Source organism: Sphingomonas sp. IC-11 (assembly GCF_021043365.1).
Classification (GTDB): domain Bacteria; phylum Pseudomonadota; class Alphaproteobacteria; order Sphingomonadales; family Sphingomonadaceae; genus Sphingomonas.
In genome coordinates this window covers 56279-113799 of the sequence record NZ_JAJNDU010000006.1, presented here as the reverse complement: position 1 = coordinate 113799, position 57521 = coordinate 56279, and the positions used below count along the sequence as shown (strand labels likewise).

Genomic DNA, 57521 nt, shown 5'->3' with positions numbered 1-57521 from the left:
TCACCAAATATGCCGGCGGCCACAGCGATCTCGTTGCTGGCGGTGTGCTTGGGTCGAAGGCGCATATGGACACGATCCGGCTGATGCGGAACACCATCGGCACGATCTGCGACCCGAACACCGCCTGGATGCTCCTGCGCAGTCTGGAAACGCTGGAACTGCGCATGAGCCGTGCTGGCGAGAATGCGGCCAAGGTCTGCGCCTTCCTGCGTGATCACCCCGCGGTCGAGAGGGTCGGCTACCTCGGCTTCCTCGAAGGCGGCAGCGATCAGCGGCAGGCCGACATTTACCGCCGCCATTGCAACGGTGCCGGCTCCACTTTCTCCCTGTATCTGAAGGGTGGTGAAGCGGAGGCGTTCGCGTTCCTGGATGCCTTGAAGATTGCCAAGCTGGCGGTGAGCCTGGGCGGCACGGAGACGCTGGCGAGCCACCCGGCCGCCATGACTCACCTGTCGGTGCCGGATGCGCGCAAGGCCGCGCTGGGGATCACCGACAATCTGGTGCGCATCTCGATCGGTGTGGAGGATGCGGACGATCTGATTGCCGACTTCGCCCAGGCCCTGGACGCGATCAGCGGCTGAGGCCGCGCATCGGCAACTCGCGTGATTGTCGTCGCGCCGGGCAAACCGGCGCGACGGCAGTATTATCAGGCTGCGGCGAGCGGCGTTACACGATGCCGTAGCAGGTCCTTTTGATAACCATGCAGTCGACGTTCCAATTTTGCTGCCGCCGCGTCGCTTGCTGCGCCGCGCAATGTGAGAGCGTAGCCGTAGCCAACGTGCGCTTCGAGCTCGTGAACTTCGACGCTCCCGAGCACCCACGCCAGCATTGCCGCGACATAGACGGAATCAAGCGCGCGCAAGAGTGGGTCGATCTCCAGATCCGGGAGCAGCGCACCCTCGCCGCTGGCTTCGTTCAGAAGCGCCCACCAGAAGCCGTAGCGTTGCGGTGTTTGCAGTTCGCCGCGCAATTCCTTGCTGTCGAAGCGCAAGGCCTCGGTCCACAAGGTACGATAGAAATCGGGATCGTCCGCGAGGTAGGCGAGCGAGATGGACACCGCCTGAAAGATCCGGTCGATCGCGCCGACACGATGGAGTTGCGAAAATCGTTCGTGGAATTCGCGAACATCCTCAAGAAGCGCGATGACAATGGCGCGCTTCGATCCGAACAGGTTGTAGGGCGTCGTCAGTGACACGCCGGCCCGTGCCGCGATGGCGCGCATCGACAGGCCCGTATCGCCCGTTTCCTTGATCAGATCGCGTGCCGCGGCGATGATCCGACGACGACGTTCTGCCTTGGCGTCCTCTCGCCGGCTCATCCCTTTATCCTTCGCATCTGCAGGGCAGTAGGCCGCGGGGCGGCCGGCTGCAACGCCGCGGCGCCCCTGATTACCATAACGCGTTCAAAAAGTGTCTAGTCACGCGAGCATGCCCGCCCTAGCATCCGCCACAAAGATGATCGGAGGAGAGAGAGATGGCCGGGGACAAAATCCGTTTCGGCGCCTTCATTGCGCCGTTTCACCCGCTGAACGAAAATCCCACGCTTGCGCTGGAGCGGGATCTCGACCTCGTCGTGCATATGGACAAGCTTGGCTTCGACGAGGCCTGGTTGGGTGAGCACCATTCCGCCGGCTACGAACTGATCGCCAGCCCGGAATTGTTCATCGCTACGGTTGCCGAGCGTACCCGCCACATCCGCCTGGGGACGGGCGTGTCGTCGCTGCCCTATCACCATCCGTTAATGCTGGCAGATCGTATCAACCAGCTGGATCATATCACGCGGGGTCGCGTGATGTTCGGCGTTGGCCCAGGCGCGCTGCCTTCCGACGCCTTCATGATGGGCATTCCGGTGTCGCGGCAGCGCGATCGCATGGACGAGGCGCTGGACGTGCTGGTGCCCTTGCTGCGCGGCGAGCAGGTGACGAAGAAGACTGACTGGTTCGAGCTGAACGAGGCGCGGCTGCAGATGCTGCCGTACAGCCGCCCGTCGGTGGAGATCAGCGTTGCCAGCCAGGTGTCGCCATCAGGCGCGACGGCGGCTGGCCGGCACGGGCTTGGGCTGTTGTCGATTGGTGCGACCCAGACCGGCGGGTTCAACGCACTGACCTCGAACTGGGCGATTGCGGAGCAGCAGGCCGCCGAAAGCGGGACAAAGGTGGATCGCAGTCAGTGGCGGCTCGTCGGCCCCATGCATGTGGCGGCATCCCGTGAAGAGGCGCGCGCGCAGGTTCGCGCCGGCCTGGACAAGTGGCTGTATTATTTCCGCGAAGTGGCGGCTTTGCCGCTGGCGCCCACCGATGGCTCGGATCCGGTCGATGCGATCGTCAACTCCGGCATGGCAGTTGTGGGTACGCCGGAGGATGCGGTGAAGCAGATCGAGCGCCTGCGCGAGCAGTCAGGCGGCTTTGGCGCCTTCCTCCTTCTCGATAACAATTGGGCCGAATGGGAGAACAAGAAGAAATCCTATGAAATGATCGCCCGCTATGTCGTGCCGGAGGTGAATGGCATGAACGCCAATCGCCAGGCTTCGATCGAATGGGCGGCCACCAACCGGCCACGGTTCATCGGCGAGGCGCAGGCTGCCGTCGGGGCGCGGCTGGCGGAGCATATCCAGAAGAAGGGAACGGAAAACATCCGTCCCGAAATTCTCGCCGCGATGGGCCTCGACAAGAAGGCGGAGGCCGCGGAGTGAGCGCCGCCGCAAACGGCCGAAAGGCGATCTTCATCACTGGCGCGGCCTCCGGCATGGGGTTGGAAACGGCGCGGCTGTTCGCCCGGCAAGGCTGGTTCATTGGCGGCGTCGACATCAACGAGGCTGGGCTGGCACGGTTGGAGCAGGAGCTGGGCAGCGACAACTGCTTGGTCCAGCGTCTGGATGTAACCGACCGTACGGCCTATGCGGCGGCACTGGATCGGTTCGCCGCGGCCAGCGGGGGTCGGCTCGACATTCTCTACAACAACGCCGGCATCGGCCGCGGCGGGCCCTTTGCGGATCAGCCTTGGGAGGACGTGCTCGCCGTCGTGAACGTGAACTTCGTCGGAGTGTTGACCGGCATTCACCTAGCGATCCCGTTGCTGAAGGCTACGCCGGAGTCGATGTGCTTCACCACATCCTCCTCGTCGGCCACTTATGGCATGCCGATGATCGCGGTCTATTCGGCCACCAAACATGCGGTGAAGGGGCTGACCGAGGCGCTGGCGATCGAGTTGAAGCCATACGGTATCCGCGTGGCGGACGTGCTGCCGGCGCTGATCGACACGCCGATCCTTCCCGAAGGCGCAGCAGCAGCAGCACCGAAGGCAGGCGTTTTCCGTGCGATCCCGCCGCGCGAAGTGGCCGAGACGGTCTGGGAAGCATATCATAGCGATCGCTTGCACTGGTATGTTCCGCGCGAGCTGGTCGCGCTGGACCATATGGCCACGTTGCACCCGGAACAGACCCGCGACGAGATGGCGGAAGGCCGATTGTTTGCCACGATCGACGCACAAGTGGCCGCAGCCACACCGGTCCCGATCGGCGCTACGGCAGGTTGAACACGGGTGCGGGCGCGGAACGGCGCCGCTCGCTCATCCTCCGGTGCGTGTTGAGGGCAGAATAGTCATGGCAAGATGGGTGCTTAGCTTGCCGCGAAGCAGTGTCGGCGACTACCTTCGCTGGCAACAGCGTTGCAGCGTTTAAGTGGTGCTCCCTCGAACCCCGCCCGTTACTCGGCCTCTCTTCAGTACCGCTTTTCGTTGGTGATGCGCTCTGCCCTTAGGGGAAGTTGTGCCGTAATCCTGCGTGACTCGAGCAACGAAGTGACCTAATAGATTGTGAGCGATATAAGTCCGTCGGGTCGTGTAGAGGTGATGTGGGCATATGTTCCAGCACGACTCCCTGACGCGAATGCTTGTTCCAGTCACTTCGATTGCTGTTCCGGAGCCTGGCGCATCGCGAATTAGCGTCGGTACATCCGCTGCCTTATCTGCTAAGTCGGGATCTCAGGCGCTCGGCGGAGCGGTCTTGTGGTCATGCCGGAACGATTGCTCCCCAGACCTGAATGGGGGAGAAAACCATGGCTGACGATACACTGGCCGAGCTGGCGCGCGCGATACTGGCGGTTCGGCGCGATCGCCGCCGGGAATTGCCAGCGGAGCTGTTCGGCGGCGAACTCGCCTATGAACTGCTTCTCGTCCTGTTCGTGGCAGATGCGCGCGGCGAGCGGTTGACCGGCTTCACCGCACTCGAGCAGATCGGCGGGGTGAGCGCCACGGGCCGCCGATGGATCGAGTATCTCACTCGAGAGAAGCTGATCCTCGGCGACGGCGAAGGGGACCTGAGCGATACGCTTACCCTGACCGCCAAGGCGCTGAACGCCCTTGAGGGCTGGCTTTCGCGGGCGCGCGAGACGTTGGACGGCTTTCCCGGGGATAATGACCCAGCTTGGGCGCGCATATCCCGGTGACGTTCGGAACGATATCGGGAGTGATTGGCCTTGATCCGGAGGTGCTTGGCCTCGACCGGTTGTTCGTTGGAGCACCGTCGATGCTGGCCGATCATCGCCGCGGCCGGCCCGGATAGCGCGGCGCGGCGTACCAAATCGTCGGTTCGGAGCTCGCTTCGCCGATCTCAGGCTGCCTCCAGCAAATCGGCGCGGGCATCAAGGCCGATGGTTGCCATCAACTCGGGACGGTCAGGCCCAGGCTGCGGCGCATAGGCATCGGCGTTGAGGCGTCGCCCACGCGCCCAATAGCCAAGCACCTTGCTGAGATTCTGCGGACGCTTCAGCCAAGCCTCAGGATGTTCGAGCATGTGGAAGCCGCGCATCATTGCCCGCATTAGCTGAACATCGGACCGGGCTGCGATCGTGATGCCGTCTTCCACGAAGCTTTTTGCCAATCGTGCCTTGAGCCGCGGCCGATGGTCCGGCGTGAGGGTGGCGCGGGCGCGGCGAATGGCGGCGCGATCCTGCTTCAGCATGAGATCGTAATAAGGCCTAACCTCCGCCAGGATGCCGCTGTCATAGATGCCCAGCCGGGCAGCAGGATCGCGCGTGCTGTCCAACGCGCGGCGCAGGACTCCGGCACTGACGGCGGCGAGCGAACAGCCCCGTCCATAAAGTGGATTGGTGCGCACCAACGCGTCGCCAATGGCGAAGAAACCCAGCACTGCCGGTCTGCCATCCACCATGAGGCTACGCCATCGGCTGTGCAGATCGCCCATGCCGATGACCTTGCCCACCGGCTCCGATGTGGCGGGATCCACCCATGGGGCCATGCCGGGCATGGCCATGCAGATGCGCTGGAAAGTGTCGCCGTCCATGACCGCCTTGCGCAGCTCATGCTCGATTTCCGGCACGCAAAGGGTGATCGAGAAGCGGCGATTGTCCGCAGGGAATACGCCGAACTTGAGATAGCCAAGATCGCCCGAGGCGGGCACGTCGCCCCGCGGCGGCTCCTCCTGCCCATCGCGCAGGCGATAATGGCGGGTGAAATAAAGGACGCCCGCCGTCTCCGCCGTTTCGGCGATCGGGGCACCGGCCTTGATGAGCTGTTCGATAAGGTTCGCCGCCTTGCCGCCAGCGTCGACTACCATTTCGGCGGTGATTTCCTCGCGCCCGTTCGCCGTATCCGCGGCGACACCCGTCACCACCATCGTGCCCTCAATGTTCTTGTGGAACAGCGGGCTGCGCACCTTCACGCCGCTGCGGATCGATACGCCGGGAAGACGCTCGACATAGCGGCGGATCACCAGCTCCAATGTGGTGCGGCGGCTGGTGAGAATGGTGAGATCGCTGTCACCCGGCGCCGGCACATAGGTCGCCTTCAGCTTGGGCGGCAGCATATCCTGAAAGGTAATGTCGCGGCAGCCGGCGGCGTAGAGATCCTCCAGCAGCCGGGGATGTTCGTCGCGGATGATGTTGCGCAATCGCGCCAGAAAGGCGTGGCTCTGACGCAGCTGGCTGACGCCGCGGCGCTGCCATTGATCGAACGCGACATCGGGCCCACCCTCCGGCGGCGCTTCGTCGCGCTCCAGCAGGGTAACGCGACGCGATCCGCCGCCGAGGCGAAGCGCCGTGCACAGGCCCGCGATGCCGGCCCCGACGACGATCACCTGCTCGCCCGACGCGCCTGAAATGGTGCTGCCCGACATTCATCCCTCCGACATTTTGGCGACATATATTTCCAAAAACGATCAGCCGCAATAAATTCGAACGCGTTATGAATATGCGGCTTGCGCCCGCCAACGGCAGGGGCCACGATGCGGCAACGATCCGGCGATCACGTCGGACAATCGGAGAGGGAGGGGCTGCGATGCGGGCCGTGGTGAGACGCAACAAGCAATTGATCTGCGACGAGGTGCCCGATCCGGTACCGGGCCAGGGCGAAGTGCTGGTGAAGACGTTGGCTTGCGGCATCTGCGGATCGGATCTTCACGCCGTCCATTCATTCGAAAACATGCTGGAGCTTGGCGCGCGCACGGGTGAAAAGCCGCGCACGGATCCGTCCAAGGACATGATCTTCGGTCATGAATTTTCGGCCGAAATCCTGGATCACGGCCCTGGTTCGGCCAAGACGCTGAAAACGGGTACGCGCGTCGTCTCCATGCCGATCGCGATGAAGCCCGAAGGCTATGAAGCGATCGGATATTCGAACACGTACCCGGGCGGTTACAGCGAGCAGATGGTGCTGAGCGAGGCAATGCTCCTCGAAGTGCCCAACGGCCTGTCCGATGTGCAGGCAGCCATGACCGAGCCGTTTGCAGTGGGCGAACATGCCGTCGCCATGTCTGCGGCTGGCGCGGATACGGTGAACCTGGTCATCGGCTGTGGCCCAGTGGGCCTGGCGGTGATCGCGGCGCTGAAATCGCGCGGGCTGGGGCCGGTGGTGGCGGCGGATTTCTCGCCTGCCCGGCGCGCGGTCGCGGAGAAGATGGGCGCCGACATCATCGTGGATCCAGCGAGAGAATCGCCGCACACGAAGTGGAGTGAGCTGGGCGTGCCGCGCACGTCCTCGGAACGGATGGCCGCCATGATGACCGGCCAGACCGGCAAGCGCGCGATCGTGTTCGAATGCGTCGGCGTGCCAGGCGTTCTCCAGAACATCATCGAATCGGTGCCGGTCAGCACCCAGGTGATCGTGGTGGGCGTGTGCATGGAAACGGACAAGATCGAGCCGTTCCTGTGCATCAACAAGCAAATCGATTTCCGGTTCGTGCTTGGCTACACGGCGGGCGAGTTTGCCGCGACGCTGACCAACATCGCCGACGGCAAGATCGACGTTCTCCCGGCAATTACCGACGAGGTGGGCCTCGACGGCGTCGCCGCTGCCTTCGCCGCGCTCGCTGACCCCGAACAACAGTGCAAGGTCGTCGTCCGACCGGGAGTGACCGCATGAGCTCGGCCGTGAACGATGTGATCGAAGCGCCGCGGGCGCTCGCGGAGGCAATGCCACCGGTACAGTTCGTGGAAACGAACGGCATTCGCATGGCCTATTACGAGGTCGGGCCGAAAGGCCAGGGCGTGCCCGTGATCTTCTGCCACGGCTTTCCCGAGCTCGCCTTTTCGTGGCGCCACCAGTTGGACGCATTCGAAAAGGCAGGTCGTTGGGCAATCGCGCCGGACCAGCGCGGCTATGGCCTGACCAGCCGGCCCGAGAAGATCGAGGATTATGACCTGGAGCATCTGACCGCCGACATTGCCGGCATGATGGATGCGCTGGGCGTCGAAAAGGCGATCCCCTGCGGCCATGACTGGGGCGGCATGGTGGTGTGGCAGTTCGCACTGCGTTACCCCGAGCGATGCGCCGGCGTGATCGGGGTGAACACGCCGTTCCTGCCCCGCGGCGAGATCGATCCGATCGCCGGCATGCGCGCGGCCTATGGCGACGACATGTACATCGTCTGGTTCCAGAAGCCGGGCGAGGCGGATGCGGCGCTGGCAGCGGACCCGGAGCGGTCGATGCGCTTCTTCATGCGCAAGCCGCAGATGACGCTGAAGGAATATGAGCAATTGCCGGCCGAGCAGCGCACGCTGGCGCTGGGCGAGGGGCTGAAGCTCTATGATCCAGCGAACGATCCGCAACAGTTCCTGAGCGATGACGAGATCGCTGCATTCGCCGGGACCTTCGCGGAAACGGGCTTCACTGGCGGCATCAACTGGTATCGCAACTTCACCCGCAACTGGCAGAATTCCGTCGATCTGGTCGAGAAGGTCGAGGTGCCGTCGCTGATGGTGATGGCGGAGAATGACGTGGTGCTGAGCCCCGCGATGACCGAGGGCATGGAGCGCTACGTCCCCGATCTGGAGCGGGTGCTGGTGGAGAAGTCCGGGCACTGGACCCAGCAAGAATTTCCCGAGGAGGTGAACCGAGCGCTGCTTGGTTGGTTGGACAAGAGGTTTCCGGGCTGACGCCGGCCCGAGTGTCTCGGGCCTAGCATTTGGCGGGTTGCTTGATTCTGGGCTGAGCTGGGGGGAGGAGCGGAACTCCGCCCGTTCGGATGAGCCGGTCGGAGGTACAGGCCGCGGCACTCCACGCGGTTGACTTCGGCAGGCTCGGCTCGTTTCGGCGAGTGTGAGGGTATGGCTCGTGTCGGCAGATGGATGGCTGTCGATGCGGGCTGTGCCTTTGCCGGGGGCACAAGCGTGGATGATGGGGGTTGGTCTGCAAACGTTCAGTTGCGGACATACCCATTTGCGGGAACCCTACGCGTCTTGGCAGGGACTTGTTGATGCGGGGAAACCGAATGGCGCGCGGTGTGATGCTGGCAGTTGCGGTTGCTGCCGCCGTCGCCGGTTCCTTCATCGCTCTTGGAACGCGCCCGGACGGCATCGCTGACTACTATCGTGACACGCTAACCAGACCGGCGTTTACCGTTTGGGTCTTCGGCCTAGTAGTAGCCACGCTGTCCCCACCCATCATAGGGATAACCTTCTGGTTCAGCTCGACAAGAAGTCGCCGCGGCTGGCTTCTTCACTTTCTTCTTTTGCCCGCTAGCTACGCAATTGTACGCGGGGCCATTGCTATCATGCTGATGGTCGCCGGTGAGCCGGACAATGATGGTCTGACAGGATGGGCTACCGAACCCGCCGTCATGCTGATGCTGCTTTGCCCGCTGGTGTACTTCGCCGCTCTTGCTTTCACAAAATCGCATAGGCGCGCGCCCGCGCACGGCAGCTAACCAAAAGCCGCCATTTCGCTCGTGCTATACCCGGCTTGCGCGCAGCGCTCTGCCTAGTCCGCAAATCCCACGAAGCGCGCCGCTTCGCTGACCGACTTGCGGCGGGAGACGACGGCATTGGCGGGGAAGCTGTCGTCGGGCCAACCCATGGCGACGCAGGTCTGGATCACCTGATCGTCGGGAATGCCGGCGTGTTCGCGGACCACCGGCGATTGCATGATGCCCTGGCTGTTGATGACGCAGCCCAGGCCGCGCGACCAAGCGGCGTTGACGAGGGCGGTGGTGACGGCGCCGCAATCGAACGGTGCAATGTCGCTGCCGAGCAGGACGCGATCATAGGTGACGACGATCGAGACGGGGGCGTCGAATTGGCGAAAGCCGCGCAGCACCCAGTCGTGGCGCTTCGCCTTGTCCTCGCGCGCGATGTCCATGGCGCCGAAGAGTTGCTTGGCGATCTCGATCTGCCGCTCGCGGTGGACCCCGGCATATTCCTCGCCCAGGCGGAATTCGCGCGAATGGGGCACGCCGGCGAGGTTGCGCTCCGTGTTGCCGTGGCGGATGCGGTCGAGCGGTTCGCCGGTGACGACGGTGAAGTTCCACGGTTGCGTGTTGAGCGAGGAGGGGGAGCGCATCGCCAGCGCTAGCACTTCCTCGATCAGCGTGCGGGGGACGGGATCGGGCTTGAAACCGCGGATGCTGCGGCGGCCGTTCACGACGTCGTCATAGGTCTGCATTGATGCCTCTCCCGTATTTTCCTCCGCACATAACCAAGTCCGTCATCCCCGCGAAGGCGAGGATCCATAGACGCTGAGGCTGGCGAAAAAGCCGGTGCGGTAGCGCTCATGGATCCCCGCGTGCGTGGGGATGACGGATCGAGTGGTCAGGCCTTCAGCATCCGCTCCGTCACCATGCGCTCCAGGATGGTCAGCGGCATCGCGCCGTCGAGCAGTACCGCATGGAACTTGCGCGGGTCGAAGGCGGCGCCCTGCTTCTGCTTCACCGCATCGCGCAGGCGCACCCACACAGTGTGGCCGATCTTGTAGCTGCACGCCTGGCCCGGCCAGCAGGTGTAGCGATCGATCTCATTCTGGCTGCGACCCCGCGCGATTCCGGTGGTTGCGATGAAGTAATCGGTCGCCTTCTCCCGGCTCCAGCGCTTGTGGTGCATGCCGGAGTCGACGACGAGGCGCGTCGCGCGGAACAGCAGCGACTGGAGATAGCCGACCTGGCCGAGGGGATCGCCCTCGTACATGCCCATCTCATCCGCCAACTGCTCGGTGTAGAGCGCCCAACCCTCGGTATAGCCGCTGAAGCCGCCGCGGCGGCGGATGAGCGGGATGTCCTGCGATTCGAGCGCGGTCATCACCTGCAGGTGATGGCCCGGCACCGCCTCATGGTACGACAGGGTTGCAAGGCCGAACTTCGGACGGTCGAAGCTATCGCGCAGGTTGATGTAATAGATGCCCGGGCGCGACCCATCGAGCGAGGCGTTCTGGTAATAGCCGCCGGGAGCCCCCGCCTCGATCGACTTGGGCACGCGGCGGACCTCCACCGGCGCCTTCGGGATAAACGAGAATTGCTCTGGCAGGCGCTTCTGCATGGCGATGACCTGCGAATTGAGCTGCGCGATCAGCTGCTCCTTGCCGGCATCGGTATTGGGATAGACCTGATCCGGGCGCTTGTTGAGCGCGACCAGCCGCTCGCCGACGCTGCCCTGCGTCATGCCCTGCGCCTTGAGGATGCCGTCGATCCGGTTGCTGATTTCTGCCACCTGCGCGAGGCCAAGGCGGTGAACCTCCTCGCCCGGCATGGCGACGGTGGTCGCAGCCTCGACGGCGGCGGCATAATAGGCCTCGCCGTCGGGCAGGCGCCACGCGCCGGCGTCGTGCGACGCGCGGCCGCGCAGCTCGGTCACCAGCGCACGCTGGCGATCGAGCGCGGGGAAGACCTGATCGTTCATGATCTTCGTGACCTCGGCGACGCGTGCGTCGGGGAGGTTAGCGGCCTTCAGCTTGCCGGCCAGCGCCGTGACCGGCACCGTGGACGCTGCCGGCTGATCGCGCAGGCCGCCCATCAGCTTCAGCGTGGTGTCCAGGATGTAATCGGGCGCGAACACGCCGCGTGCGGCGTCTGCCCGCTGGCGCTCGGTATCCTGATCAATGGCGGTGGCGAAGGCGGCGACACGGGCGACATAGGCGTCGGCGTCGGCGGCATCCTTGATGCGGTGCTGCGCGTCGAGGAAGTCGGGCACCTCGCGATAAGCGCCGGTGAGCTGGGTCAGGATGTAGGGCGCGAAGCGGCCCATGCTGGCGCCGTACGTGAACTTCTCACCACCTGCGATGCTGCGCTGGAGCTGGTACGACACGACCTCATAGTCGAGCCGCGCCGCCGGGGAGAGCGAGGCGGGGTTGATCTTGCGCAGTTCCGCCAGCTCGCGCTTGGAGCGGGCAAGATCCTGTTGCGCGCCAGCGGCGGACCCGTCGTTCAGCTTCGACTTGAGGCCGGCACGCTCGCCGGTGTCCAAGCCCAGCGCAGTGGCGCCTTCTGGGTTTTCGCCGATGCGATCGTAGAAGAAGCGGTCCAGCAACGTGCGCAGCTTGGCGTCGTTCGCGTTGGTGCCGGCGGCGGCAGCCTTTTGCGCTGCAGCCGGAACGGCGGTCGCCAGAGCGGCAGCGCCGGTGCTGCCAAGAAAGGTGCGACGATCCATGTTTCTTACTCCTGGGGGGACTGCCTGTTCGTCCCGAAGCGGATCGGGACGAAACGGGAAGGGTGAGCGGTTAGAGCCGGAGAGCGGCGGTCATTCGGTGGTGGCGCCGGCCTCCCAGAAATAGCGGCCGCGCTTGGCCGAGCCAGTCGCGACCTCGTTCAAGGTGGCGGCATCGTAGAGACGCCCGCCCAGCATGACTTGGCGCACCTTGTCGCTGTTGCGGATGTCGGCGGTGGGATCGGCATCGAGCACGAGCAGGTCGGCGAGCTTGCCCGCCTCCAGCGAGCCGATGTCCTTGGACATGCCCAGCGATCGGGCGGAGACGATCGTGCCCGCGCGCAATGCCTCCAGCGGGGTCATGCCGCCGCGCACGAAGGACCAGAGCTCCCAATGCGCACTCATGCCAGCCTGCTGGCCATGAGCGCCGATCGACACCAGCACGCCGCGCTTGGCGAGCTTGTGGGCCTCGCGCGCATTTTCATCGTCAACATAGTCGCTTTCCGGCGCCATCAGCCGCCGCGCCGATTCCGCCCTCAGCTGCGCCGGCGGCGTATGCGCCTGAAGCAGCGGGTGAGCGAACAGGTCGGTGTGCTGACGCCAATAGGGATCGGCGGCGAGCCCGCCGAAGGTGACGACCAGAGTGGGCGTGTAGTTCGTCTTCGAGCCGGAGAAAAACTGCACGATATCCTCGTAGAACACCTCCAGCGGGATGTTGTGCTCGATGGTAGAATTGCCGTCTGCGATGTGCGTGACGTCCAGGCCGTAGATCGAGCCACCTTCGGCCACGACCTGCATGTTTTCGCGCCGGCCGGCCTCCGTCACCTGCTGGCGCTGTTCGCGCCGCGGCTGATTGTAGTTCTTCACACTATGCCCGCCCTGCGCCTTCAGGCGCCGGACGTGGGCGAGCGCATCGTCGAAGCTGTCGATCTGAGCGTAAACGTCGGTCGCCTTGGCGCCATAGACCGCTTCACCGGTAGAGAAGATACGCGGGGCGAGGATCAGCCCGGCGCGCTGCATTTCCGAAGCGACGAAGATCTCGCTGGCGCGGTTTGAGGGATCGTGCAGCGTCGTGGTGCCGAGCGCGAGGTTCTGCATCATCGACCAGTTGCGCTGTGGCACCAGTTCATCCGTGCCCGCCGGGCCGTGGGCGTGCGCATCGATCAAGCCCGGGATGATGGTCTTGCCGGTAGCATCGACGGTGGTCGCACCCGCCGGAATGGCGGTGGACGCGCGCGGGCCGACCGCGATGATGCGGTCGCCGCGGATTACCACCACGCCATCATCGATGATGCCGCCATCCTCGCTAGCCATGGTGACAAGCCGTGCGCCGGTGATCGCGACGGTGCCGGTCGGCTTGGCCGCAGTTTGCTCCATCGCCAGCGAAATGCCGGTTGTCGGGGGCACGAACGAAGGCGTGCCATCGGCGCGCGGTGCCGCGGCGAACAGGCTAGACGTTTCCACGGTGTACAGCGTCGGGCCGAGGCTCCAGTGCAGACGTGTGCCATCGTTCGACCAGTTCATATAGTCCGCGCCGCCGGCGCTGACCCGTGTCACCGGCAGGGCGCGCGCTTCCGGCGACAAGGCAATGGTCTGCCCGCCTGGCATCAGCGGCACGACATAAGCGGCGTAGTTCTGTCGGAAGGCGACATATTCGCCCGTTGGCGAGACGATATAATCGGTGGCCAGTTCACCGTTGGCGTGAACGCGCTTGTCCTGCCCGGACAGATCGGTGCTGACGAGCTGACGCACGGCCTTGCCGTCCTTGCGCTCATCCTCCAGCATGAAGATGCGATCGTTGCCCGCGCCGAATTGCGGCGAAGCGGCGCCCCGCGCCACGCGTGTGACGGCGCCGCCGGTGGTTGGGACGCGGTAGACGCCCGCATCCGCCGCCCATTTTGGGCTGGTCAGGCCGCCATGGCTGGTGCGTTCGAAGACGATCGTCTTGCCATCGGGCGAGAAGCGGGGACGCGCGTAATGGCCCGGCTGACCGGTCACGTCGCGCGCGGTGCCGCCGGTGGCAGCGATCACCCGCAAGCGGCCCAGGCCCTCATCAGTCCAGCTGACGAACACGAGGCTCTTGCCGTCGCGCGACCAGCTGGGGAAGAGTTCGAACCCGTCATCGCCGCGGGTCAGCCGGCGCGGTGCGCCTCCCGCGACGGACTTGACCCACAGTTTGCCAAGCGTCTCGAACACGACCTGTCGTCCATCCGGCGACACGCTGGCGAAGCGCGGCATGGACGTCGTGAAGCGATCAGGCGCGACCGCAATCTGCGGGTGCGGCCCGTCAATGACGCCGCGGCTGTCGTCGATGGAGAAGGGGATCTCGCGCGCGTTGGTGCCGTCCGCATTGATGCGGCGGATCTTGCCGCGCGCCCAGAATACCAGACCGCTGTTATCCGGCAGCCAGGCCATGTTCGGATAGACGCCCGTGACCGCCCAGGTTTCCTGCACGTCCTGATCGAGATCGTCATAGATCTTGCGCTCCTCGCCGGAGGCGAGATCCTTCACGTACAACTTCGATCGGGTGGCTTCGCGGCGGACAAAGGCGATCTTCTTGCCATCGGGCGACGGCGTCGGGCGCACCGAGCCGCCAGCGCCCGTCACCGCCTTGGTCACTTCGCCGGTTTGCAGATCGTAGCGCTCGATGTCGAACAGGTCGGTGTTTGAATCCTGCGCATATTCGAAAATCGGGCCCGGCGTCACGTTGCGCGTGTAGAAGACGGATTTCCCGTCGGCGGCGTAGATCGGCTCGCCCAGTTCCTTTTGATGCGCCTCGTTCGGACGCTTGACGAGCGGCACGCCGGCGCCCCCGGAAACATGGTACATCCACACTTCACCGGTGCCGAGCGAGCGGCCGGTGGTGAAATGCTTCTTGGCGACGATGAAGCGGCCGTCCTTGCTCCAGCTCGGCTGGTTGAGGAGGCGGAAATCCTCCTTCGTCACCTGGCGCTTGTCGCTGCCGTCGACGTTCATCACCCAGATGTTGTCGCCACCGCCGCGATCGGAGGTGAAGGCGATGCGCCGGCCATCCGGCGAGAAGCGCGGCTGCACTTCATAAGCGAGCCCTTCCGCGATCCGCGTCGGCGTGCCGCCGGTGATCGGCATGGTGTAAATATCGCCCAGCAGGGTGAAGGCGAGCGTGCGGCCATCGGGGCTGACGTCCACGTCCATCCAGCTGCCTTCGTTCACGCGGATCGGAACCTGGCGAATGATCGCCCCGGGAGGAGCGTTCACATCCCACTTCGGCTTGGCAGCGGAGGTACGGTCCGCGCTCTGCGCCGAGGCGCCATGCGCAACAAGCGCGGCCAGAGAAACGAGCGACGCCGCGTAAAACTTCATGAATTCCCCCGGAAACGACAAGATGATTGCCGTACTATCCGGCTGCACGGCGAACTGGCAATGCCGTACGGTCAATGTTCGCCGGTGCACCGAAAGCGGGCGTCGGACGATTTGGGAGAGGGCCGATGAGCGAGCGAACGGTGCTGATCGCAGGGGCAAGTGGTGTGATCGGCCAATCGGCGGTTCAACGCTTTGCCGCCGCCGGGTGGCGGGTGATTGCGGTTTCGCGGCGAGCGCCCGATGTGTCGGCCGACACGCCTTTTCAGCATCTGCCGCTGGATCTGCTCGATAGCGCTAGGTGCCGTGCAGCCGCTGGTGAGTTCGGCGGCGTGACGCACGTGGTTTACGCCGCGCTCTACGAGAAGCCGGGTCTGTACGCCGGCTGGTTCGAACAGGACCAGATGGACACCAATCTCACCATGATGCGCAACCTGATGGAGCCGCTGATCGCCGCAGCGACCGGGCTTCGGCACGTCAGTGTATTCCAGGGGACCAAGGCATATGGCGCGCACGTCCACCAGATCGCGCTGCCGGCGCGTGAACGGTCGGCACGTGATCCTCATGCCAATTTCTATTGGTTGCAGGAGGATTTTCTGCGCGAGCGACGCGCGGAGGCGGACTGGTCGCTGACGATCTGGCGACCGCAGGTGGTGTTTGGCGGCGCGACGGGCGTGGCGATGAACATCGTGCCGGTGATCGGAGCCTATGCCGCGATCCAGCGCGAGCTTGGCCAGCCGCTGATCTATCCGGGCCGGCCCGGCGGCGTAGCGGAAGCGGTGGACGCGGACCTGATCGCGGACGCGCTGCTATGGGCGGGCGAGGCAGAGGCGGCGCGGGACGAGACGTTCAATATCACCAATGGCGACGTCTTCACCTGGGCCGATACCTGGCCGGCGATCGCCAGCGCGCTGAACATGGAGCCGGCATTCGGCGAGCCATTCTCTCTGGTCGATTACCTGCGGCAGCATGAGGGCGTGTGGGACGATCTTGTCCGGCGGCAGGGATTGCGCGCCACGCCGCTGCCCGAATTACTAGGCGAATCGCATCATTATGCCGATCTCTTGTTCGGCGTGAACGCGCCGGCGGATGCGGCCCGTGCAGCTGTGCTGGTGAGCACGATCAAGCTGCGGCAGGCCGGCTTTGGCGAGTGCATCGATACGGAGGAGATGTTCGCCAAGTGGCTGTGGCGCCTTGCCGAGCGCAAGGTCATTCCGGCCGCCTGACCGGTACCGGACGCAGCGGAAAGCTGCGTCACCCCAACGAGGCCGGGGTGACGCCAATCGTTCAGATGTCGAGGCAGATCTTGCCGAAATGCTTGCCCGATTCCTGATGGCGGAAAGCATCCGCGATCTGTTCGAGCGGGAAGTGGCGGTCAATCACAGGACGGATCCCGTTCGCCTCGATGGCGCGGATCATGTCCTGTTGATGCCGGCGCGCGCCGACGGTGAGGCCGATGATGCGCTGGTTGCCCTGCATGACAAAGACGGTCGGCACATTGCCGCCGACCCCGGCGAGGACGCCGATAAGCGAGATGTGACCCCCGATCCGTGTTGCGGCGATCGATTGCGGCATGGTGCCGGATCCGCCGATCTCGACGACATGATCAACGCCGCGGCCGCCGGTCAGCTTGCGTGCGGTTTCACCCCATTTTTCGTCCTGACGATAATTGATGAGGTGATCAGCGCCCATAGCGCGCAGACGCTCCAGCTTCTCGTCGGAAGAAGAGGTGGCGATCACCGTGGCGCCAGCCGCCTTGGCGAACTGCAACGCAAAGATCGAGACGCCGCCAGTGCCCTGAACCAGCACGGTCTCCCCGCTCTTCAACTGTCCGTTCACGACCAGCGCGCGCCAAGCGGTGAGGCCGGCGCAGGTCAGCGTGGCCGACTCCGCGTCCGAAAAGCCCTGGGGCGCGCGAGTGAATGACGTCGACGGAGCAGTGACGAATTCACGTGCGAAGCCGTCGGCGCCGTCGCCGGGCACATCGCCCATGACTTCTCGGGCGGGCTCGCCATCCATCCAGTGCGGGAAGAAGGTGGATACCACCTTGTCGCCAACCGCGAACTCGGTGACGCCTTCACCGACCTCGACCACCTCGCCCGCGCCATCGGACATGGGGATGCGACCGTCCGGCGTCGGGATCATGCCGGTGACAACGGCGTAATCATGAAAATTCAGCGAGCTGGCGCCTACACGAACAACGATCTCGCCGCGGCGCGGCGCCTGGCGCTCGGTGTCGGTTACCTGGAGGCGGTCAAGCCCACCGGGCTTCTGCAACTGGATTGTGCGCATCTATCTCTCCCTGGCACTGATGGCCTTTGGGAGAGGGCGTAGATGGCCCGCGTACGAGGCGCAACGACAATTAAGTCGGACCGATTAAAGTGCCACTTTCCGCAGCTGCCACCCTGCTGGCGGTAGTCGCCGGCAGGGTGGGGCAGAAGCGATCAACCGGCCAGATCAGCGTCGATCGTTGTTGCCACGCCGGGGGCCGCCCCGGGCAGGGCCATCGCCCTGCTGACGCGCGCCATGCTGACGGGGCGCATGCTGACGAGTGCCGGCGGGCGCGCGTGCCGGGGCAGGGGCGCGGTCGGACGGCTCGATCAGCACATCATCGTCAGCGGTTGCCGTCTTGGCCACTGCGGCCATGAACTTGTTGGCAAGCGCCCGCGGGATCTGGAACGCCGTTTCGTTCGGGCCAATGCGGATCGCGCCAACATCGTTCTTGGTCAGATTGCCGCGGCGGCAGATCAGCGGCAGCACCCAGCGGGGATCGGCGTTCTGGCGGCGGCCAAGGTTCATACGGAACCACAGCACGTCCTCAAAGCCGGGGCGGTGCTTTTCGCGTTGGGCGGCGCGATGCGCCTCCGGCGTCGCCGCGATGATCTCCTCCGGCTCCGGCATGGCGGCACGATACGCGCGGACCAGCGCGGCCGCGATATCCTCGGGGCTCTTCTCAGCGATCAGCTTCTCGGCAAGGGCGCGATCCTCGTCCTCCACCTCTACGGGTGCGAGCAACTGGGAGAGCAGGCGGTCCCGATCCTTGGCGCGCACGTCCTCGGGCGTGGGCGCGTCGACCCATTCCACCGGGATGCGGGCGTTGCGCAGCATCGATTCGGCCCAGCGGCGGCGCTGATACGGGACAATCAGCACGGCCGTGCCCTTCTTGCCGGCGCGTCCCGTCCGGCCGGAACGGTGCTGAAGCGTTTCGCCGTCGCGCGGCAGTTCAACGTGAATGACGAGGCTGAGGCTCGGCAAGTCAATGCCGCGAGCGGCCACGTCGGTGGCGACGCAGACACGGGCGCGGCGATCGCGCAGCGCCTGGAGCGCCGCGTTGCGCTCATTCTGGCTGTGCTCGCCAGAGAGCGCGACCGCCGCAAAGCCGCGCTCGACGAGGCTGGCATGGAGGTGGCGCACGTTATCGCGCGTTGCGCAGAATAGGATTGCGGTCTCCGCCTCGTGCAGTCGAAGCAGGTTGATGACGGCATGTTCGATGTCGGACGGGCTGACCGCCACAGCCTGATAGCTGATGTCGCCGTGGCCGCGATCTTCCTCGACCGTCGAAATGCGCAGCGCGTCCTTCTGGTAGCGGCGGGCAAGCTGAACGATCGGCTTCGGCATGGTGGCCGAGAACAGGAGGGTACGGCGACCATCGGGCGTCGCGTCGAGGATCTCTTCCAGATCCTCACGAAAGCCCATGTCGAGCATCTCGTCCGCCTCGTCGAGCACCGCGACCTTCAACGCCGACAGTTCCAGCGCGCCGCGCTCCAGGTGGTCGCGAAGCCGCCCCGGCGTGCCCACGACGATATGGGCGCCATGGTTGAGATTACGCCGTTCCTTGGACGCATCCATGCCGCCTACACAGGTGACGATCCGCGCGCCCGTGGGGCCGTAGAGCCAGATCAGCTCGCGGCTGACCTGAAGCGCCAGCTCGCGCGTGGGCGCGATAACCAGCGCGTGCGGTTCCCGGGACGGAATGATGCGATCGTCCTCGCCAAGCAGCTCCGCGGCCATCGCCATGCCGAACGCGACCGTCTTACCCGAGCCGGTCCGGGCCGAAACAATGAGATCGCGACCAGCCGCGTCCGGTTCGATGACGGCAGCCTGGACGGGAGTGGGCGCCTTGTAGCCACGCTCGGCGAGCGCACCGGCGAGCGGCGCGGGTAAAATGTCAAATGTCATGATTGGCCCCTAGATGGCCCATCTGGCGTACACTGCAACCCTGATTGTGGTTGAAGAGGGCGAACCGTTGCCCGGTTGCATCAGATAATTCGCCGCGGCCGCGGGCGCATTGCGTGCCGGCATGGGCCAGCGCACAAGTGCCGCGCCCTGCCATGATCAATCCTGCCATCACTACCGCATCCTCCCGCAATGCCGGGCAGCGATCCTGGCTATTCCTGCTGGCCTATGCCCTGGCCAACGCCGGGGGTGTCATCGCCTATATGCCGCTGCTGACGCTGCTGCTGCCGCTCAAGGTGGAACAGCTGGCTGGCGCGGAACGGATCGGCCTGTTCAGCGCCACCGTGATTGCCGGCTCGCTGGCGGCCAGCATGTGCAACGTGCTGTTTGGCTGGCTGAGCGACCGCTCGCTGCGGCGCGGGGGAGGGCGACGCCGGTGGGTCGTTATCGGGCTGGCAGCGACATGCTGTTCCTTTCTTGGCGTTGCCCTGGCTGATTCAGCGGCAACGATCATCGCTGCAATCGTGCTGTTCCAGGCATCAGTGAATGCGCTGCTCGCGCCATTGACGGCGATCATGGCGGACGAAGTGCCGGATGCTCAGAAAGGGGTGGCGGGCGGGTTGCTGTCGGCCGCGATCCCGATCGCGTCGGCCGTTTCAGCCGGCATCGTGGGGCTTGCCTGGGCGGGCGAAGGCATGCGGCTGACGATTGTCGCGGCCGTTCTGATTGCGACTTGCCTGCCGCTGCTGCTCATCCCGGCGCAGGCCGCGCCCCTTGCGCCGCCGCCTCCGCGCGAGGCCGACATTCGACGCCGCGACCTCGTCACTGCATGGGGCGCGCGATTGCTGGTGCAAGTCGCGGGCAACGCTTTGTCGCTGTATCTTCTCTATTATTTCCAAAGCATCGTGCCGACCATGGCGGGGCGTGAACTCGCGCCGCGGGTCGGCAACCTTCTGACCCTGGCCTATGTGCTCGCCCTCCCGATCGCACTGGTGGCCGGGCGCGCTTCCGATCGCTTCGGCCGGCGCAAACCGGTGCTGCTGGCCGGGGCAGTGATCGCTGGGGCGGGGCTGCTTGGCATGGCCTTCGCGAGCGACTGGCGCTGGGCGGCGGTGGCCTTTGCCGTTTACGCCGTCGGTTCGGCGGTGTTCCTCGCGCTTCATTCAGCCTTCGCGATGCAGCTTCTCCCGACTCCGGCAAACCGGGGACGGGACCTGGGGCTGCTCAACCTGGCCAATACATTGCCCGCACTGCTTGGCCCGTTCCTTACCTGGGCACTCGCCACGCCGGAGGATTTCGCCGCCGTCCTGCTGGTGCTCGCCTTCCTGACCCTCTCGGGGGGAGCGGCGATGATCGGGGTGCGCAGCCGTAGCTGAGCCGCCGGGCACAGCCCCGCGGGTGGCCGGCAAAGCGGGGTGATGACGTCGATCAGCCGTCCAGGATAGAATCAATAGCGGCAGCGAGCTCCACGTCGCGTTCGGACAGACCGCCCGCGTCGTGCGTCGTCAGCGTGATTTCGACACGATTCCAGACGTTGGTCCACTCCGGATGATGATCCGCCCGCTCGGCGATCAGCGCGACCTGCGTCATAAAGCCGAACGCTTCCGCGAAATCGGTGAACACGATGGTGCGGGTGATCGCATCGCGCCCTTCGTCATAATCCCAATCGGGCAGGCTATCGAGCGCATCGGCCCGTTCGGCTTCGCTCAGTTGATCGACCACAGTTTCTATCCTTCCGACAAGCTTGTCGCGTGGGAGGCGCAACGCCTATGGCGGTAGCGATGAGCGGACAAGACCTTCCCGGCGAACCGCCCTCCCTGGCGGCGATCGAGCGACATGCGCGGCACGTGATCGAGCGCCTGCCAGAGGCGTTTCGCGCGCATCTGGGCGATGTTGTGCTGCTGGTGGAGGAGGAGGCGGATGTCGAGACGCTCGCCAGCGTTGGGCTGGAGCATCCGTTGGAGCTGACCGGTGTCTATCACGGCCGTCCGATCGGGGAGAAATCAGCTTTCGATTCAGGGGCGATGCCCGACCGCATCCATCTGTATCGGCAAGCAATCCTGGCGGAATGGTGCGAAACCGGCGTCCGGCTCGATGATCTGGTGGCGCATGTCACCATCCACGAGATCGGCCATCATTTCGGGCTGAGTGATGAGGACATGCACGCGCTAGAGGACGCGGTGGCCGATTGAGCCCGGCACTGGCGCTGACAAATGTAGCCTGCCGACGTGGCGGACGGCTGTTGTTCACGGGTCTGTCGCTGAACGCCAGCGCGGGCGGCGCGCTGGTGGTAACGGGCGCGAACGGCTGCGGCAAATCGAGCCTGTTGCGCATGATCGCAGGCCTGCTGTCGCCATTTGCGGGAGACGTGCAGGTTACCGGGCGGATCGCGCTGCTGGGCGAGGCAAGCGCACTGGACGGCGATCGCTTGCTAGGCGCTGCGCTGAATATCTGGGCGAAGCTCGACGGGTCGGCCGACGAGCACGCGAGGGTTGCCGCCGCATTGGCGGATGTGGCGCTGCAGGATCTCGCTGACGTGCCGGTGCGGTTGCTGTCAACGGGGCAGCGCAGACGAGCTGCGCTCGCGCGGGTAATCGCCAGCGGTGCCGACCTGTGGCTGCTGGATGAACCCGCGACCGGGCTGGACAGCGCCTCGGTGGCGTTGCTCGAAGCAGCGGTGGCGCGGCATCGAAGCGGAGGCGGCATCGCGATGATCGCCACCCACCAACCGCTGGACCTGCCCGGCGCGGCCACGATCGATCTCGCCCTTTTTCGCGCGGAGGTGGCATGATCGCCCTGATCCTGCGCGACGTTCGTCGCGGCTATACAGGCGGGGGAGCCACGCTGACGCTTGGCTTCTTTCTGCTTGTCGCCATCCTGTTTCCCTTTGCAATCGGACCTGATGCCAAGCTGTTGGCCAGGGTCGGCGGCGGTGTGATCTGGGCGGCGACGTTGCTGGCGGCGCTCCTGCCCGTGGAGCGGCTGATCGGGCCGGATCTGGAAACGGGAGTGTTCGATCAACTGGCGGTGCGCGGACATCCGCTGCCGATCGTGGCAGCGGCCAAGATGGCCGGTCATTGGCTCGCCTTCGCTCCGCCGGTGATGGGCGCGGCGCTGCTATCGGCCGCGCTGCTGGGGCTGGATGGCCCGACGATCCTGGCGATAATGGCCGGGCTGGCTATTGGCACGCCGGGGCTGGCCGCGCTGGCGGTGGCGACAGGCGCGCTTACCGCCGGGCTGCGGGGAGCCGGGGCAATCGCCGGGCTGGTGCTGCTGCCGCTCGCCATTCCGCTGCTGATCTTCGGCGCGGGCGCCATCGAGAGCGGTATGGGCGGGTTGAAGCTGCTCGGGGCCGTCAGCCTTCTGCTGGTCGCGGGGGCGCCGTTCGTCAGTGCGGCGGCAATTCGTATCGGAATGGAATAACCGCTGCGCTGCTCCACGGACGATTAGAGTACGAAGTCGCCCCCAACACTAATGTCTGCGGTTCGGAAGCGCGCATAGGGCTTGGCTGAGGCGTTCGCCCCAAGTCGGCGGCCCGTCGATCTGCCACGGCCCCCAAGGCCATAGCCACGGCAGAACGTGCGTGATGGTCGGCAGCGCGGCGGATCAGCGCAAGGGCTTGCCGCTGTCCTTCCAGCGATCGAGAATTTGCGATTCCGGCAGGTTGTCCTGAGACGGGGGTGGCGGCAGGGGCGCGCTATTCTCCGCAGGGTGCGGCTGGACCTCGTTTGCTGCGGGGAGCGGCGGCGCGACAGCCACGGCGCGGTTCAATGCGATCACCGGATCGACGGTGCGCGACGGCGGCCCCGGCACGGGCTCGTGACCAGCATAGGCCTGATGAAAGGCAGCAGAGGTACCCCAAACGCCCTTCCAACGATGGAAGAAATGCGCGCCGATGGCGTCGGTCATCACCAGCGAGCGGTTCCACGTCGGGGTGACGGCGTAAGTATGGTAATGGGTGGCCAGGCCGACTGGGGCAAAGACATAGCCTGCCAGTGCGGCCGCTGCTGTCCGGGTGGCACGAGCCCAAGCTGCGCGGGCAGGAACGCGCGCCATCGCGCCGTCACAGGCGAAGCTGAACTGGCATCCGCTCGCCCGCTCCGCACCCTGGTAGACGACGCCGCACACTGTTGCCGGGAAGGCTGGGTGGCGGACGCGGTTGAGCACCACTTGAGCCACGGCGCGTTGCCCGTCCTCAGCCTCGGAAGCGGCCTCGTAATAGATTGCTGCGGCAAGACATTCGAGCGCGCGGCTGCGATCCTGGGCGGACGCGCCGCGCATGGCGAACGGCCGAGCCGGCACAACGCCGGTCGCAAGCGTGTCAGACAGCCCGCGCAGCGCGGCGGGGAGCGGAGGCAGCGGCGCGGTGCCGGTCGTGCCATCACCCGGCGAGGCAAGGGCCTCCGGATCGCGGCTACTTGGTTGGAGCGTGGTTTCTGACGACAGGAAGGGGCGATTGGATGCGGCGGCTGTAGGCCAGTCAAACAAGTTCAGGGTAGCAAACACCACGCCTGCAATAACAGCGACGATCGGCGCAGCGATGCGGGCGGCCTGATACCAGGCACGCCGACGCGCCGGGCCGCTCAATCGGCGCCGCGCAGCGCGTTCGCTGGGATGCAGCGCGATCGTCATGGCCACCCTCCCCCTTCGCGCGCGGCAAAAGCGCCGCGCGCGAGCGCATCTAGGCAATCGGTCGCGCGATTTCTCGGGTGAATTCAGCAGTGTCCGATAGTTGGACGGAACAGGGTTAACACGTAATGCCTTATTTCGGCTCGGTCGGCGGCGGCGAGGCCGAGTTACTCAGCATGTTGCGGCTGGGATCGTTACTGTCGGTTCCTGGAACCGGCATGGTTGCGTTGCCCGGGCCGCTGGCGTTGTCCATGATGTTGCCCTCCGGAGGTGGCGAGGGATCCGAAACCTGGGCGAGTGCGGCGGTGGACAGCGCGATCAGCGCAGCACTGATAGTGGTAGCGAGGCGCATGGTGAGTGACCCTCTATCTCGGTTGAGAAACGATCGTGGGTGGCGAAGCCGAAGGAGCCGGCGCCGCACCCGAGCCGAGCCGCTGAACGCCGGCGGGACCGTCGATCAGGGTCGATGTGGTCGGCGGTGCGCGGCGTGCAGCGGCATCGCGCGCAGCCTGTTCAGCGCGCAATCGATCGACCTCGGCCGGACTTGCTGACTGAGATTGGCTCCGCATCGCACCGCCGGAACTGAGCGACCGAGCGATCGCGTTCGGCTCCATCCCACGGGAGAGGCGATCGGCAACCTGGGCGGCGGCATTACCGCTGACGAAAGCGGCGACGGCGACCAGGACGGCGAGGCGCATGGCTCATCTCCCTCTGATTCTCGGCGATGATAGCACAAAAATGAAAACCCGGCAGCTGGGCTGCCGGGCTTCCGCCCCGTAGTAACTGTCTTAGCGGTGTGGCGGGACCGTAGGTGTGGTGGTCGACGGCGAGGTTGGGCTCGCCGTGCTGTCAGCACTTGGATCATTCAGATCGCTGCTCGGCTGTGTCGACGAAGGAGCCGTACTTGGCGAGCGCGTCGATGACGAGGTGCCGGTCGTCGGATCCTGCGTCGAAAGCGTGGAGTCAGTCGCGGTACCTGCCGGGGCTGTGGTCGTCGACTGCGACGGCGAGCTAGTGGTAGACTGGGCCAGCGCTGCGCCCGGAAGCGCCAGCGCCGCGGCGGCAATAAGACCAAAGGTCTTCATTTTACTCTCCTATGAGAAGTCTGAAACTTGTAGGAGTAAAATGCGCGGCGACGGGAAAGGTTCGCCCAGTCGTCTCCAATCAGGCTCGTTTCATCTCAAGATCAGAATCAAAATAGAGAGCATATTTCGAGGGCCCTGTTCATCCGCATTGTGCGCGATGAAGCAGGAATTGATCGGCGAGCACCAGTGCCATCATTGCCTCAACCACGGGAACACCGCGGATGCCGACACAAGGATCGTGACGTCCACGCGTTGCAATTTCGGTGGCCTCGCCCGTTCGCGATATGGTTTGCACCGGCGTCAGGATCGAACTCGTGGGCTTGAACGCGGCTCGAACTCGGATGGGCTGCCCGGTCGCGATACCGCCTGCGATGCCGCCGGCGTGGTTGGCAAGAAATGCGGGACCATTTGCGCCGGGACGCATGGGATCGGCGTTTTCCTCCCCGCGCAGCGCCGCGGCGGCAAAGCCGTCGCCGATCTCCACGCCCTTTACCGCATTGATCGACATGATTGCTGCCGCGAGCTCGCTGTCGAGCTTGGCATAAAGCGGCGCCCCCCAGCCTGCCGGCACGCCAGTCGCTTCGCAGGCGACGACGGCACCAAGCGACGATCCGGCCTTGCGGGCGGCATCCACCTGTTCCTCCCAGCGGGCAGCGGCGGCTGCGTCTGGGCAGAAGAAGGGGTTGGCGTCGATCTGGTCATCGTCGAACGCGGCGGGATCGATCGCGTCGCCGCCGATTGCCTCCACCCACGCGCGGATCCTGACGCCGGGGATCACCGCCCGTGCCACTGCGCCCGCGGCAACCCGGGCCGCCGTTTCACGCGCGGAGGAGCGCCCGCCGCCGCGGTAATCGCGAAAGCCGTACTTTGCGTCATAGGCGTAATCGGCGTGACCCGGGCGATAGGCTTGGGCGACTTCCGAATAATCCTTCGACCGCTGGTCGACATTCTCGATCATCAGGCTGATCGGAGTGCCGGTGGTGCGGCCCTCGAAAACGCCGGACAGGATGCGCACCTGATCGGGCTCACGCCGCTGCGTGGTGAAGCGCGACGTGCCTGGACGCCTCTTGTCCAGCCACGGCTGGATGTCCGCTTCGGTCAGCGAAATCCCTGGTGGGCAACCATCCACAACCGCGCCCAGTGCAGGGCCGTGTGATTCACCCCAGGTGGTGAAGCGGAAGACGCGGCCGAACGTGTTGAAACTCATGCTGCCCCCAAGCGCGAAAAAGCAGGCGCGTGCCGGGCGGCTTCACGAACGCCGCATGGCACCAAGCCACCCTGTAGCGGCAGGGCCATGAAATATTCACCGGAATAGGGCGAGTCGAAGTTTCGAGCGACGGCGGGATCATAGCCGAACCGCCCGTAGAATTCGGGATCGCCGAGCACGAAGCTGAGCACCACGCCGACGGATTCCAGCCGCTCATGCGCGGCGTGGACCAGCGCGTCGGCAACGCCCTGGCGGCGATAAGCAGGTGCAACGGCAAGCGGCGCCAGCGCGACCGCGGGAACAGCCTGACCACCGACCGTCACTTCCATGCGGCTGAAGACGATGGCGCCAACGATAGCACCGCTATCCTCGTCATCCGCAACGAGCGTCAGGACCATATCGCCGGCGATGCAGAGCTCGCGAACGAGATCGGCCTCTGCAGGCTCGGCAAAGCTGGTCCGTAGCAGCCCGTCGATGGCAGCGACGTCGGCCGCACCCGCGGGGCGGATCGCGATGGCCATCCGGTCAGGCCAGCGCGATGTCCGGCGCGTCCTCCGCTTTCATGCCGATGACGTTGTAGCCGGCGTCGACGTGGTGAACCTCGCCGGTCACGCCGCTGGCGAGATCGCTGAGCATGTAGAGGCCCGCGCCGCCGACATCCTCGATCGTGACATTGCGCTTCAGCGGCGAGTTCAGCTCGTTCCACTTCAGGATCAGGCGGAAATCGCCGATCCCGCTGGCCGCCAGCGTCTTGATCGGGCCGGCCGAGATGGCGTTGACCCGGATATTGTCGCGACCGAGATCGACCGCCAGATACTGGACGCTGGTTTCCAGTGCTGCCTTGGCAAGGCCCATCACATTGTAGTGCGGGATCACCTTTTCGGCGCCATAGTAGCTCAGGGTCAGCAGGCTGCCGCCCTCCCGCATCATCTTCGCTGCCCGCTGCGCTACCGCCACGAACGAATAGACGCTGATGTTCATCGTCATCAGGAAGTTGTCGAGGCTGGTGTCGACAAAGCGCCCGCGCAGCTCGTTCTTGTCCGAAAAGCCGATGGCGTGGACGACAAAGTCAATGGTTGGCCAGGTTTCGGCCAGCTTGGCGAACGTGGCGTCCAGTGCGGCCATGTCGCTGACGTCGCAATCGAACAGGTGTGGTGTGCCGAGTTGTTCGGCGAGCGGGCGCACGCGCTTTTCCATCGCCTCGCCTTGATAGCTGAACGCCAGCTCCGCGCCCGCCTCCGACAGCTTCTTGGCAATGCCCCAGGCCAGTGACTTGTCGTTGGCGAGCCCCATGATGAGCCCGCGTTTGCCTGCCATCAATGCGTTCACAACACTGCCTTTGCTTCCGACCCGGGGGGCGCCCCCTCTAGACCGTTCTCCGGGGGTTCCGCCAGTGCTGCGTTAAGATGAGCGCCAAACACCATGCCGAGGCCGATGAGATAGAAAAACAACAGCATCACCACGACGCCCGCGAGGCTGCCGTAGGTAAGGTCGTAGCCGCCGAGGTTCGACAGGGCCCAGGGGAGGCCCGCCGTCATGCTGACCCACCAAATCGCGGTGAACAGCGCGCCGGGCCATTTGCGGCTGTCCGAGTAGCGGTATTTCGACGGCGTGACGAAGTAGAACAGCATGTACAGGGCGCCAAACATGACGAGGCCCGGGATGGCGCGGCTGATGCCGATCCAGCCAGCAATGTCGCGGGCCCAGGGAAGCAGCTGGTAGATGAACTGTTCCGCGGCAACGAGGATGCCCTGCACGAGGAATGACAGCAGCGCGACGATCACCGAGGCAACGATACCAAGACTGAGACCGAGACGCGCACGCCAGAGCGATTGCGAGCTTCGGGTGCCATAAGCGCGGCGAAAGATCTCGCGGATGGTTTCCACGAAACTGCCGACTGTCCACAGGCCGACGAAGGCGCCAAACCAGAGCAGCGATCCGGTGCGCGCCGCCAGCACGTCCGCGATCGGTTTTCGGAGAATCTCGGCCACGTCCGACGGCAGGACATGGAGGAAGGACTCTACCGCCTGGCGTGTCTCATGGTTCTGTCCAAACACCGCAAGCACGGCGGCCGCGACAATGAAGAACGGGAACACCGTCATCAGCGCCAGATAGGCAAGGTTGCCGGCATGAATGAAGCCGTCGTTGTATACGCCCGTGCCGGCCCGTTTCAGAACCTCATAGGCGAAACTGCCCGGCTTCACCTTGGCAAGCTGGCGATCAAGCCGCACCCGTGCCGGCCCGTGATGCCTGCGATCCTCGGGCGTCAGCGTGACGGTCTCGTCGCTCAAGATCTCTGCCCCTTTGTGATAGGGATCAGACGCCCATGTCGGCGCGCGGGTTCCCCCCGCCGGACCAGCCCTCCACGAAGCTGGCAAGCGCAGCGTCATTGGCGGGCACATCGATCATCAGTGTGACGAGTTGGTCGCCGCGCGTGCCGTCCTTCTTGTGGAAGCCCTTGCCCTTGAGCCGCAGCGTGCGGCCGGAGGTAGAGCCCTTCGGCACCGTCAGCATCACCGGCTTTTCGACGGTGGGCACCTTTACTGGGCCGCCGTTGACCGCCTCCGCCAGCGTGATCGGCAGATTCAGGCGAACGTCGTCGCCGTCGCGCGTGAAGAAACGGTGCGGCTGCACGTCAATGGTGACGATGGCGTCACCCGGTCCGCCGGGGCCCTGTTCGCCCTTGCCGGGCAGGCGCATCTGCGTCCCGGTTTCAACGCCGGCGGGCAGCTTCAGGTCAATCGTCTTGCCATCCGCCAAGGTGATCCGCTGCGGCGCGCAGGCGGCGGCGTCAACAAACGGCACGCGCAGGCGATAAGCAGCGTTGGCGCCCTTGGGTGGTGGCTGACGCCGGCCGAAACCGCCAGAGAAACCACCCCCGGACCCCCCGGCTCGGCCGCCGAACAGCCCTTCAAAGATATCCGACATATCAACGCCCTCGGCGCCGCCGAAATCCTGGCTCCGAAAGCCGCCGCCGCCGGGGCGCGCACCACCGAATCCTGCGCCGAAGGGGGATGCCGGGTTGCCGTCGGCATCGATCTCGCCGCGGTCGAACCGGGCGCGCCTGTCCTTGTCGCTCAGCAAGTCGTAGGCGGCGGTCACCTGACTGAACTTCTCGGCCGCCTTTGGATTGTCCTGATTGCGATCGGGATGCAGCTCCTTGGCGAGCTTGCGATACGCCTTCTTGATATCAGCCTCGGTGGCGCTCCGCGCCACGCCGAGCGTCGAATATGGATCCGCCATTGTTGCCCCAGTTGGTGTATTACCCGACTATGTGGGGGAGGCGCCGAAGGAGTGCAATGCGGCTGAGGAACCTTCGCCTAAACGGTGGAAAGGAGCCGCGATGGCGCTTTAACCATCTTGGCGCCTTTTCGGTCGAAGCCGCAGTGGGCAGGGCGTCGCAATGCGTAAGGAAGCGAGTGTGCATCTGATCGATGCGGTACGGCGGGCGTTGCGGGTGGCAGACGGGCTCGGGTTGTCAGAGACGAGCCTTCATCTGAACGCGGCTTTGGTCACGCTGGACGGGCGCGGTGTCCCGCCGCAGCCGATGCCGAGCCGGGCGGTTCACTGAACCTTGTTGCGCGAGGCCGCTGCCGCCGCTGGCACATCAACGGTTGCGGCGGCGCCAGGCGCGTCGCGCAGGTAGAGGCGCAGCTTGCCATCGGCGGGACGCGGCACCTGCAGCGTGCTGCCCGTGAAGCCATCGGGCACAACGGCGTCGGCGGCCCCCGTGATCCGACTGATCAGGAATAGCCCGGTGCCGGCGAGCGTGCAGGTGTTGTTGTCCGCAGCACAGGAAATCGAGCTGAGGCGCGGCAGGCGTACCAGGGTCGCCAGCGGCTGCCAGTCACCCACCACGTCGCCCTGTACCAGCCGGAAGCGCAGGGGCCCGCGCGCTGATTCGCCCAGCGCGGAAGCGGGATCCAGCGTAGCGATCGCCACGCGATCGTCCTGAAGGCGGATGGGGAGCTGCGTCGAGGCGCCGGTCTCGATTGCTTCCACCTCGATCCGGTCGCCTGCCGCGAAGCGGGTGGAGCCGGCAGCGCGCAGCGAAAAGGTGAGCCGAGCATCCTGAGGCACCAGCCCGGCGTCGGCAAGCGTCAGCGGGACTGCCGCTGCAGGTCCAACGCGTTCCAGCGATGTGGATATGGGTGTTGAGCGGGGACGCGCCGGAAGGATTCGGACAGGAACGCGCACGGTTCGGCCGTCGGCCAGCGTAGCGCGGCCAGTTAGTTCGCCGGGCTTTAACTGCTCCGCCGCGCTTTCCGCGGCCATCTCAAGCCGGTCGGCAGTCCCTTCGCGGCCCAGCTTTGCCGCCTCGAAGATCACCGCGCCGATTTCCAGCACCTTCACCTGATCGAGGCGAGTGCCCGCGAGCATGCCCGTGCGGTCACCGGCGTGGAGCGTGAAGCCGGTGATGCGGGAGGCCTCGGCATAGGCCCGTAGGTCCAATCGCCTTGGCCGATCCATGCCGTGGCTGCGGATCAGCAGTGCCACCGGGCCGGGCTCGATGCCGGCAAGCGGAACCTTGAGCGAGAGCGTGCCATTCGCTTCCGCGTTCCAGGCCACGGCGCGTTGCTCGCCATCACGCTCCAGCCAGACCTGCGCCACACAGGCTGCCGCACCGCCGGACAGGGTAAGCGGCGTGTCGCGTCCGACCACCAGGGTGGCACCATCCGCACGCCATGCGTCCTGCGCCGGGCTGGCAAGGCGAAAGCGTGGGCCGTCGAAGGGCTGGAACCCCCAAAAGCCCTGCAGCCGCGCCTCAGCTCCCTCAGCGAGCGTCACCGGCGGTGTCCCGACATCGCCAACGACAAAGCCGCCGGCTGCCGGATTAGCCGTGACTGGCAGATCGAGCGTTGTTCCGGCGGCGGTCGGCACCCGGAGGGTCATCGCCCGCGCGTAACCGGTGGAAAAGACCAGCGGCGCACCGCCGACCGGGAGGGTGAGGGTGGGCGCCGTCAAACAGCGCGGTCCGATATCCTTCACGGACAGGACCGGCAGGATCGGCGGCGCGACCGTCGGCAGCGCGGCGACAAGCACGGACTGCGGCTTGCGGAACGAAGGCACGGTATTGAGCAGCAATTCCATCCGGCCCTCGCGCGGAACGCCGAGTGCCGGGATGAACCGCAGCTGCGCCGATTGAAACGCGCCGAGCATGCGGGCGAGGTCACGGACCACGCCGATGTAGCCGCTGTAATAGCCAAAGCCGCCCTGCGGGGTGGCACTGAGTTGCAGCGCGATATTGGCCGGGGCGCCGGCGAGCGTCTGCGCGATTGAACTGGTCTGGCTGTCCGCCAGAACGGCGGCATTGCCGCTCTGCGCGAGGCAGGCGGCGCGCGGATCCGGCTGACGTAGGAGGCAAGCGGAATCGAGCTTGATGGCGAGGCTATCGGCCAGTTGGGGAGAAATGCGGGCGACCTCGGCCGGTTCGCGGCGGCGCACCTGATCGAGAAATGTTTCCAGCCGGGTGCGATCGAGCATCGCCTGGTTCAGTTCCTGTGACGCGCGAACAAAGGCGCCGGGCTGCTCGCGCACCGCCTTGGCCACGCCGTCGATCGCACCGCCGGTCTCGGGCACCAGGAAGATCAGCGCTTGCTGCGCCCCTTCCGGCACGCGCACGTCAATGGTCGCTTCTTTTGGCTTCCACGTGCGTGCTTCGGCCAGCCAGTCCTTGGGCGGCGGATTGGTCGCGCCCCGCAGGAAGGCGAGCACCATCCGATATTGTGCGCTTTGCTCCGCCGGCAGGTCAGCGACGACGCGGATGCGATCGCCCGCCGACAGGTTGGGCACCTGCGACAGCGGCAGCGTGATGTCGCCGTGGGTGACCAGTACGCGCAGCGAGGGGCCGGCAAGATCAAAGGCGGTGGTTTCCGCGCGCAGCACCGAAGCGGCGGGAGCAAGCAGGAGCAGGCAGGCGAGTGCGGCATGGCGAAGAGCCGTCCGCAAGGGGGAGGGGGTAAGCGGCACAACCCCGTGTAGCCCGCTTTGCCAATGCTGCAATCGCTGGTGGCGCTGTCGAAAAGCAGTCAGCAGCGGTTCAGCGGGCGGAGGGTAAAAGCGATGCATGAAACGCATCGCATCCCTGCTTGCTGCGGCCGTCGTCCTGGCCGCGCCCGCCGGTGCCGCGGCCCGCGACACTGCCGAAACCAAGTTCGAAAAGGCGCTTGCCGGCCGAGTGGCGGGCGCCCCCGTCCGCTGCATCAGCCTGGGCGGTATTACCTCCAGCCAGATCATCGACGGCAAGGCGATCATCTACCGCGTCGGCAGCAAGATGTACGTCAATCAGCCACGGTCCGGTGCGGACCAGCTGGATGACCGCGACGTCCTGCTGACCCGCAATGTCGGCACGCAGCTGTGCGGTGCCGACACTGTGCAATTGATCGATTCCAGCTCACGCGCGATCCGCAGCTTCGTCGTGCTAGGTGACTTTGTCCCTTATACGCGGACGAAGGCGAGCTGAGCCGTGGTGGCGAGCGCGCTCAACTGAGCGGCTCGCCAGAGATGGTGATGCGGTGCATCAGTCGGCGGTGGCCGTGATAGTCGTTCATGGCGTGGTGCCAGGTTGAACGATTGTCCCAGATGGCGATCGATCCCGGTGCCCATTGCACCCGGCACTGGAACTCCTCGCGCATGCCTAGCTGATAGAGGTAGCTGAGCAGCGGCAGGCTTTCATCGCGCGTCCACCCGTCGAAGTGCAGTGTGAAGGCCGGGTTCACGTAGAGGATCTCCCGCCCGGTGCGCGGATGCTTGATGACGACGGGATGCACCGCACGGGTGCGCAGATCGTGCCCCTTCAGATCGGCGGCCTGATCCGTCTTCGAGTAAATGCCGTCCTTGCTGTAGATATGATCCGCCGAATGCACCGCGCGCATGGTGCGCAGCGTGGCCTTCATTCCCTCCGACAGGGAGTCGAAAGCCGCTGACATGCTCGCGAACAACGTGTCGCCACCGGTCGGCGGCGTTTCGCGAGCCAGCAGGATCGATCCCATCGCGGGAACTTGATCGTAGCTGTGATCAGTATGCCAGCCGCCACCGATATTGGTCTGCTGGTTTTCCGCCTTGCGCACCTCCGCGATTTCCGGGTGGCCGCCGTTGGCGGGGAAGTAATTGTTGATGTCGATCGCGCCCCAGCGCCGAGCAAAGGCGATATGCTGTTCGGGCGTAAGCTGCTGATTGCGAACGAAGACGAGGCCGTGGTCGGCGAGCGCGGTGCGCATGGCGGCGAACGTCTCGTCGTCCAGGTGGTTCAGATCGACCCCTTCGAACTCTACCCCGACATTGGCCCCGATCGGGCGCGTGGTGACGCGATCCTTCAGCTGCGTTGCCATGATCCACTCCTGCTTATGTCTGTTGCCGGTTTTATCGGATCGGCTTTGCGGATAATGTCACCAAGGTGACAGTTGATCATGGCACCGTCGCGGCGCTGGCCCGCAATGGCTGGTTCGCGCGACAGCCGGCCGCCTTGCAGAACCGGTTGGCAGAGGCAGGGCGGATGGTGACCTTGCGGCGCGGCCAGTGGGTGTACAGCCAGGGCGACGAAGGAACCGGGCTATGCGCTGTTATCGAAGGGGCTGTGCGGCTCGAAGTGGCGCTGGGTGCCGAGCGGGACGTGTTGATCGGGCTGGCGCCGGCGCCGGCCATCCTTGGGCAAACACGACGGAGCGGTGGCGGGCCACGCTTGCTGACGGTGCGGGCAAACACCGCCTCACGGGTGCTGATGATCACCGACGATGCACTGGACCGTGCGGCGGCACGCGACCCGGGATTGTGGCGCGCGATCAACGAACTTGTTTACGCTCAGCTCGAGCAGATGACCCGGCTGGCCGCGCATCTGCTTATCCAGACGCCCGGCGGGCGGGTGGCGATGCGGCTGCTTCAGTTTGCGGAAGGGCATGACGTTCCGGTGAGCCAGGCCGATCTGGCGGAAATGACCGGCCTGTCCCGCAAAACCGTGAACGGCCACCTGGCTGCACTGGAGCGTAGGGGCGTGATCGCGCGCGGATATCGCGCGATCACGCTGCTGGACCGACAGGCGCTGGAACGGATTGCGGCTCGCTGAGGGTCAGCCGGCCTCGCCGCCGCTGCCGATCGGCATGCCCGGCGGGATGCGCGGCTCGGCTGCCTCATCCTTCAGAGCTGCCGCCAGCGCTTCGCGATCCTGCAACAGCCGCGCGGTGGCGAGCGCCCAGGCGCGATCATCGGCATCGGCGAAGCGGCGTCCGACCTGCGCCGTCGCCCAATCGACCAGCGCCTGGTCCAGCCGGTTGGCCGCCGCACTGCCGGTGGCCGGTGCACGCGCGGCACGGGCGAGGCTGAGCACGATCCGGGTACCGACAGCGCGGCGAACCGCGGCGAGGCGCGGATTGGCGGCAGGTGCGTTCGTCAGGGCCAGCAGCCGTTCAGCCAGCATGCCTGGCCCTGGCACCGCGGGATCGCGGCGTTGCTGGTCCGCGAGCCGCGCCAGCCGCTCGGGCGACAGCAAGGCGTCGAGCGTGATCTGTGCGGATACCTGTGCCGCCACCAGGGGATCAAAGGCGGTGCTGCCGGCGGTGCGCATCACCTCGATATCGAACTGCCGATCGCGATCGCCGGACCAGCCGGCGGAGAGGAAGGGGATCAACCGCTCAGGAACGTCCAGCGCAGCCGGCTCAAGGGTGGCCAGCAACACGCGCAGCGCTTCTGCCTGCGCCGAACCAGCGACGTGGCGTGACGCGCCGTGGCCGTCACCCGCCATTGCATATTGGGACTCGATCCCGCCCAGCAGCTTGGCGGCAGCTTCCACCTGATAGCGATGCAGCAGCCAGATCGGCACGAACTTGCGGCGCAGATTGGAAGCCGGTTCGTCGGCCGCCAGCACTTCGGGCCCGAATCGCGCGACCGCGGCGGCGCGCACCGTCATCATCCGCGTAAGTTCGGCGGCGGGGTCAGCGCCATCGTCCCACAGGCTGCCCCAGGGCTGTGATGCGGAAACGACACGGGCGTTTTCGTCGGCGACGAAGCGCAGGCCGCGGCGCTGAGCCGCCGCCGCCTTGTCACGGGCGAGGGCATCGGGATCGCTGCCCGGACGATCGCCATACAGCCAGTCGATCGCGTAAAGGTCCCAGCCGCCAAGGCCGACGCCATAAGCGTCCGACAGGTCGGGCGCGCCGTTGACGAGCCCGATGCGCGGTGCGGGATAATCCATCACCGATGCGCGATCCTGTGTGCTGCCCGCGAAATTGTGAAGTAGCCCAAGTGCGTGACCTACTTCATGGGCGGCGAGCTGCCGGATGCGCGCCAGCGCCACCTCGCGCGGATCGTTGGGGCCGCCCTTGCCCGTGGCGGCGGCCCCAACCAGCCCTTCGTAGATCAGCATGTCCTGCCGCACGCGCAATGATCCGAGCAGCACCGATCCCTTCAGGATCTCGCCCGTGCGCGGGTCTGTGACCGCATAGCCATAGGACCAGCCACGCGTCGCCCGATTGACCCAGTTGACCACATTGTAGCGCAAATCGAGCGGGTCAGCGCCGTCGGGAAGGATTTCCACCCGGTAAGCATCGATGTAACCAGCTGCTTCGAATGCCGCTTTCCACCAGGACGCGCCTTCCAGAAGGGCGGTCCGGATCGGCTCCGGCGCGGCATTGTCGATGTAGAAGACGATCGGCTTCTTCACGCGGGAACGGGGCGCATCCGGGTCCACGCGTTCCAGGCGGAACCGATTGGCAAGGTTGCGCACGATCTGCCGGCCGAGCGGCGCCCCGAAATCGAGGATCTGGCTGGAGAAGCTGCCGCCGCGGGGATCGAATTCACGCATGGTATAGCCCCCCTGCGGCAAGGCGGCGAAGCTGTGGCGGACCACCAGCGTGAACTGACGCGGGTCCGGGGCAATATTGCGTACCTCCGGCCCCGGGGAATCGCTGGCAAAGGTCTGGCGTGCCTCGAACACGAGGTTCAGCGGGAAGGCGCGGACCGCATTGACGTCTGCCGCGCTGAGATCGCCGACCAGCTTCCAACCCTTTCGCCGCCATCCTTCAGCTGATCGGCGATCCCCTTGGTATCGCGGGCGAGGAACGGCGCGATATCGACGAGAAAGCGCCCATCGGCCCCAGGGATGACATCGCCCATCCACAGGATTGAGGTGGCAAAGGCGTCGCTGGCCGCCGCCTGCTCGGCGGCGGAGCCGCCAGTGGCGCGGAAGCGTGGGTTTTCGAGCTCGAAAGCGACCTTCTTGCCCAGGCGGCGGATGACCAGGATCTGTGCCGGGCCGGGTTGGGCACGATCCAGGCCGATCGGCGCGGAGCCGAGGCCGGTGCGCAGCGCCGTCATGTAGAGCAGGCGGGCGGAGACGCCGTCTGCCCCTGCTTCAGGAAGCGACAGCAGCCATGCGGGTGGTGCCGGCCAGCGGATCCCTGGCCGGTTCGGCCAGCGCTGGCAGCGGCGCGAGGCCAAGCATCAGGCCCATCAGCATCGTCTTGCGGATCATCGGCGTCCCCCTTTTCGCTCACCCTAGAAGTCGGCCGTCTGCTTGGCGAGCGGTTGCTTCCTTGGGGTGAGCGGGAGATATGCCGCGCATGACCGACGCGACCGACGATCACGCCCGCCATAATGAACGGATGCGCCGCATGAAGGTGGCGCGGGACCGGATGCAGGCCCGCCGCACGCTCGAACGCGGGCTGCTGATCGTCCACACCGGCAACGGCAAGGGGAAGTCCTCCGCCGCCTTCGGCATGGCGATCCGCTCGATCGGCTGGGGGATGCGCGTCGCGATCCTGCAGTTCGTGAAGGGCACCTGGGAAACGGGCGAGCGCAACTTCTTCACCGATCACCCGTCCGACCTGGTCACCTTCGAAAGCATGGGGGAGGGGTTCACCTGGGACACGCAGGATCGCGCGCGCGACATTGCTGCCGCGCGGCGCGGCTGGGATCGCGCAAAGGAGCTGATCCTCGATCCCGAGATCGACTTCGTGATCCTCGACGAACTCAACATCGTGCTCGCCGATGAGACCTTGCCCTCGGCGGAGGTGCTGGCGTTCCTGAAGGAGCGGCCGCTGACCAAGCATATCTGCGTCACCGGGCGCGGCGCTCGGGCAGAGCTGGTCGAGATCGCCGATCTCGTCACCGAGTTTGGCGAGGTGAGACATCCGTTCAATGCTGGGTTCAACGCGCAAAAGGGCGTCGAATATTGACGGATCGGCCGTACCCGCTCTAGGGGCGCGGCCGCGAACGGTTCCCGGAGACGGGATGAAAAGGGAAGTCGGGAAAGGCTGCTGGCCTGATCCCGCGCTGCCCCCGCAACTGTGATCGGCGAGTGTCGCCCATCCGCGCCACTGGGGTCTTCTGACCTCGGGAAGGCCGGGCGGCACGCTGACCCGAGAGCCAGGAGACCTGCCGGTCGCACGTCGATCCATCGCGCGGACGGGGTGTGCCGGGCGGACGAGGCCGAAACCCTCGAGCGAGCGACAAGAGGGATCGGCTGACGGACGGCGCCTGCATGGTGCCGGCCGCAGCCCTGTTGTTGGGGCAAGAACAATGAAGACAATCTATTGGCTGGCGGCATCCGCCACCCTGATCGCTGCGCCCGCGCTCGCACAGGAGGGGGCGCAGGACGCATCGCCGCGCGGCGACATCGTGGTGACGGCGAGCGGCGTTCCGCAGGATGTCGACACCACCGGGCAGGCGGTGACGATCATCGACCGCGACACGATCGAGCAGCGGCAGACGGTGGTGCTGAGCGACCTGTTGCAGACGACGCCGGGCGTCACGGTGACGCGCAACGGCGGTGTCGGCACCGTCAATTACGTGCGGATCCGCGGCGCGGAGGCGGATCAGACGCTGACGCTGATCGACGGTGTGCGCGTCAACGACCCTTCCTCGCCCGGCGGCGCGTTCGATTTCGCCAACCTGCTCAGTGCCTCGGTCGAGCGGGTGGAGGTGGTGCGCGGGCCCAATTCGGTCCCCTGGGGCAGTCAGGCGATCGGCGGCGTCGTCAACGTCATCACCCAGGCGCCGACGCAGCAGCTGCGCGCGCGCGGCAATGTCGAATATGGCGCGATGGACACGCTGTTCGCCAGCGGCGGCATTTCGGGGGGCAGCGGAATCGTCTCCGCCGCGCTCACCGGCGGATACCTGCGCACCGACGGCATTTCCGCTTATGACCGTGGCACCGAGCGGGACGGCTATCGCCAATATGGCGCCAGCGGGCGGGTGGAGGTGGCGTTCGCGCCCAACATCCGCCTCGATCTGCGCGGCTATTGGGCGGACAGCCGCACCGACCTCGATGGCTTTCCCGCGCCGACCTTCGCCTTTGCCGATACGCGTGAATATTCGACCGCGCAGGAATTGTACGGCTATGCCGGTCTGAACGCCGATTTCCTCGACGGCCGGTTCCGCAACCTGCTCGCCTTCCAGATCGCCGATATCGACCGCGACAATTATGATCCCGACCTCAGCGCCGCGCCGCAATTCCTGTCGCGCGGGCGTAGCGAACGCTACACCTACAAGGGCGATCTGCAGGCAACCGACGAAATCCGCGTCGTGCTGGGGGCAGAGCATGAGACGACCCGCCTCGCCGATGGCACCGATCGCTTCAGCCGCGGCACGACCAGCTTCTGGGGCGAAGTGATCCTGACCCCCGTCGCCGGCCTCGCCATCACTGGCGGCGTGCGCCACGACGACGACGATGCCTTTGGCGGGCGCACTACCTTTGCCGCCAACGCCGCTTATACGCTGCCGACCGGCACCACGCTGCGCGCCAGCTATGCCGAGGGGTTCAAGGCGCCGACCCTGTACCAGCTGTACGCGCCCTTCTACGGCACGCCGACGCTGGACGCGGAAACCGCGAAGAGCTGGGATGCGGGAATAGAGCAGAGGCTTGTCGATGACCGGTTGGTCGCCAGCGCGACCTATTTCAGCCGCCATACCCGCAACCAGATCGATTTCGACGCGCTGACCTTCACCTACAGCAACATCGCGCGCACGCGGGCCAAGGGCGCCGAGTTCGCGCTGCTGATGCGCCCGGTCGATCGCTTCACGATCAACGCATCCTACAGCCATATCGACAGCGAGAACCGCAGCGCCGGGCTGGTCGGCAATGAGCTGGCCCGCCGCCCGGCGGACAGCGTCAGCGTGTCGGCAGACTATCGCTTCCCCTTCGGCTTGGCGCTCGGCGCGACCGTGCTGACGTTGGGCGACAGTTTCGACGACGCCGCCAATCGCGTGCGGCTCGACGGCTATACATTGACGAATCTGCGCGCCGAACTGCCGCTGAATGATCGCCTGTCGATCTATGGCCGCGTCGAAAATGTGTTCGACGCCGATTATCGCGTGGTCGCCAATTACGGCACGATCGGGCGCGCGGCCTATGGCGGCCTGCGCGTGAAACTGGACTGAGCCGTCATCGCTCCGGCTCCCGCCCGTCGCGCTCATTTTGGTCGCGACGGGGCGGGGCCGGGGACGGTAGGCTGGTGATCGATGCGGTTGATCCTGCTCCTTGCACTGTTGCTGGCCGGCTGCTCCGGCGCGGCGCCCGCGCGCGGTGGGGCGGGCGGCGGCATCGTCTCGCTCAACCCTTGCGCGGACCAGATGCTGCTCGCGCTGGTCCCGCCGCAGCGGATCGCCGCGATCAGCCATTATTCGCAGGATCCCCGCGCCACCTCGCTCCCGCTCGACGTGGCGCGCCGCTTCCGCGCCACCGCGGGCACTGCGGAGGAGGTGATCGCGCTCGCCCCCGATCTGGCGATCGCCAGCAGCTTCACGCCGCCCGCGACCCGCGCGGCGTTCGCGCGGGCGGGGCTCCGCACCCTGTACCTTGGTTCCCCGACCACCATCGCGGCCAGCCGGGCGCAGATCGCTGAGGTTGCGGCAGCCGTCGGCGCACCGGCGCGTGGCCGTGCGCTAGATGCACAGATCGCCGGCGCGCTGGCGGCGACCCGCGGGGAAGGGGCGCAGCCGTCCGCCTTGCTGTTCATCGGCGGCGACCTGGCCAATGGTAACGGCACGCTGCTGCATGAGATGATGCGCCATGTCGGGCTGCGCGATGCCGCCGCCGATTACGGCCTGTCGATGACCGGGCGATTGCCGGTGGAGACGATCATCGCCGATCCCCCCGCGCTGATCATGTCGCCGGACGCTGGCGGGCGCACGGCGGCCACGCGCCGCCGCCTGCTTGCCGCCACCGGCGCGACGACGCGCGACCTTCCCTTTCCCCGCAGCCTCGTCAATTGCGGCGGCCCGACGATCCCGCTGGCGCTGGAGCGGCTTGCCGCGATCCGCCGGGGCCACGGCGCATGAGCCGCGTGTCGCTCAACCCCGCGCTGCTGCTGCTGGTCCTGCTGCTGTTCGCCGCTTCGCTGATGGCGGGCAAGGCGTGGGTGCCGCTGGATGCGTGGTGTTCGGGCGACCCGCGCTGGATGATCATCGTCGAACTGCGCCTGCCGCGCGCCCTGCTCGCCCTGGTGCTCGGCGCGGTGCTGGGCCTGTCGGGCGCGGTGCTTCAGGGGTGGCTGCGCAACCCGCTCGCCGACCCGGGCGTGCTGGGTGTCTCCTCCGCCGCGGCGCTGGGCGCGGTTGCCGCGCTGGTGCTGGGAGTGGGGAGCCAATGGGGCGTGTTCGCCGCCGCCATGGCCGCCGCGATGGGCGCGATGGCGCTGCTCGCCGCGCTCACCTGGCGCGCGGAGAGCCCGGCCGCCTTCGTGCTGGCGGGATCGGTGCTCGCCAGCCTCGCCGCCGCGCTCACCGCCTTTCTCATCTCGGTCGCGCCTAACCCCTATGTGGTGGCCGAGGTGCTCGACTGGCTGATGGGCGCGCTGACCGATCGCAGCTTCGCCGATCTTGCCCATGCCGCGCCCTTCATGCTGGCCGGCGCGATGCTGCTGCTCATCACTGGGCGCAGCCTTGATGCGCTGACGCTCGGCAGCGACGCGGCACGGTCGCTGGGGGTGGACCTCAGGCGCCTGCAGGCGCTGGTGATCGCGGGGACGGGGCTGGCGGTCGGCGCAGGCGTCGCGGTGACCGGGGTGATCGGTTTCGTCGGGCTGGTCGTGCCGCATCTGCTGCGCCCGCTCGTCGGTGCGCGGCCCTCGGCGTTGCTGGTGCCGAGCGCGCTTGGCGGCGCGGCGCTGGTGCTCGGCGCGGATACCTTGTGCCGGCTCGTCCCCGGCGCGGGCGAGGTGCGGCTGGGCGTCGCCATGGCGCTGATCGGTGCGCCGTTTTTCCTCGCCTTGCTGCTGGGCGAGCGAGGGCGGTCATGGGGCTGATCGCCAGCAACCTTGCCGTCACGCTCGGGCGGCGGCGCATCCTCCACGGTATCGACGCTGCCTTCGCGCCCGGGCGGGTGACGGTGGTGCTGGGCGCCAACGGCGCGGGCAAGAGCACGCTGCTGCGCGCCGCCGCCGCGCTGGTGCCGGTGGAGGCTGGCGCGGTGAGCATCGAGGGGGTCGACGTCGCCGCGCTGCCGCCGCGCGATCGGGCGCGAACGATCGGCTATCTGCCCCAGGATGCGGTGGTGCATTGGAACATGCGCGTGCGTGATCTGGTGGCGCTTGGCCGCCTGCCGCACGGCGACGACGACACCGCCGCCGTTGCGCGCGCGCTCACCGCCACACGCACCACGGGCCTTGAGGGCCGACATGTGCGCGACCTGTCGGGCGGTGAACGTGCCCGCGTCTTGCTGGCCCGCGTGCTCGCCGGGGAGCCGCGCTGGCTGCTCGCCGACGAGCCGCTCGCCAGCCTCGATCCACTCCATCAGCTGGAAACACTGGCACTGCTGCGCGCGGCGGCGGCGGGCGGCATGGGCGTGGTGGTGGTGCTGCACGATCTGACGCAGGCGGCCGCAATCGCTGACGCGGTGTTGCTGTTGAAGGACGGCCGCGTCCTGGCACATGGGCCAACCGATCTGGTGATGACCCCGGCGCACCTCGCGGACGCTTATGGCGTGGGCGTGGAGGTGCTCACGCGGGCTGATGGCCGCCGCGTGATCGTGCCTGCCGGGATGCTCTGACCACTTGGCTTGAACATATAAAGATATCTTTATATGCTGCGCTTCATGCCCAGCCACGCCCAATCTGCGCCCGAGGGCGCCCGCGAAGCCCTGCTCGCTGCCGCACGCGAGCGGATCCTCGTCACTGACGGGGCATTCGGCACCGAAATCCAGAACTGGAAGCTGTCGGAAGCGGATTATGCCGGCACGCTCGACCTCAGCCATGACCAGAAGGGCAACAACGACATCCTCGCGCTGACCAAGCCGGAGGTGCCCGAATCGATCCACCGCGCCTATTTCGAGGCGGGCGCGGATATTGCCGAAACCAACACCTTCTCGGCCAACCGCATCAGCCAGGCCGATTATGGCGCCGAGAATTTGGTGCGCGAGATCAACGTGGAAAGCGCCGCCATGGCGCGTCGCATCGCCGACGAATATGCCGCGCGCGACGGCCGTCGCCGCTTCGTCGCCGGCGCGATCGGGCCGACCAACAAGACGCTGTCACTGTCGCCCGACGTCAACGACCCCGGCTTTCGCGAGATCGACTTCGATTATCTGAAGGAGGTGTACCGCGAGCAGGCCGACGCGCTGATCGCGGGCGGCGCGGACTTCATCCTGATCGAGACGGTGTTCGACACGCTGAACGCCAAGGCCGGCGTGATGGCCGCGCAGGAGGCGGGCGCCGCGATCGGCCGCGACGTGCCGATCATGCTGTCGATGACGCTGACCGACCTGTCGGGCCGCAACCTGTCGGGCCATACGGTGGAGGCGTTCTGGCACGCCGTGCGCCACGCGAAGCCAGTGACGATCGGGCTCAATTGCTCGTTCGGCGCGCAGCAGCTTCGCCCGCATGTGAAGACGCTGAGCGAGATCTGCGACACGCTGATCATGGTCTATCCCAACGCCGGCCTGCCCAACGAACTGGGCGCCTATGACGAGGCGCCGGAGACGACCGCCGGGCTGGTCAGGGAATGGGCCGAGGCGGGGCAGGTCAACGTGCTGGGCGGCTGCTGCGGGTCGACGCCTGCGCATATCAAGGCGATCGCCGACGCGGTGCGCGGCCTTGCCCCGCGCACGATCCCGGTGCCGCCGGTGCGCACGCGGCTCGCCGGGCTCGAACCGTTCACCATGGCCGCCTAGCCGCGGCTTCGCTGTCGCCGGCCGCCCCCGCGCGGCCGTGTCGCGGGCATGCCCGGCACGCACGGAATATACTGGATATCATGGCCTCCCAACCGACCTCCTCCACCCAGTTCGTCAACATCGGTGAGCGGACCAACGTCACGGGCTCCGCGGCGTTCAAGAAGCTGATCATGGCCGGCGACTATGACGCGGCGGTCACCGTCGCGCTCAATCAGGTCGAAAACGGCGCGCAGATCATCGACGTCAACATGGACGAGGGCCTGCTCGACGCGGTCGAGGCGATGACCACCTTCCTGAAGCGGATCGCGGCCGAGCCCGACATCGCGCGCGTGCCGGTGATGATCGACAGCTCCAAGTGGGAGGTGATCGAGGCCGGGCTGAAATGCGTATCGGGCAAGCCGATCGTCAATTCGATCAGCATGAAGGAAGGCGAGGAGAAATTCCTCGCCGAGGCCAGGAAGTGCATGGCCTATGGCGCCGCCGTCGTGGTCATGGCGTTCGACGAGGTCGGGCAGGCGGATACCGAGGATCGCAAGGTCGACATCTGCCAGCGCGCCTACACGCTGCTGACCGGCATCGGCTTCCCGCCGGAGGACATCATCTTCGATCCCAATGTGTTCGCGGTGGCGACGGGGATCGATGAGCACAACAATTACGGCGTCGATTTCATCAATGCGGTGAAGCGGATCAAGGCAAGCTGCCCGCACGTCCATTTCTCGGGCGGGTTGTCGAACCTCTCGTTCAGCTTCCGCGGCAACGAGCCGGTGCGCCGCGCGATGCATTCGGTGTTCCTCTACCATGCGATCCCCGCCGGGCTCGACATGGCGATCGTCAACGCGGGGCAGCTCGACGTCTATGACCAGATCGACCCCGAACTGCGCGAGGCGTGCGAGGATGTGATCCTCAACCGGCCGGCGCGCAGCGCGGACGAGACGCCGACCGATCGTCTGATCCGCATCGCCGAACGCTACAAGGGGCAGAAGGGCGCCGGCGCCGACGACACCGCCGCGCTCGAATGGCGGACGTGGCCGGTCGAGAAGCGGCTGGAACATGCGCTGGTCAAGGGGCTGGACGCCTTTGTCGTCGAGGATACCGAGGAGGCGCGGCAGCAGGCGGCCAAGCCGATCGAGGTGATCGAAGGCCCGCTGATGGACGGCATGAACGTCGTCGGCGACCTGTTCGGATCGGGCAAGATGTTCCTGCCGCAGGTGGTGAAGTCCGCCCGCGTGATGAAAAAGGCGGTGGCGCACCTGCTGCCCTTTATCGAGGCATCGAAGGAGCCGGGCGCCAAGGGCAAGGGCAAGATCGTGCTCGCGACGGTGAAGGGCGACGTCCACGATATCGGCAAGAACATCGTCGGCGTCGTGCTCCAGTGCAACGGCTTCGAGATCGTGGACCTCGGCGTGATGGTGCCCTGGACCCGAATCCTCGAGGCAGCGGTCGAACATGATGCCGACATGATCGGCCTCTCCGGCCTCATCACGCCCTCGCTCGACGAGATGGTGACGGTCGCGGAAGAGATGCAGCGCGCCGGCATGACGATGCCGCTGCTGATCGGCGGCGCGACGACGAGCCGCGTCCACACCGCGCTGAAGATCGACCCCGCCTACAAGGGGGCGGTGGTCCATGTGCTCGACGCGAGCCGCGCGGTCGGCGTGTGCACGTCCTTGGTGTCCGACACGCAATCGACCGAGTTCGTGGCCAAGACCAAGGCGGAATATGAGGAGGTGCGCGTCAAGCGCGCCAATGCCAGCGGGTCGAACCTCGTGCCGCTGGAAAAGGCGCGCGCCAATGCGTTCGTCGCCGACATGGCGCTGAAGCCGCACGCGCCGCTTCAGCCCGGCGTGCACCGGTTCGACGATTGGGATCTCGCGGACCTGCGCGAGGTGATCGACTGGACGCCCTTCTTCCGCTCCTGGGAGCTGGCGGGCAATTTTCCCGCCATCCTCGATGACGAGATCGTCGGCGAAAGCGCCCGCTCTCTCTACGCCGACGCGCAGGCGATGCTCGACACGATCATCGCGGAGAAGTGGCTCACCGCGCGCGGCGTCGTCGGGCTGTGGCCCTGCCACCGCCATGGCGATGACGTCTTCGTCCAGCACCGCCATTCGGACGATCACCGTACTCCCGATGGCGGCAGCGTGCCCGAGCATATCCGCGTCCCCGACCTCGATCGCCGGAACGAGGACAGCCGCCGGCTATGCTTTCTTCGGCAGCAGGTCGCGAAGCGCGAAGGGCGGGCCAACATGTGCCTTGCCGATTTCATCGATCCACACGGCGACTGGATGGGCGGCTTCGCCGTTGCCATCCACGGCATCGACCCGCATCTCGCGCGGTTCAAGGCCGATACCGACGACTATAACGACATCCTGCTGAAGGCGCTGGCCGATCGTTTTGCCGAGGCCTTTGCCGAGCGGCTGCACCAGCATGTGCGCACGACCTTGTGGGGCTATGCGCCCGACGAGCAGCTCACCAATGAGGCGCTGATCCGCGAGCAATATCGCGGCATCCGTCCGGCGCCGGGCTATCCCGCCTGCCCGGATCACACGCTGAAGCCCGAATTGTTCGCAATGCTGGCCGACGAGGCGGGCGATGTCGCGGGTATCACGCTGACCGAGAGCATGGCGATGCTGCCGACCGCGGCGGTCTCCGGCTTCTACTTCGGCCATCCCGATGCGGCCTATTTCGGTGTCGCGCAGATCGGGCAGGATCAGGTCGCGGACTATGCAGCGCGCCGGGAGCGGCCGAAGGACGAGGTCGAACGCTGGCTGCGGCCGAACCTCAGCTGAGTGCCGCTGCCCGTTCTTCCCAAGTTAGCGGACCGGGGGTGCGGTCAGGCTCGGCTGGCGCGAGGTTGGCTGGGCACGCATCAACCAGGGGCAATGACGCCGCCGCGCGGGCCGGATCCGCGGGTCACCGCAGGGCCAGCGCACCACCGGCCTGCGGCACGCCATCCAAGGTGATCGTTGGGGCGTCCGTTCCGTTTTTCCGAATGTCCAGCACGCGCCCGTTCGCCAGCCGGAGCGTCGCACGGTTCACAAGTGGCGCGGCAACCGCCCATTCCGGCTTCCCCGGCACCAGGGGGTAAAGCCCGAGGCTGCCCCAGACGTACCACGCCGTCATCGCGCCGGCGTCGTCATCCATGCCGTCCGCAAAGCCCTGCGGCGCGAGCGCGAAGCTGCGGCCGTGCCACGGCTGCGGGCGCTTGCCCTCGTTGGCATAAGGGTGATCGACCGGCTGGGTGAGGTAGCGGTGGACGATCGCGCTGGTCGCTGCGGGGCGGCCGAGCGCGGCGTAGAGCCAGGGGACGTGGATGTCCGGCTGGTTGGTCATGTTGTAGAGGCCGCGGGCGAAGAAGGTGTCGAGTTCGCTGAGGAAGCGGGCGCGGCCGAGCGTCTCCACCATCCAGTCGAGATCGAACACCGGCGCCCAGCGATATTGCCACAAGGTGCCCTGGTAGAGGCCGCGCGCCTTCACCACGTCCGCGTCGGCGCCGAGGGTCTCGAAAGTGGCGCGCCACATCGGGCGATACGCGAGCGCCTTGGCGCGGAAGCGGGCGGCGGTGGCGGCGTCGCCGAGATCGGCGGCGAGCTCCGCGATGGCCCAGTCGTCATAGGCGGCCTCGATCTGCTGATCGGGCGTGTCGCGCTGGAGCGTGTCGGACTCGCGCACCATGCCGGTGAGCGCGGCGCGGGCGTCGAAGCCGGTGATCCCGCGACGGCGGAAATCGAGCAGCGCGACGCCGGCATGCTCGGTGCGGACGGTGAGGAAGGGCTCGGTCTTCGTCGCCCAGCGCTGCTTGCCCTCGCCGTAGAGCGCGACAAGCGAGCGGGCGATGTCCGCGGCGCGGGCGGGATCGATGAGCGCGATGAGCGGGAGCTGGGTTCGGTAATTGTCCCACAGCGCCCAGCTGGCGTAGCGCGTCTCGCCCGGGGCGGAGCGGTGGATGCGCCCGTCGCTGCCGCGGTGGCGGCCGTCCGGATCCTGGATCGTGACCGGCGTCTGCATCACCCGGTAGAGCGAGGTGTAGAAGAGCGCGCGGCGATCGCGCGGGGCGGCGACGTCGAGGCGGGAGAGCTCGTGCTGCCAGCGCGCGCGGGTGGCGGCGAGGACGGCGGCGAAGGGGCGGGCGCCGAGCTCGGTATCGCGCACCATTTCGGCGGCGGTGGGATCGACGGTGGAGAGGCCGGTGCGCACCTCCACCACCGCACCGCGCCTGAGGGTGAGCGGCAGGGTGGCGACGGCGCCGGTAACAGTGGCGAGGGGGGCTGGCCGGCCGTCGAGCGTGACGCGGCTGGCGCTGTGGATGGTGTACGCGCCCTCGTCGCACACGGTGCCCGCGGTCATGCTCGCGCGAAGATCCGCGGCGATGGTGGCGGCGTGGCGGCGGGTATAGGCGTTGGCCGCGTCGAAGCGGAGGACGTAGCGGCCCGGCTTCGCGACGGTGAAGCGCAGCAGCCCGGCGCCGCGCGTCGCCGTCATCTCGGCGGTGATGCCGTTGGCGTAAGTGACGCGGTAGCGGCCGGCGGAGGCGCGCTCGCTTGCCTTGTCGAACGCGGCGAGCGGCGGGGCGCCCTCCGGGAGCAGCGAGACGAGCAGGTCCCCGCCGCCGCCGCCGCAGCCGACGCCGACCGCGCGGGTGTGCGAGAAGCCGCGCAGCTGGCGGGCGGCGAAGTCATAGCCTGCGTGGTTCTTGGGATGCGTGTCCGGGCCCAGCTGCACCATGCCGTAGGGCGCGACGGCGGCGGGGGTGAGCTGGCCGAAATCACCGAGCGTGCCGACGAAGGGATCGACGAGGTCGACGGCCTTCTCCCGCGCGGCCGCGGGCGCGGCAACGAGGAGGGCGGTGGCGGCCGCAAAAGCCGTGCAGACGCGGCGCCATCGCGCGCGGCAAACGAGCATCATCGGTATCACTTGTGCGGCGGACGGAAGAAACTGGGCGGGAATGGCGCCATGGCGGGGCCGTTTGGATCGCGCCGTTCGTTGCGCTCGCCAGCGTCGGCACTGAGCGGGATCTGCATGCCGTTGGTTTCTTCGAGCAGCCGGAAGAGCTTCGCGCTCATCCGTTCGGCGAGATCCTCGTGGCCCGGGCGGGCAAGGAGATTGTCGTTCTCGTGCGGGTCGGCGGCGAGGTCGTAGAGCTCGTCGAGATCCCAGATGCCATGGAAGTGGATGTACTTGTAGCGATCCTCGCGCAGCGCGTGGACGGTGGGCGTCTGCGGGAAATTCCGTTCCCAATAATATTCGTACATCAGCTCCTTGCGCCACGGCACGTCGGCCGTGCCGCCACTCGCCGGGGGGACGGTGACCAGCGGCAGCATGTTCGATCCCGCGAGCCCTTCGGGCGCCTCGAGCCCGGCGGCGGCGAGCATCGTTGGTGCGACATCGATGTTGGCGACGACCTGTTCGACGGTGCCGGCGCCGAACAGCGACGGGCAGCGCATCAACATCGGCACGCGCATCGATTCCTCATAAGCCGCGCGCTTGTCGATCAGGCCGTGTTCGCCGAACATGAAGCCATTGTCGCCCATGTAGAGGATCAGCGTGTCATCGAGCTCGCCGCGCCGGTCGAGCAGATCCATGATCCGCGCGATGCCTTCGTCCACCGCGAGCAGCGTTTCCATGTAGCGCTTGTAATAATCCCCGATGTCGAGCGTGCCGTGGTACGGATAATCGACGCCGTGCCAGCTGTTGCGCTGGTTCTCGACCCACATCGGGCGGCCGGGAACGCCCGGCTTCATGTTCGCCGGATAGCGGAACGTTTCCTTGTCGTAGCGGCCCTGGTGCCGTTCCGCCGGGATGAATTCGGAATGCACCGCCTTGTGCGCCAGGTGCATCATCCACGGCTTCTTCCGATCGCGCTGGTCGATCCAGGCGAGCGCGTAATCGGTCAGCTCGTCAGTGATATAGCCCTTCTGCGGCACATGCCGCCCGTTGACGTTGAGCCCGTCGGGGTGCGGCAGATAATAGCCCTGGCCTTTGAAGCTGACCCAGTGATCGAAGCCGGGCTGCGGCGCATCGGTTTCGATGCCCATGTGCCATTTGCCGATGAACGCGGTCTCGTAACCCGCGGCTTGGAGATATTCGGGATAGTAAGTGAGGCCGGGCGGGATCGGGTGGTTGTTGTCCACCACGCGGTGCTGGTGCGCGTAGAGGCCGGTGAAGATCGAGGCGCGGCTGGGCGAGCAGAGCGCGGTGGTGACGAAGGCGTTGCGGAAATGAATGCCCTCGCGCGCCAGGCGATCGAGCGTCGGCGTCTCGCCGAAATCCTGCGCCTTCATGAAGCCCATCGCGTCATACCGATGATCGTCCGTCAGGATGACGAGGATGTTCTTCGGCTTCACGCCGGCCCTGCGGTGCAGCTTCAATTGCTTCGTCGCAGGCGCGGCGCCGGCGGCGAAGCTGTAGAGGCCGAAGGCGCCCCCGGTGCCGGCGAGAAGCACGCCGCGGCGGTCGATACCCTTGGTCATCAATGTTGGCCCACGTGGGAATAGGGATCGGTCTGCCCGGCGAGCCAGGGGTCGCGGGTCTCGGCGCGGATGGCGCGCAGCCGCTCGGCCAGCTGCGCCTTGATCGCGGCATAGGCGGGGTCGGTGGCGACATTCACCAGCTCGTCGGAATCGCGGGTGAGATCGTACAGTTCCTCCGCCGGGCGCTGAAGGTACGCCGCCTGGCTGCGCTTGCCGAGCGGGATCGCGGGATCGGCGCTGATCGCCTTCCATGATGGCGAGCCCGCCACGTCCCCGGCGATCGGATAGGGCAGCTGCCAGGCGAGGTTAAGGATGTAATTGTGCGTGCGCGTACGGATGCTGCGCATCGGATAATATTGATTGATCTCGTGAAAATCGTGGCTGGCGACGATTGCGTCGCGCGCCGGATCGTCCGGCTTGCCGAGGATCGGCAGCAATGACGTGCCGGACAGCTTGTAGGCGGCAGGCGGGGCGACGCCGGTCCAATCGAGGACGGTGGGGGCAATATCCGTCCAGCTGACCATCGCGTCGTTCACCGCCGGGGCGCTGCCCGGCGCGTGGACGATGAGCGGGAGGTGGAGGCCCGCATCGTAGAGGTTGGTCTTGGCGCCGGGGAAGGGCCGGCCATTGTCGCTGAGGAAGATGACCAACGTATCATCGGCGCGGCCGGTGGCGGCGAGATCGTCGAGGATCATGCCGACGCCGGCGTCGAGGCGGCTCAGCGATTCATAATATTCGGCGATGTCCTGCCGCACGGCAGGAAGATCGGGCAGATGCGACGGGATCTGCACGCGGCGCGGATCGTAGCTTTCGGGCTTCACGCCCGGCCAGGCGCGATCGTTGCCGTAATCCACGGCGGCGCGGTGCGGATCGCTGTACGCGATGGTGACGAAGAACGGCCGTTCGTCAGTCGAGCGGATGAAGCTCGACGCGGCGATGGCGAGTTCGCGCACGTCGCGGATGCCGCCGCGCTCCGGCACCAGTTCCGCCTCATAAGGAAAGGCGCTGTCGGGCCCGACATGCTTCTTGCCGACGAGCGCGGTGGCATAGCCGGCACGGCGCAGCATTGACGGCAATGTTTCAATGCCCGGCAGCAGCGACTGGTGATGCACGTCGTGCTGCAGGCCGTACATGCCGTTCTGATGCGTATAGAGGCCGGTGTTGATCACCGCGCGGCTGGGGCTGCACGAGGAGACGGCGGCATAGCCGTGGCGGAACAGCGTGCCGCCCCGCGCCAGCCGGTCGAGCCGCGGAGTCTTCACCGCAACGCCATAGCAGCCAAGATCAAGGCCCTGATCGTCGGAGATCAGCAGGAGGACGTTGCGCTGCTTCTTCCCCGGCGGGACGGCGGCGTCAGCAAAGGCCGTGGCGGCGCTGGCGGCGGCAATTCCGGCCATGCCCTTCAATACGTTACGTCTGTCCATGGCACGGACGATAGCGTTTTCCATCATCCACGCGAAGGCGGGAAACAGCCGTCGGAAGTGCCGCGAAAAGAAAAAGGGCGGCGCTTCGTGTGAAGCGCCGCCCCGATTTTGGCAGTGGTCAGATCAGAATTCGAACGCCGCGCTGAAGCGGAACGAACGACCCAGGATCGGACGAGCGAGGATCACGCCCTGGCCCTGGCCACCGATGATGCGCGGGTTCTGTTCGGTCAGACCCAGTTCGTCGGTCAGGTTGTTGCCGGTCACCTGCAGACGGATGCGATCCGCCACCGTCACCGAGACACCGGCGTCGAGCTGATAGAAGCTCGGCAGGATCTGGTTGTTCTCCGGATCGGAGAAACGATCGCCGGTGTACTGCAGGGTAGCGAACAGCGACGGCCGCACGCTGCCGATCGGCAGTTCGTAGGCCGGGGTCACGCGCCACATCCACTTGGGCTGGCGCTGCACGCGATTGCCCGTGTTGTCGATGGTGCCGTTGCCCGTGAAGAAATCACGGTAAGTGCCATCAAGGAACGTGCCGGCTGCGGCCAGGCTGAAGCCCTGGAACGGACGAACCACGCCTTCAACCTCGACACCGGTCGCCTTCGCGCCGCCGTTGGAGCTGGTCGGCACGTCGTTGATGATCGTCGTGGTCGCCAGACCGTCGAAGCGGTTGTGGAAGACGGTGGCATAAAGGTTCGCGATGTCGGTCGAGACCTTCAGGCCGGCTTCGTAGGTATCGACTTCCGCCACAACGGCCAGGCCGGTGTTGTTGGCGATGTCAGCCGCGCTGGCTTCACGCAGGTTGTCGAACTGCGGGAAGCTGTTGCCGCGGCTGTAACGCGCGAACACGCCCACGTTGCGGCTGAAGTCGTAGTTGACGCCTGCCGTCCACGACCACGCATCGTCGCGATAGCGGATGTTGCGCAGCGGACCGAGCACGGTGACATTGTTGTCATACAGCGTGTTCGGGTTGCCATCGAGGTTGACGTTGCCGCCCTGCGCCGCCGAGCGCGGGGTGCTGAGTGTGCCGTCCACGATGTGGCGCTGCCAGCGAATGCCGCCATCGACGCGCAGTTCCGGCGTGATCTGCAGTTCGTCCACCGCATAGAAGGCGAGGTCCTGGCCTTCATACCAGCCGCGGACCTGGAAAGCCGGGCCGCTGGTGAAGCCGCGCAGCGTTGCCTGCTGCGGCGTGCCGGCCGCACTGGTAACCGTCAGGTCAAGCCGGCGCGCGTTCGGCTCTGCCGTCAGCAGCACCTGGTTGCCCAGCGCCCACTGATCGCGCGAGGTGTAATTGGTGTAGTAGAAGCCACCGGTCAGCTTGTTGTTGCCGCTGGTCCACTCCAACGCGGAGTCCGTCACAAAGGACGAGATCTTCTTGCGTACTTCCCAAATGCCCGCACGCAGCACCTGCGTGTTAGCGCCGGTCGCCAGCGCGCCGCTGCCATTGGCATAGACCAGCGAGGATACCGTCGCGCCAGCACCCGCCAGACGGGTCGCCATCACGGAAGCAGCCACTGGTGCTTCGGTCGGGACGAGGCCCAGTGTGTCGGCATTGCCGCCCATGTAGCTCACGCGCTCACGCACGCGCAGGCCGTCCAGCACCTCGTAATCGAAGGTGAAGCCGGTGTTGATGACCTTGGCGCCACGGCCGTCCTTCAGATCGACCGTGCGGCCGACGACGTTCTGCACAGCGCGGGTGTCCGGGCCGTTCAGCGTGCCGGTGCCGTGATCGAAGCCGGGATATTGGCTGGTGTTATCGCCATCCACGACCACCGGGATCGGCAGCAGCCACTGGCCGCGGTCGTTCAGGTAGCGGGCGTAGATTTCCACCGAGCCCTTGTCGCCGAAATCATGGTGGATGTTCGCGGTGATCTGACCACCCTGTTCGGCACGGTAGCGCGGGTCACGGATGCCGTTGCTCTGCGCGTAATAGCCGCCGATCATGAAGCCGGTGTCCGGGCCGATCGGGCCGGAGATCCAGGCGTCGCCGCGGATTTCGTCGAAATCGGTGTAGGACAGCTTGGCGAGGCCGTGGAACTCGCTGCCGCCGATGCGCGGCACGACGTTGACGGTCAGGCCCGGCTGGCCGTTGGAGAACAGCGAGCCCGTGCCACCACGCACAGCCTCAACGCGCTGCACCGTCTCGTCGAGGCGGATCAGCTGCGAGTTTTCAAGGAACGACAGCGTCGGCGGCGCGAAAATCGGCGTGCCGGCATATTGGAACGTCACGAACTGAGCGTCGCCGCCCGAGGGATAGCCGCGCACGAAGATGTTCGCGCCGTTCTGGCCGCCCGAGCTTTCCGCCATGACGCCCGGAACGGTGCGCAGCAGGTCCGCCGTGCTGTTCGGGGCCGCGCGCTCGATCGCGTCGTTGCCAAGCGTGGTGACGGCGAAGGATGCGTCCTGACGGCGCGTGCCGCCGCCGGCGGTGCCGACAACAACGATATCCTCGCCGTTCTGAGCGGACGTATCGACCAGACCGGTTTCCGGCTGCGCGCGCTGTGCGCTATCCGCGGACTGAGCGGCAGACGTGTCGGTCTGCGCGGCAACTGGCCCGGCGGCGAGCATGGCGCCGACGGCAGTGCCGATCATGAGACGGCCCATGAAGGTGGAAAGCATGATCTTTACCCTTTTGCTTCGGCCGCTCCTCCCGGTAGCGGCCTGATGCGCGCGAGATAGGAACGGGGCTTGTTCCCGTCGAGGCGTGCAAAAGGGGTGTTGCGCAATCCCGCATATAGTGCAGCCTTTCTGCAACAGTTCACGAGGAGGCAGTGGTGAAGGCAGGCTTGGTGATGACGGCGCTGATGCTGGCGGCGCCGGTGGCGGCGCAGACGGTGAACGTGCCGGCAATGACGCTGCCGCCATCGACGTTGCTGAGCGATGAGGCAAAGCGCGTAATCGTGCAGCAGCAGGCGATCCGCCCCCCCGACTTCGGCAACGACATTGCTGCGGCGCGCGCCTTTTGGGGGCGCTACAATGACGATCGTCTCGCGGAAATGCGGCGCCATTTCCGCACGGTTGAGCGTCGTGAGCGTATGGCCGGCGTGATGGTGGACGTGGTCACGCCGGCCAATGGCCCAGCCGCCCGCAATGCGGAACGCGTGCTGATCAACGTGCATGGCGGCGCCTTCATGTGGGGAAGCGGCAGCGGGGCGCTGGTCGAAGCGATCCCGATCGCGGCAACCATGGGCATTACCGTGGTGACCGTCGATTATCGCCTGGCGCCCGAGCACCGCTATCCCGCCGCTTCGCAGGATGTGGCTGCGGTTTATCGCGAATTGCTCAAGCGCTTTCGTCCGCAGAATATCGGCATCTATGGTTGCTCTGCGGGTGGGATCATCACCGCCCAGTCAGTCGCCTGGTTTCAGCGCAATGGCCTGCCGCGGCCGGGCGCCATTGGAACCTTTTGCGGTACCGGCAGCCCCTATGCCGGCGATAGCGCGTACCTTTCCGATCCGTTGACCGCGGGCAAGCCGATGCGGCAGGGCGCGCTGCCGGCCGACCTGCCCAGCGTCTACATGACCGGCGTGCCGGCGTCCGATCCGCTCGCCTATCCGCTTCGCTCGGACGAGGTGATGCGAACATTTCCGCCGACGTTGCAGCTTGCCGGAAGCCGCGACTTCGCTGCCAGCGTCCTGACGTGGCAGCACCGTCGCCTGTCCGCGCTGGGGGTCAAAAGCGAACTCCAGATCTTCGATGGCCTCGGCCATGCCTTTTTCGTGTGGCCGGACATGCCAGAATCGTCAGAGGCTTTCCGGCTTGTTTCGGCCTTTTTCGATCGGCATCTGGGGACCGGGGCTGCGGCTCCGGCGAATAAGGGTAAGTAACGATGAAGCTTTGGCAATCGCTGGTTGGAACATCGCTGGCCGTATGCGCGCTGGTTGCGGAGCCGATCGGCGCGCAGCAATCGCCGGCGGCGCTCTATGGTGATTTGTTCAGCGCCGTGCAGACGGGGCGTCTTTTCCCGGACGGCAAGACGTTCGTCGATGCGGTGCCGAAGCGCGATCCGCAGGCGATCATGGCGGATTACCAGCGTGAGCGGCCGGCAACGCCGGAGGCGCTGCGCACTTTTGTTCTCGCGAACTTCTCTGTCCCAGGTGTCAATGATCGCGGCGCAACGGACCTCCGGCGGCATATCCGCAATCTCTGGCCCATGCTGGTGCGCCAGCCGGACGAGGCCGTGGCAGGGTCATCGTTGCTGCCGATGCCACAGCCGTACGTGGTGCCGGGGGGCCGGTTCCGCGAGATGTATTACTGGGACAGCTATTTCACGATGCTGGGCCTGGAGGTGGATGGGCAGCAGCCGCTCGTCGAATCGATGCTCGCCAATTTCACCGACACGATCGAGCGGTACGGGCACATCCCGAACGGCATGCGCACCTATTATCTGGGCCGGTCACAACCGCCGTTCTATGCGCTGATGCTGGACGTCTCGAAGAACACCGACCCGGCGATCGCGGCCAAGCGGCTGGCGGCGTTGAAGAAAGAACATGCCTATTGGATGCAGGGCGCCGACTGCCTGGACGCGAGCGGCGCCTGCGGCCGAGTCGTGCGGATGCCGGACGGGACACTTCTGAACCGCTACTGGGATGATCGACCGCTGCCGCGCGATGAATCCTTCGCCGAGGACGTGATCACCGCCAAGGAAGACCCGAGCCGCCCGGCCGAAGAACTGTATCGCCACTTGCGCGCGGGCGCCGAAAGCGGCTGGGATTATAGCAGCCGCTGGCTGTCCGACCCGCAGCGGCTTGCCTCGATCCGGACCACGGACATTGTGCCGGTGGATCTCAACAGCCTGATGCTGATGATGGAGGAGGCGATTGCCAAGCGCAGCGCCGCTGCCGGCGACCAGGCGGGCGCAGCGTCGTTCACCGCGATGGCGAACAAGCGGCGCGCGGCGCTGAACCGCTACTTCTGGGTGGCCAAGGAAGGGCGCTACGCCGATTGGGATCGGATTACGCGCAAGCCGACACCGCGCGTGTCCGCCGCTATGCTCTATCCGCTCTTTGCCGGCGCAGCATCGCCGCAGCAGGCGGCCGCCGTGGCGAAGAGCGTGCGGCGTGACCTGCTGGCGAGTGGAGGGCTGCGCACCACGCCGATCCGTACCGGCCAGCAATGGGATTCCCCTAACGGCTGGGCGCCGCTGCAATGGGTAGCGATCGCTGGCCTGGAGCGTAGCGGGCAGGCCGAACTGGCCCGCGACATTGCGAAGCGGTGGCTGGACACGGTGTCGACCGCTTATGCCGAGACGGGCAAGATGCTGGAAAAGTATGACGTGGAGGAGCGCAAGCCGGGCGGCGGCGGAGAATATCCGACACAGGATGGCTTTGGCTGGACCAACGGCGTGACCAGCGCGATCATGGAACGGTATCCCGACCTGTAACGCGGGTTGCTGTTATAGCCCATCATGCCCGGGTCATTCCGGCGTGATGGGCATGACGGTTATGATCGTCGGACGGTCAGCAGCAGCGACCCCCGCCGTTGCCGTAGCGCGCCTGTTGGCGATCGCGGAAGAATTCGGCGCGGGTCATCGGCGTGGCGCCCGGGTGCCGATCCGCCATGTGCCGGCAATAGGCATCATAGTCCGGCAAGCCGACCATCAGCCGGGCGGTTTGCGCCAGACGTCCGAAGATGCTCATCGCGCCACCTCAAGCGTGGGCGGGATCTCCCGCACGCTGGGGCGATCCAGCCGACGCGCGGCAAGGCACGTGCGCACCGTGTAGATCAGGATGGCTGCCACCACCGCCAGGAAGATGGCGCATAGGGCGGCATCGATCCGATCGTTGAAGACGATACGGCTCATCTCCGCCATGGAGGCGGCGGGCTTCAGCACTTCGCCGCGCGCGATGGCGCTGGAGAAGACCTCGGCATGGGCGAGGAAGCCGATCTTCGGATCGGGATGGAAAAGCTTCATCAGGCCAGCGGTGCCAGTGCACAGAACCAGCCAGCCCGCCGGGATGATCGTGACCCAGGCGAAACGCTCCCGCTTCATGCGCATCAGCACCACGGTTGCGAGCATCAGCGCCACGGCCGCCAGCATCTGGTTGGAAATGCCGAACAGCGGCCACAGCGTGTTCACACCCCCGAGCGGATCGGTGACCCCCTGGTAGAGGAAGAACCCCCACGCGCCGACGCATAGCATGGTGGCAATCAGGCCCGGAACGAAGCTGGAGGTGTCCTTGAACCGGGGAGCGGCGAGGCCCAGCAGATCCTGAAGCATGAAACGG

At 66.2% G+C, this 57521-nt stretch carries 50 protein-coding genes and 1 riboswitch (2 of these 51 running past the window's edge); of the genes, 24 read left to right on the top strand and 26 right to left on the bottom strand.

Annotated elements, in window-relative coordinates:
* Positions 1-581: the 3' portion of a cystathionine gamma-synthase family protein gene (locus LQ954_RS15295; RefSeq protein ID WP_231023923.1), read on the top strand. The gene continues 742 nt to the left of window position 1, outside the view; only the last 581 of its 1323 coding nucleotides appear in the window; its start codon lies beyond the left edge, outside the window; it ends in the stop codon at positions 579-581.
* A gap of 65 nt (positions 582-646) precedes the next feature.
* Here the strand turns inward: LQ954_RS15295 and LQ954_RS15290 are convergent, their stop codons facing one another.
* Entirely contained in the window at positions 647-1318 is a 672-nt protein-coding gene (locus LQ954_RS15290; RefSeq protein WP_231023922.1) for a TetR/AcrR family transcriptional regulator, read from the bottom strand.
* Positions 1319-1473: 155 nt separating this feature from the next.
* Between LQ954_RS15290 and LQ954_RS15285 the strand changes: the two genes are divergently transcribed.
* From LQ954_RS15285 to LQ954_RS15275, 3 genes are all read left to right on the top strand, one after another.
* Positions 1474-2691 (top strand): LLM class flavin-dependent oxidoreductase, encoded by a 1218-nt coding sequence (locus LQ954_RS15285; RefSeq protein ID WP_231023920.1) that lies wholly within the window; start codon positions 1474-1476, stop codon positions 2689-2691.
* Positions 2688-3533 (top strand): SDR family oxidoreductase, encoded by an 846-nt coding sequence (locus tag LQ954_RS15280; RefSeq protein ID WP_231023919.1) that lies wholly within the window; start codon positions 2688-2690, stop codon positions 3531-3533. Before LQ954_RS15285 ends, LQ954_RS15280 begins: the two co-directional genes overlap by 4 nt.
* Before the next feature lie 521 nt (positions 3534-4054).
* Positions 4055-4444 (top strand): hypothetical protein, encoded by a 390-nt coding sequence (locus LQ954_RS15275; protein WP_231023918.1) that lies wholly within the window; start codon positions 4055-4057, stop codon positions 4442-4444.
* 164 nt (positions 4445-4608) lie between these two features.
* On the opposite strand, the gene LQ954_RS15270 is transcribed toward LQ954_RS15275, so the two are convergent.
* On the bottom strand, positions 4609-6132 hold the full coding sequence (locus LQ954_RS15270; protein WP_231023915.1) for an NAD(P)/FAD-dependent oxidoreductase: 1524 nt from the start codon (positions 6130-6132) through the stop codon (positions 4609-4611).
* A gap of 161 nt (positions 6133-6293) precedes the next feature.
* Between LQ954_RS15270 and LQ954_RS15265 the strand changes: the two genes are divergently transcribed.
* The 3 genes from LQ954_RS15265 (at position 6294) to LQ954_RS15255 (ending at position 9159) form a co-directional block, all read left to right on the top strand.
* The gene (locus LQ954_RS15265) at positions 6294-7376 is read left to right on the top strand and encodes a zinc-binding dehydrogenase (protein ID WP_231023914.1); all 1083 of its coding nucleotides are present in this window, start codon (positions 6294-6296) and stop codon (positions 7374-7376) included.
* On the top strand, positions 7373-8389 hold the full coding sequence (locus tag LQ954_RS15260; RefSeq protein WP_231023913.1) for an alpha/beta fold hydrolase: 1017 nt from the start codon (positions 7373-7375) through the stop codon (positions 8387-8389). Before LQ954_RS15265 ends, LQ954_RS15260 begins: the two co-directional genes overlap by 4 nt.
* Before the next feature lie 335 nt (positions 8390-8724).
* Entirely contained in the window at positions 8725-9159 is a 435-nt protein-coding gene (locus LQ954_RS15255; protein WP_231023912.1) for a hypothetical protein, read from the top strand.
* 53 nt (positions 9160-9212) lie between these two features.
* Here the strand turns inward: LQ954_RS15255 and LQ954_RS15250 are convergent, their stop codons facing one another.
* The 3 genes from LQ954_RS15250 to LQ954_RS15240 all read right to left on the bottom strand — a co-directional run bounded on the left by LQ954_RS15250 (position 9213) and on the right by LQ954_RS15240 (position 15205).
* A complete protein-coding gene (locus LQ954_RS15250; protein ID WP_231023911.1) occupies positions 9213-9893 on the bottom strand; it encodes a nitroreductase in 681 nt (226 codons plus the stop codon).
* A 146-nt stretch (positions 9894-10039) separates the two neighbouring features.
* Positions 10040-11866 (bottom strand): DUF885 domain-containing protein, encoded by a 1827-nt coding sequence (locus LQ954_RS15245; protein ID WP_231023909.1) that lies wholly within the window; start codon positions 11864-11866, stop codon positions 10040-10042.
* 90 nt (positions 11867-11956) lie between these two features.
* Entirely contained in the window at positions 11957-15205 is a 3249-nt protein-coding gene (locus LQ954_RS15240; RefSeq protein ID WP_231023908.1) for an amidohydrolase family protein, read from the bottom strand.
* A 125-nt stretch (positions 15206-15330) separates the two neighbouring features.
* On the opposite strand from LQ954_RS15240, the gene LQ954_RS15235 reads away from it, so the two are divergent.
* Positions 15331-16428 (top strand): SDR family oxidoreductase, encoded by a 1098-nt coding sequence (locus tag LQ954_RS15235; protein ID WP_231023907.1) that lies wholly within the window; start codon positions 15331-15333, stop codon positions 16426-16428.
* Positions 16429-16489: 61 nt separating this feature from the next.
* Here LQ954_RS15235 and LQ954_RS15230 read toward each other — a convergent pair whose 3' ends face one another.
* Both LQ954_RS15230 and LQ954_RS15225 read right to left on the bottom strand, forming a co-directional pair.
* Positions 16490-17494: a zinc-dependent alcohol dehydrogenase family protein gene (locus LQ954_RS15230; protein WP_231023906.1), complete on the bottom strand. Its 1005-nt coding sequence runs from the start codon at positions 17492-17494 to the stop codon at positions 16490-16492.
* A 165-nt stretch (positions 17495-17659) separates the two neighbouring features.
* Positions 17660-19381 (bottom strand): DEAD/DEAH box helicase, encoded by a 1722-nt coding sequence (locus LQ954_RS15225; RefSeq protein WP_231023904.1) that lies wholly within the window; start codon positions 19379-19381, stop codon positions 17660-17662.
* A gap of 113 nt (positions 19382-19494) precedes the next feature.
* On the opposite strand from LQ954_RS15225, the gene LQ954_RS15220 reads away from it, so the two are divergent.
* Entirely contained in the window at positions 19495-20754 is a 1260-nt protein-coding gene (locus LQ954_RS15220; protein ID WP_231023902.1) for an MFS transporter, read from the top strand.
* 52 nt (positions 20755-20806) lie between these two features.
* On the opposite strand, the gene LQ954_RS15215 is transcribed toward LQ954_RS15220, so the two are convergent.
* A complete protein-coding gene (locus LQ954_RS15215; RefSeq protein ID WP_227772786.1) occupies positions 20807-21100 on the bottom strand; it encodes a 4a-hydroxytetrahydrobiopterin dehydratase in 294 nt (97 codons plus the stop codon).
* A gap of 59 nt (positions 21101-21159) precedes the next feature.
* Here LQ954_RS15215 and LQ954_RS15210 point away from each other — a divergent pair, with 59 nt between their 5' ends.
* Genes LQ954_RS15210 through LQ954_RS15200 form a run of 3 tightly spaced genes read left to right on the top strand, consistent with a single transcriptional unit; the run spans position 21160 to position 22801 of the window.
* Positions 21160-21570, top strand: a complete 411-nt coding sequence (locus LQ954_RS15210) for a metallopeptidase family protein (RefSeq protein ID WP_231023900.1) — start codon at positions 21160-21162, stop codon at positions 21568-21570.
* Positions 21567-22169, top strand: a complete 603-nt coding sequence (gene ccmA / locus LQ954_RS15205; RefSeq protein ID WP_269142350.1) for a heme ABC exporter ATP-binding protein CcmA — start codon at positions 21567-21569, stop codon at positions 22167-22169. Before LQ954_RS15210 ends, ccmA begins: the two co-directional genes overlap by 4 nt.
* Positions 22166-22801: a heme exporter protein CcmB gene (locus LQ954_RS15200; RefSeq protein ID WP_231023897.1), complete on the top strand. Its 636-nt coding sequence runs from the start codon at positions 22166-22168 to the stop codon at positions 22799-22801. Before ccmA ends, LQ954_RS15200 begins: the two co-directional genes overlap by 4 nt.
* A 183-nt stretch (positions 22802-22984) precedes the next feature.
* Here LQ954_RS15200 and LQ954_RS16355 read toward each other — a convergent pair whose 3' ends face one another.
* The 8 genes from LQ954_RS16355 to LQ954_RS15160 form a co-directional block, all read right to left on the bottom strand.
* Entirely contained in the window at positions 22985-23545 is a 561-nt protein-coding gene (locus LQ954_RS16355) for a cell wall hydrolase (RefSeq protein WP_443026641.1), read from the bottom strand.
* A 595-nt stretch (positions 23546-24140) separates the two neighbouring features.
* Complete coding sequence (locus LQ954_RS15190) at positions 24141-24359, bottom strand: hypothetical protein (RefSeq protein ID WP_227772791.1); 219 nt, start codon at positions 24357-24359, stop codon at positions 24141-24143.
* A gap of 13 nt (positions 24360-24372) precedes the next feature.
* Entirely contained in the window at positions 24373-24705 is a 333-nt protein-coding gene (locus tag LQ954_RS15185) for a hypothetical protein (protein WP_231023895.1), read from the bottom strand.
* Positions 24706-25231: 526 nt separating this feature from the next.
* Positions 25232-26299, bottom strand: a complete 1068-nt coding sequence (aroC, locus tag LQ954_RS15180; protein ID WP_231023894.1) for a chorismate synthase — start codon at positions 26297-26299, stop codon at positions 25232-25234.
* Positions 26296-26820, bottom strand: a complete 525-nt coding sequence (locus LQ954_RS15175) for a GNAT family N-acetyltransferase (RefSeq protein ID WP_231023893.1) — start codon at positions 26818-26820, stop codon at positions 26296-26298. The genes aroC and LQ954_RS15175 overlap by 4 nt, the downstream gene beginning before the upstream one ends.
* A 4-nt stretch (positions 26821-26824) precedes the next feature.
* On the bottom strand, positions 26825-27628 hold the full coding sequence (gene fabI / locus LQ954_RS15170) for an enoyl-ACP reductase FabI (protein ID WP_330999988.1): 804 nt from the start codon (positions 27626-27628) through the stop codon (positions 26825-26827).
* On the bottom strand, positions 27625-28590 hold the full coding sequence (locus tag LQ954_RS15165; protein WP_265334275.1) for a YihY/virulence factor BrkB family protein: 966 nt from the start codon (positions 28588-28590) through the stop codon (positions 27625-27627). The genes fabI and LQ954_RS15165 overlap by 4 nt, the downstream gene beginning before the upstream one ends.
* A 25-nt stretch (positions 28591-28615) precedes the next feature.
* Positions 28616-29542, bottom strand: coding sequence for a DnaJ C-terminal domain-containing protein (locus tag LQ954_RS15160; protein ID WP_227772797.1), 927 nt, complete (start codon positions 29540-29542; stop codon positions 28616-28618).
* 160 nt (positions 29543-29702) lie between these two features.
* On the opposite strand from LQ954_RS15160, the gene LQ954_RS15155 reads away from it, so the two are divergent.
* Positions 29703-29870: a hypothetical protein gene (locus LQ954_RS15155; protein WP_227772798.1), complete on the top strand. Its 168-nt coding sequence runs from the start codon at positions 29703-29705 to the stop codon at positions 29868-29870.
* Here LQ954_RS15155 and LQ954_RS15150 read toward each other — a convergent pair.
* A complete protein-coding gene (locus LQ954_RS15150; protein WP_231023892.1) occupies positions 29864-32248 on the bottom strand; it encodes a hypothetical protein in 2385 nt (794 codons plus the stop codon). The two genes, LQ954_RS15155 and LQ954_RS15150, sit on opposite strands and share 7 nt — an antisense overlap.
* A 118-nt stretch (positions 32249-32366) precedes the next feature.
* Between LQ954_RS15150 and LQ954_RS15145 the strand changes: the two genes are divergently transcribed.
* A complete protein-coding gene (locus tag LQ954_RS15145; RefSeq protein WP_231023891.1) occupies positions 32367-32762 on the top strand; it encodes a hypothetical protein in 396 nt (131 codons plus the stop codon).
* A 19-nt stretch (positions 32763-32781) separates the two neighbouring features.
* Here the strand turns inward: LQ954_RS15145 and LQ954_RS15140 are convergent, their stop codons facing one another.
* Positions 32782-33630 (bottom strand): TauD/TfdA dioxygenase family protein, encoded by an 849-nt coding sequence (locus LQ954_RS15140; RefSeq protein ID WP_231023889.1) that lies wholly within the window; start codon positions 33628-33630, stop codon positions 32782-32784.
* 65 nt (positions 33631-33695) lie between these two features.
* Between LQ954_RS15140 and LQ954_RS15135 the strand changes: the two genes are divergently transcribed.
* Complete coding sequence (locus LQ954_RS15135; RefSeq protein ID WP_227772802.1) at positions 33696-34361, top strand: Crp/Fnr family transcriptional regulator; 666 nt, start codon at positions 33696-33698, stop codon at positions 34359-34361.
* A gap of 3 nt (positions 34362-34364) precedes the next feature.
* Here the strand turns inward: LQ954_RS15135 and LQ954_RS15130 are convergent, their stop codons facing one another.
* Positions 34365-36227 carry a zinc-dependent metalloprotease gene (locus LQ954_RS15130; RefSeq protein ID WP_231023888.1) on the bottom strand — a complete coding sequence of 621 codons (1863 nt, stop codon included), beginning with the start codon at positions 36225-36227 and terminating at the stop codon, positions 34365-34367.
* 5 nt (positions 36228-36232) lie between these two features.
* Positions 36233-36607 carry a hypothetical protein gene (locus LQ954_RS15125; protein WP_231023887.1) on the bottom strand — a complete coding sequence of 125 codons (375 nt, stop codon included), beginning with the start codon at positions 36605-36607 and terminating at the stop codon, positions 36233-36235.
* Positions 36608-36852: 245 nt separating this feature from the next.
* Here LQ954_RS15125 and cobO point away from each other — a divergent pair, with 245 nt between their 5' ends.
* The 7 genes from cobO to metH all read left to right on the top strand — a co-directional run bounded on the left by cobO (position 36853) and on the right by metH (position 46186).
* Positions 36853-37467: a cob(I)yrinic acid a,c-diamide adenosyltransferase gene (cobO, locus tag LQ954_RS15120; RefSeq protein WP_227772804.1), complete on the top strand. Its 615-nt coding sequence runs from the start codon at positions 36853-36855 to the stop codon at positions 37465-37467.
* Between the two features lie 21 nt (positions 37468-37488).
* Positions 37489-37689, top strand: a riboswitch (cobalamin riboswitch).
* A 121-nt stretch (positions 37690-37810) separates the two neighbouring features.
* On the top strand, positions 37811-39670 hold the full coding sequence (locus LQ954_RS15115; RefSeq protein ID WP_231023886.1) for a TonB-dependent receptor plug domain-containing protein: 1860 nt from the start codon (positions 37811-37813) through the stop codon (positions 39668-39670).
* Positions 39671-39751: 81 nt separating this feature from the next.
* Complete coding sequence (locus LQ954_RS15110; protein WP_231023885.1) at positions 39752-40570, top strand: ABC transporter substrate-binding protein; 819 nt, start codon at positions 39752-39754, stop codon at positions 40568-40570.
* Positions 40567-41535, top strand: coding sequence for a FecCD family ABC transporter permease (locus LQ954_RS15105; protein ID WP_231023884.1), 969 nt, complete (start codon positions 40567-40569; stop codon positions 41533-41535). The genes LQ954_RS15110 and LQ954_RS15105 overlap by 4 nt, the downstream gene beginning before the upstream one ends.
* On the top strand, positions 41526-42278 hold the full coding sequence (locus LQ954_RS15100) for an ABC transporter ATP-binding protein (RefSeq protein ID WP_231023883.1): 753 nt from the start codon (positions 41526-41528) through the stop codon (positions 42276-42278). The genes LQ954_RS15105 and LQ954_RS15100 overlap by 10 nt, the downstream gene beginning before the upstream one ends.
* Before the next feature lie 33 nt (positions 42279-42311).
* Positions 42312-43397 (top strand): homocysteine S-methyltransferase family protein, encoded by a 1086-nt coding sequence (locus tag LQ954_RS15095; protein ID WP_231023882.1) that lies wholly within the window; start codon positions 42312-42314, stop codon positions 43395-43397.
* Positions 43398-43477: 80 nt separating this feature from the next.
* Positions 43478-46186, top strand: a complete 2709-nt coding sequence (gene metH, locus LQ954_RS15090; protein ID WP_231023880.1) for a methionine synthase — start codon at positions 43478-43480, stop codon at positions 46184-46186.
* A 124-nt stretch (positions 46187-46310) separates the two neighbouring features.
* On the opposite strand, the gene LQ954_RS15085 is transcribed toward metH, so the two are convergent.
* The 4 genes from LQ954_RS15085 to LQ954_RS15070 all read right to left on the bottom strand — a co-directional run bounded on the left by LQ954_RS15085 (position 46311) and on the right by LQ954_RS15070 (position 53913).
* On the bottom strand, positions 46311-48302 hold the full coding sequence (locus LQ954_RS15085; protein ID WP_231023879.1) for a glycoside hydrolase domain-containing protein: 1992 nt from the start codon (positions 48300-48302) through the stop codon (positions 46311-46313).
* Positions 48303-48307: 5 nt separating this feature from the next.
* Positions 48308-49867, bottom strand: a complete 1560-nt coding sequence (locus tag LQ954_RS15080; RefSeq protein WP_231023878.1) for a sulfatase family protein — start codon at positions 49865-49867, stop codon at positions 48308-48310.
* A complete protein-coding gene (locus LQ954_RS15075; RefSeq protein ID WP_231023876.1) occupies positions 49867-51291 on the bottom strand; it encodes a sulfatase family protein in 1425 nt (474 codons plus the stop codon). The genes LQ954_RS15080 and LQ954_RS15075 overlap by 1 nt, the downstream gene beginning before the upstream one ends.
* Before the next feature lie 123 nt (positions 51292-51414).
* On the bottom strand, positions 51415-53913 hold the full coding sequence (locus tag LQ954_RS15070) for a TonB-dependent receptor (RefSeq protein ID WP_227772814.1): 2499 nt from the start codon (positions 53911-53913) through the stop codon (positions 51415-51417).
* Positions 53914-54068: 155 nt separating this feature from the next.
* Between LQ954_RS15070 and LQ954_RS15065 the strand changes: the two genes are divergently transcribed.
* Positions 54069-55121 (top strand): alpha/beta hydrolase, encoded by a 1053-nt coding sequence (locus LQ954_RS15065; RefSeq protein WP_231023875.1) that lies wholly within the window; start codon positions 54069-54071, stop codon positions 55119-55121.
* Between the two features lie 2 nt (positions 55122-55123).
* Positions 55124-56677 carry an alpha,alpha-trehalase TreA gene (treA, locus tag LQ954_RS15060; protein ID WP_231023874.1) on the top strand — a complete coding sequence of 518 codons (1554 nt, stop codon included), beginning with the start codon at positions 55124-55126 and terminating at the stop codon, positions 56675-56677.
* Positions 56678-56753: 76 nt separating this feature from the next.
* On the opposite strand, the gene LQ954_RS15055 is transcribed toward treA, so the two are convergent.
* Both LQ954_RS15055 and LQ954_RS15050 read right to left on the bottom strand, forming a co-directional pair.
* Positions 56754-56933 (bottom strand): YbdD/YjiX family protein, encoded by a 180-nt coding sequence (locus tag LQ954_RS15055; protein ID WP_231023873.1) that lies wholly within the window; start codon positions 56931-56933, stop codon positions 56754-56756.
* Positions 56930-57521 carry the 3' portion of a carbon starvation CstA family protein gene (locus tag LQ954_RS15050; RefSeq protein ID WP_231023871.1) on the bottom strand. It continues 1460 nt past the right edge of the window, so 592 of the gene's 2052 nt are visible here — the last part of the coding sequence; its start codon lies off the right edge, out of view; the stop codon is at positions 56930-56932. The genes LQ954_RS15055 and LQ954_RS15050 overlap by 4 nt, the downstream gene beginning before the upstream one ends.

Excerpts from the sequence above, each read along its gene's own strand:
- LQ954_RS15200 (WP_231023897.1), top strand. The coding sequence starts at position 22,166 with ATGATCGCCCTGATCCTGCGCGACGTTCGTCGCGGCTATACAGGCGGG.
- LQ954_RS15240 (WP_231023908.1), bottom strand. The coding sequence starts at position 15,205 with ATGAAGTTTTACGCGGCGTCGCTCGTTTCTCTGGCCGCGCTTGTTGCG.
- LQ954_RS15160 (WP_227772797.1), bottom strand. The coding sequence starts at position 29,542 with ATGGCGGATCCATATTCGACGCTCGGCGTGGCGCGGAGCGCCACCGAG.
- LQ954_RS15270 (WP_231023915.1), bottom strand. The coding sequence starts at position 6,132 with ATGTCGGGCAGCACCATTTCAGGCGCGTCGGGCGAGCAGGTGATCGTC.
- LQ954_RS15255 (WP_231023912.1), top strand. The coding sequence starts at position 8,725 with ATGGCGCGCGGTGTGATGCTGGCAGTTGCGGTTGCTGCCGCCGTCGCC.
- LQ954_RS15155 (WP_227772798.1), top strand. The coding sequence starts at position 29,703 with ATGCGTAAGGAAGCGAGTGTGCATCTGATCGATGCGGTACGGCGGGCG.
- LQ954_RS15085 (WP_231023879.1), bottom strand. The coding sequence starts at position 48,302 with ATGATGCTCGTTTGCCGCGCGCGATGGCGCCGCGTCTGCACGGCTTTT.
- LQ954_RS15230 (WP_231023906.1), bottom strand. The coding sequence starts at position 17,494 with ATGCGCACAATCCAGTTGCAGAAGCCCGGTGGGCTTGACCGCCTCCAG.
- LQ954_RS15285 (WP_231023920.1), top strand. The coding sequence starts at position 1,474 with ATGGCCGGGGACAAAATCCGTTTCGGCGCCTTCATTGCGCCGTTTCAC.
- LQ954_RS15260 (WP_231023913.1), top strand. The coding sequence starts at position 7,373 with ATGAGCTCGGCCGTGAACGATGTGATCGAAGCGCCGCGGGCGCTCGCG.
- treA (WP_231023874.1), top strand. The coding sequence starts at position 55,124 with ATGAAGCTTTGGCAATCGCTGGTTGGAACATCGCTGGCCGTATGCGCG.
- LQ954_RS15140 (WP_231023889.1), bottom strand. The coding sequence starts at position 33,630 with ATGGCAACGCAGCTGAAGGATCGCGTCACCACGCGCCCGATCGGGGCC.
- aroC (WP_231023894.1), bottom strand. The coding sequence starts at position 26,299 with ATGAGTTTCAACACGTTCGGCCGCGTCTTCCGCTTCACCACCTGGGGT.
- LQ954_RS15175 (WP_231023893.1), bottom strand. The coding sequence starts at position 26,820 with ATGGCCATCGCGATCCGCCCCGCGGGTGCGGCCGACGTCGCTGCCATC.
- LQ954_RS15075 (WP_231023876.1), bottom strand. The coding sequence starts at position 51,291 with ATGGACAGACGTAACGTATTGAAGGGCATGGCCGGAATTGCCGCCGCC.
- LQ954_RS15225 (WP_231023904.1), bottom strand. The coding sequence starts at position 19,381 with ATGACATTTGACATTTTACCCGCGCCGCTCGCCGGTGCGCTCGCCGAG.
- LQ954_RS15110 (WP_231023885.1), top strand. The coding sequence starts at position 39,752 with ATGCGGTTGATCCTGCTCCTTGCACTGTTGCTGGCCGGCTGCTCCGGC.
- LQ954_RS15100 (WP_231023883.1), top strand. The coding sequence starts at position 41,526 with ATGGGGCTGATCGCCAGCAACCTTGCCGTCACGCTCGGGCGGCGGCGC.
- LQ954_RS15115 (WP_231023886.1), top strand. The coding sequence starts at position 37,811 with ATGAAGACAATCTATTGGCTGGCGGCATCCGCCACCCTGATCGCTGCG.
- LQ954_RS15080 (WP_231023878.1), bottom strand. The coding sequence starts at position 49,867 with ATGACCAAGGGTATCGACCGCCGCGGCGTGCTTCTCGCCGGCACCGGG.
- LQ954_RS15290 (WP_231023922.1), bottom strand. The coding sequence starts at position 1,318 with ATGAGCCGGCGAGAGGACGCCAAGGCAGAACGTCGTCGTCGGATCATC.
- LQ954_RS15245 (WP_231023909.1), bottom strand. The coding sequence starts at position 11,866 with ATGGATCGTCGCACCTTTCTTGGCAGCACCGGCGCTGCCGCTCTGGCG.
- LQ954_RS15275 (WP_231023918.1), top strand. The coding sequence starts at position 4,055 with ATGGCTGACGATACACTGGCCGAGCTGGCGCGCGCGATACTGGCGGTT.
- metH (WP_231023880.1), top strand. The coding sequence starts at position 43,478 with ATGGCCTCCCAACCGACCTCCTCCACCCAGTTCGTCAACATCGGTGAG.
- LQ954_RS15125 (WP_231023887.1), bottom strand. The coding sequence starts at position 36,607 with ATGACGGCGCTGCGCACCGGCCTCGGCTCCGCGCCGATCGGCCTGGAT.
- LQ954_RS15250 (WP_231023911.1), bottom strand. The coding sequence starts at position 9,893 with ATGCAGACCTATGACGACGTCGTGAACGGCCGCCGCAGCATCCGCGGT.
- LQ954_RS15095 (WP_231023882.1), top strand. The coding sequence starts at position 42,312 with ATGCTGCGCTTCATGCCCAGCCACGCCCAATCTGCGCCCGAGGGCGCC.
- LQ954_RS15210 (WP_231023900.1), top strand. The coding sequence starts at position 21,160 with ATGAGCGGACAAGACCTTCCCGGCGAACCGCCCTCCCTGGCGGCGATC.
- LQ954_RS15145 (WP_231023891.1), top strand. The coding sequence starts at position 32,367 with ATGAAACGCATCGCATCCCTGCTTGCTGCGGCCGTCGTCCTGGCCGCG.
- cobO (WP_227772804.1), top strand. The coding sequence starts at position 36,853 with ATGACCGACGCGACCGACGATCACGCCCGCCATAATGAACGGATGCGC.
- LQ954_RS15265 (WP_231023914.1), top strand. The coding sequence starts at position 6,294 with ATGCGGGCCGTGGTGAGACGCAACAAGCAATTGATCTGCGACGAGGTG.
- LQ954_RS15190 (WP_227772791.1), bottom strand. The coding sequence starts at position 24,359 with ATGCGCCTCGCTACCACTATCAGTGCTGCGCTGATCGCGCTGTCCACC.
- LQ954_RS15185 (WP_231023895.1), bottom strand. The coding sequence starts at position 24,705 with ATGCGCCTCGCCGTCCTGGTCGCCGTCGCCGCTTTCGTCAGCGGTAAT.
- LQ954_RS15070 (WP_227772814.1), bottom strand. The coding sequence starts at position 53,913 with ATGCTTTCCACCTTCATGGGCCGTCTCATGATCGGCACTGCCGTCGGC.
- LQ954_RS15105 (WP_231023884.1), top strand. The coding sequence starts at position 40,567 with ATGAGCCGCGTGTCGCTCAACCCCGCGCTGCTGCTGCTGGTCCTGCTG.
- LQ954_RS15055 (WP_231023873.1), bottom strand. The coding sequence starts at position 56,933 with ATGAGCATCTTCGGACGTCTGGCGCAAACCGCCCGGCTGATGGTCGGC.
- LQ954_RS15235 (WP_231023907.1), top strand. The coding sequence starts at position 15,331 with ATGAGCGAGCGAACGGTGCTGATCGCAGGGGCAAGTGGTGTGATCGGC.